The 57,671-nt window shown below is 34.5% G+C and carries 49 protein-coding genes and 1 pseudogene (1 of these 50 running past the window's edge); 43 read left to right on the top strand and 7 right to left on the bottom strand.

Annotated elements, in window-relative coordinates; translation table 11 throughout:
• The 8 genes from C1X07_RS17665 to C1X07_RS17630 all read left to right on the top strand — a co-directional run.
• Positions 1-246 carry the 3' end of an aspartate kinase gene (locus C1X07_RS17665; protein WP_103071364.1) on the top strand. The gene continues 1,089 nt to the left of window position 1, outside the view, so only the last 246 of its 1,335 coding nucleotides appear in the window; its start codon lies beyond the left edge, outside the window; the stop codon is at positions 244-246.
• 210 nt (positions 247-456) lie between these two features.
• Positions 457-1,995, top strand: coding sequence for a YifB family Mg chelatase-like AAA ATPase (locus C1X07_RS17660; RefSeq protein ID WP_103071363.1), 1,539 nt, complete (start codon positions 457-459; stop codon positions 1,993-1,995).
• 211 nt (positions 1,996-2,206) lie between these two features.
• Positions 2,207-3,334, top strand: coding sequence for a DUF2891 domain-containing protein (locus tag C1X07_RS17655; protein WP_103071362.1), 1,128 nt, complete (start codon positions 2,207-2,209; stop codon positions 3,332-3,334).
• Between the two features lie 4 nt (positions 3,335-3,338).
• Entirely contained in the window at positions 3,339-4,541 is a 1,203-nt protein-coding gene (locus C1X07_RS17650) for an Nramp family divalent metal transporter (protein ID WP_103071361.1), read from the top strand.
• A 25-nt stretch (positions 4,542-4,566) separates the two neighbouring features.
• Positions 4,567-5,292 carry a 5-oxoprolinase subunit PxpA gene (gene pxpA / locus C1X07_RS17645; RefSeq protein ID WP_103071360.1) on the top strand — a complete coding sequence of 242 codons (726 nt, stop codon included), beginning with the start codon at positions 4,567-4,569 and terminating at the stop codon, positions 5,290-5,292.
• A gap of 10 nt (positions 5,293-5,302) precedes the next feature.
• Positions 5,303-6,028: a 5-oxoprolinase subunit PxpB gene (gene pxpB, locus C1X07_RS17640; protein ID WP_103071359.1), complete on the top strand. Its 726-nt coding sequence runs from the start codon at positions 5,303-5,305 to the stop codon at positions 6,026-6,028.
• Positions 6,025-6,876 (top strand): 5-oxoprolinase subunit C family protein, encoded by an 852-nt coding sequence (locus C1X07_RS17635; RefSeq protein WP_103071358.1) that lies wholly within the window; start codon positions 6,025-6,027, stop codon positions 6,874-6,876. Before pxpB ends, C1X07_RS17635 begins: the two co-directional genes overlap by 4 nt.
• Positions 6,877-7,481: 605 nt before the next feature.
• Positions 7,482-10,973, top strand: a complete 3,492-nt coding sequence (locus tag C1X07_RS17630; RefSeq protein ID WP_164914191.1) for a CHAT domain-containing protein — start codon at positions 7,482-7,484, stop codon at positions 10,971-10,973.
• A gap of 577 nt (positions 10,974-11,550) precedes the next feature.
• Here the strand turns inward: C1X07_RS17630 and C1X07_RS17625 are convergent.
• Positions 11,551-11,850 carry a hypothetical protein gene (locus C1X07_RS17625; protein ID WP_103071356.1) on the bottom strand — a complete coding sequence of 100 codons (300 nt, stop codon included), beginning with the start codon at positions 11,848-11,850 and terminating at the stop codon, positions 11,551-11,553.
• A gap of 187 nt (positions 11,851-12,037) precedes the next feature.
• On the opposite strand from C1X07_RS17625, the gene C1X07_RS17620 reads away from it, so the two are divergent.
• The 26 genes from C1X07_RS17620 (at position 12,038) to C1X07_RS17495 (ending at position 40,551) form a co-directional block, all read left to right on the top strand.
• Positions 12,038-12,742: a hypothetical protein gene (locus C1X07_RS17620; protein ID WP_103071355.1), complete on the top strand. Its 705-nt coding sequence runs from the start codon at positions 12,038-12,040 to the stop codon at positions 12,740-12,742.
• A gap of 453 nt (positions 12,743-13,195) precedes the next feature.
• Positions 13,196-13,612: a hypothetical protein gene (locus C1X07_RS17615; protein ID WP_103071354.1), complete on the top strand. Its 417-nt coding sequence runs from the start codon at positions 13,196-13,198 to the stop codon at positions 13,610-13,612.
• A 43-nt stretch (positions 13,613-13,655) separates the two neighbouring features.
• Positions 13,656-14,351 carry a hypothetical protein gene (locus C1X07_RS17610; RefSeq protein ID WP_103071353.1) on the top strand — a complete coding sequence of 232 codons (696 nt, stop codon included), beginning with the start codon at positions 13,656-13,658 and terminating at the stop codon, positions 14,349-14,351.
• Positions 14,324-15,097 carry a sensor histidine kinase gene (locus tag C1X07_RS17605; RefSeq protein ID WP_103071352.1) on the top strand — a complete coding sequence of 258 codons (774 nt, stop codon included), beginning with the start codon at positions 14,324-14,326 and terminating at the stop codon, positions 15,095-15,097. Before C1X07_RS17610 ends, C1X07_RS17605 begins: the two co-directional genes overlap by 28 nt.
• 308 nt (positions 15,098-15,405) lie before the next feature.
• Positions 15,406-16,056 carry a response regulator gene (locus tag C1X07_RS17600; protein ID WP_103071351.1) on the top strand — a complete coding sequence of 217 codons (651 nt, stop codon included), beginning with the start codon at positions 15,406-15,408 and terminating at the stop codon, positions 16,054-16,056.
• A 389-nt stretch (positions 16,057-16,445) separates the two neighbouring features.
• Positions 16,446-16,799, top strand: coding sequence for a GIY-YIG nuclease family protein (locus C1X07_RS17595; protein WP_317046115.1), 354 nt, complete (start codon positions 16,446-16,448; stop codon positions 16,797-16,799).
• A gap of 1,021 nt (positions 16,800-17,820) precedes the next feature.
• Positions 17,821-19,497 carry a dihydroxy-acid dehydratase gene (gene ilvD, locus C1X07_RS17590; protein WP_103071349.1) on the top strand — a complete coding sequence of 559 codons (1,677 nt, stop codon included), beginning with the start codon at positions 17,821-17,823 and terminating at the stop codon, positions 19,495-19,497.
• An 81-nt stretch (positions 19,498-19,578) separates the two neighbouring features.
• On the top strand, positions 19,579-21,312 hold the full coding sequence (ilvB, locus tag C1X07_RS17585; protein ID WP_103071348.1) for a biosynthetic-type acetolactate synthase large subunit: 1,734 nt from the start codon (positions 19,579-19,581) through the stop codon (positions 21,310-21,312).
• 62 nt (positions 21,313-21,374) lie between these two features.
• The gene (gene ilvN, locus C1X07_RS17580) at positions 21,375-21,908 is read left to right on the top strand and encodes an acetolactate synthase small subunit (RefSeq protein ID WP_206604252.1); all 534 of its coding nucleotides are present in this window, start codon (positions 21,375-21,377) and stop codon (positions 21,906-21,908) included.
• A gap of 189 nt (positions 21,909-22,097) precedes the next feature.
• Positions 22,098-23,573: a ketol-acid reductoisomerase gene (ilvC, locus tag C1X07_RS17575; RefSeq protein ID WP_103071346.1), complete on the top strand. Its 1,476-nt coding sequence runs from the start codon at positions 22,098-22,100 to the stop codon at positions 23,571-23,573.
• A gap of 101 nt (positions 23,574-23,674) precedes the next feature.
• Positions 23,675-24,949 (top strand): threonine ammonia-lyase IlvA, encoded by a 1,275-nt coding sequence (gene ilvA / locus C1X07_RS17570; RefSeq protein WP_103071345.1) that lies wholly within the window; start codon positions 23,675-23,677, stop codon positions 24,947-24,949.
• 265 nt (positions 24,950-25,214) lie between these two features.
• Complete coding sequence (locus C1X07_RS17565) at positions 25,215-25,784, top strand: OmpA family protein (RefSeq protein ID WP_128755314.1); 570 nt, start codon at positions 25,215-25,217, stop codon at positions 25,782-25,784.
• A gap of 234 nt (positions 25,785-26,018) precedes the next feature.
• Positions 26,019-26,576 (top strand): outer membrane beta-barrel protein, encoded by a 558-nt coding sequence (locus tag C1X07_RS17560; RefSeq protein WP_103071343.1) that lies wholly within the window; start codon positions 26,019-26,021, stop codon positions 26,574-26,576.
• Between the two features lie 242 nt (positions 26,577-26,818).
• Complete coding sequence (locus C1X07_RS17555) at positions 26,819-27,388, top strand: OmpA family protein (RefSeq protein WP_103071342.1); 570 nt, start codon at positions 26,819-26,821, stop codon at positions 27,386-27,388.
• A 679-nt stretch (positions 27,389-28,067) separates the two neighbouring features.
• Positions 28,068-28,706 carry a GNAT family N-acetyltransferase gene (locus C1X07_RS17550; RefSeq protein ID WP_103071341.1) on the top strand — a complete coding sequence of 213 codons (639 nt, stop codon included), beginning with the start codon at positions 28,068-28,070 and terminating at the stop codon, positions 28,704-28,706.
• On the top strand, positions 28,694-29,884 hold the full coding sequence (locus C1X07_RS17545) for an argininosuccinate synthase (RefSeq protein WP_103071340.1): 1,191 nt from the start codon (positions 28,694-28,696) through the stop codon (positions 29,882-29,884). The genes C1X07_RS17550 and C1X07_RS17545 overlap by 13 nt, the downstream gene beginning before the upstream one ends.
• Positions 29,881-30,858 (top strand): N-acetyl-gamma-glutamyl-phosphate reductase, encoded by a 978-nt coding sequence (gene argC, locus C1X07_RS17540; RefSeq protein ID WP_103071339.1) that lies wholly within the window; start codon positions 29,881-29,883, stop codon positions 30,856-30,858. The genes C1X07_RS17545 and argC overlap by 4 nt, the downstream gene beginning before the upstream one ends.
• A 30-nt stretch (positions 30,859-30,888) precedes the next feature.
• On the top strand, positions 30,889-31,683 hold the full coding sequence (gene proC, locus C1X07_RS17535) for a pyrroline-5-carboxylate reductase (RefSeq protein WP_103071338.1): 795 nt from the start codon (positions 30,889-30,891) through the stop codon (positions 31,681-31,683).
• Positions 31,684-31,758: 75 nt separating this feature from the next.
• A complete protein-coding gene (locus C1X07_RS17530) occupies positions 31,759-32,904 on the top strand; it encodes an aspartate aminotransferase family protein (protein ID WP_103071337.1) in 1,146 nt (381 codons plus the stop codon).
• Entirely contained in the window at positions 32,901-34,097 is a 1,197-nt protein-coding gene (locus tag C1X07_RS17525; RefSeq protein WP_103071336.1) for a glutamate-5-semialdehyde dehydrogenase, read from the top strand. Before C1X07_RS17530 ends, C1X07_RS17525 begins: the two co-directional genes overlap by 4 nt.
• Positions 34,081-34,875 (top strand): glutamate 5-kinase, encoded by a 795-nt coding sequence (proB, locus tag C1X07_RS17520; RefSeq protein WP_103071335.1) that lies wholly within the window; start codon positions 34,081-34,083, stop codon positions 34,873-34,875. The genes C1X07_RS17525 and proB overlap by 17 nt, the downstream gene beginning before the upstream one ends.
• Positions 34,868-35,815 (top strand): N-acetylornithine carbamoyltransferase, encoded by a 948-nt coding sequence (locus C1X07_RS17515; protein ID WP_103071334.1) that lies wholly within the window; start codon positions 34,868-34,870, stop codon positions 35,813-35,815. The genes proB and C1X07_RS17515 overlap by 8 nt, the downstream gene beginning before the upstream one ends.
• A 1-nt stretch (position 35,816) precedes the next feature.
• Positions 35,817-36,599, top strand: a complete 783-nt coding sequence (gene argB, locus C1X07_RS17510) for an acetylglutamate kinase (RefSeq protein WP_103071333.1) — start codon at positions 35,817-35,819, stop codon at positions 36,597-36,599.
• A gap of 3 nt (positions 36,600-36,602) precedes the next feature.
• Positions 36,603-37,667 (top strand): M20 family metallo-hydrolase, encoded by a 1,065-nt coding sequence (locus tag C1X07_RS17505; protein WP_103071332.1) that lies wholly within the window; start codon positions 36,603-36,605, stop codon positions 37,665-37,667.
• A gap of 86 nt (positions 37,668-37,753) precedes the next feature.
• Positions 37,754-39,031, top strand: a complete 1,278-nt coding sequence (gene argH, locus C1X07_RS17500; protein WP_103071331.1) for an argininosuccinate lyase — start codon at positions 37,754-37,756, stop codon at positions 39,029-39,031.
• A gap of 638 nt (positions 39,032-39,669) precedes the next feature.
• Positions 39,670-40,551 carry a carbohydrate kinase family protein gene (locus C1X07_RS17495; protein ID WP_103071330.1) on the top strand — a complete coding sequence of 294 codons (882 nt, stop codon included), beginning with the start codon at positions 39,670-39,672 and terminating at the stop codon, positions 40,549-40,551.
• Here C1X07_RS17495 and C1X07_RS17490 read toward each other — a convergent pair.
• A complete protein-coding gene (locus tag C1X07_RS17490; RefSeq protein ID WP_103071329.1) occupies positions 40,535-40,906 on the bottom strand; it encodes a hypothetical protein in 372 nt (123 codons plus the stop codon). The two genes, C1X07_RS17495 and C1X07_RS17490, sit on opposite strands and share 17 nt — an antisense overlap.
• 1,180 nt (positions 40,907-42,086) lie before the next feature.
• Here C1X07_RS17490 and C1X07_RS17485 point away from each other — a divergent pair.
• Positions 42,087-43,508, top strand: coding sequence for a sensor histidine kinase (locus C1X07_RS17485; protein ID WP_103071328.1), 1,422 nt, complete (start codon positions 42,087-42,089; stop codon positions 43,506-43,508).
• A complete protein-coding gene (locus C1X07_RS17480; RefSeq protein ID WP_103071327.1) occupies positions 43,501-43,917 on the top strand; it encodes a response regulator in 417 nt (138 codons plus the stop codon). The genes C1X07_RS17485 and C1X07_RS17480 overlap by 8 nt, the downstream gene beginning before the upstream one ends.
• A 90-nt stretch (positions 43,918-44,007) precedes the next feature.
• Here C1X07_RS17480 and C1X07_RS17475 read toward each other — a convergent pair whose 3' ends face one another.
• The 3 genes from C1X07_RS17475 to C1X07_RS17465 are packed head-to-tail and all read right to left on the bottom strand — an operon-like array spanning position 44,008 to position 47,532.
• A complete protein-coding gene (locus C1X07_RS17475) occupies positions 44,008-45,549 on the bottom strand; it encodes an acyl-CoA carboxylase subunit beta (protein ID WP_103071326.1) in 1,542 nt (513 codons plus the stop codon).
• Positions 45,550-45,554: 5 nt separating this feature from the next.
• Positions 45,555-46,997: an acetyl-CoA carboxylase biotin carboxylase subunit gene (gene accC, locus C1X07_RS17470; RefSeq protein ID WP_103071325.1), complete on the bottom strand. Its 1,443-nt coding sequence runs from the start codon at positions 46,995-46,997 to the stop codon at positions 45,555-45,557.
• Between the two features lie 49 nt (positions 46,998-47,046).
• Entirely contained in the window at positions 47,047-47,532 is a 486-nt protein-coding gene (locus tag C1X07_RS17465) for an acetyl-CoA carboxylase biotin carboxyl carrier protein subunit (RefSeq protein ID WP_103071324.1), read from the bottom strand.
• A gap of 327 nt (positions 47,533-47,859) precedes the next feature.
• Here C1X07_RS17465 and C1X07_RS17460 point away from each other — a divergent pair, with 327 nt between their 5' ends.
• Together C1X07_RS17460 and C1X07_RS17455 are read left to right on the top strand one after the other, a co-directional pair.
• Positions 47,860-48,459, top strand: coding sequence for a LysE family translocator (locus tag C1X07_RS17460; RefSeq protein WP_103071323.1), 600 nt, complete (start codon positions 47,860-47,862; stop codon positions 48,457-48,459).
• Between the two features lie 58 nt (positions 48,460-48,517).
• Positions 48,518-49,018 (top strand): DUF1761 domain-containing protein, encoded by a 501-nt coding sequence (locus C1X07_RS17455; RefSeq protein ID WP_103071322.1) that lies wholly within the window; start codon positions 48,518-48,520, stop codon positions 49,016-49,018.
• Positions 49,019-49,077: 59 nt separating this feature from the next.
• Here C1X07_RS17455 and C1X07_RS17450 read toward each other — a convergent pair whose 3' ends face one another.
• A complete protein-coding gene (locus C1X07_RS17450) occupies positions 49,078-50,091 on the bottom strand; it encodes a metal-dependent hydrolase (protein WP_103071321.1) in 1,014 nt (337 codons plus the stop codon).
• A complete protein-coding gene (locus C1X07_RS17445) occupies positions 50,091-51,281 on the bottom strand; it encodes a hypothetical protein (protein ID WP_103071320.1) in 1,191 nt (396 codons plus the stop codon). Before C1X07_RS17445 ends, C1X07_RS17450 begins: the two co-directional genes overlap by 1 nt.
• Positions 51,282-51,569: 288 nt before the next feature.
• Between C1X07_RS17445 and C1X07_RS17440 the strand changes: the two genes are divergently transcribed.
• The 5 genes and pseudogenes from C1X07_RS17440 to C1X07_RS17420 all read left to right on the top strand — a co-directional run.
• The gene (locus C1X07_RS17440; RefSeq protein ID WP_103071319.1) at positions 51,570-51,974 is read left to right on the top strand and encodes a response regulator; all 405 of its coding nucleotides are present in this window, start codon (positions 51,570-51,572) and stop codon (positions 51,972-51,974) included.
• Positions 51,975-51,976: 2 nt separating this feature from the next.
• Positions 51,977-52,411 (top strand): response regulator, encoded by a 435-nt coding sequence (locus C1X07_RS17435; RefSeq protein WP_103071318.1) that lies wholly within the window; start codon positions 51,977-51,979, stop codon positions 52,409-52,411.
• A gap of 179 nt (positions 52,412-52,590) precedes the next feature.
• Positions 52,591-55,242 carry a TonB-dependent receptor gene (locus tag C1X07_RS17430; RefSeq protein ID WP_103071317.1) on the top strand — a complete coding sequence of 884 codons (2,652 nt, stop codon included), beginning with the start codon at positions 52,591-52,593 and terminating at the stop codon, positions 55,240-55,242.
• A 47-nt stretch (positions 55,243-55,289) separates the two neighbouring features.
• The gene (locus C1X07_RS17425; RefSeq protein WP_164914189.1) at positions 55,290-57,071 is read left to right on the top strand and encodes a YfiR/HmsC family protein; all 1,782 of its coding nucleotides are present in this window, start codon (positions 55,290-55,292) and stop codon (positions 57,069-57,071) included.
• A gap of 298 nt (positions 57,072-57,369) precedes the next feature.
• Positions 57,370-57,671 (top strand): annotated as a pseudogene (locus C1X07_RS17420) (hypothetical protein); the annotation flags it as partial.

Here is a 57,671-nt window from a genome sequence, read left to right as displayed (position 1 = left end):
GAAACCTATGCAGAGGTGACTGTAGATCAAGACCATAGTATTATTTGTATCGTAGGAGAATCTGTAATCAATGATAAAAACTCATATAAACTTTTTGAGATATTAAATTTTATTCCTGTACGTATGGTATCATATGGAGGTAGTAATAATAATATATCAATTTTGGTAGACACTAAAGACAAAATACCAACATTAAGGTTTCTAAACGAAAAACTGTTTCAGGCTCAGGTAGAGGCAGTTGTATAATTGTTTGTTATGTAATTCAATTTATACAAGAACGGAAAGTAGGGCACAGGCTTCGGTATCATACGTAATATATCTATAAGAGGCTAAAAACCCTACTTTTTTAATTAAGTATGTACATAGGAGATGCTTTTTATATAACCAATACAAAATTCTAGTTTCATTTTTTAAAACTCGCTATTATTATGTTTGCATTTATGTAAAAACACAAATATGCTTACAAAAGTTTTTGGGAGTTCTGTTTTTGGAGTTGAAGCTACTACAATTACAGTCGAAGTAAATATTGACAAAGGGATAGGGTATCACCTTGTTGGCTTGCCTGATAATGCAATACGTGAAAGTAGCTATCGAATTGCCGCAGCTTTACAAAACAATGGTTATAAATTACCAGGAAAGAAGATTACCATTAACATGGCTCCTGCAGATTTAAGAAAAGAAGGATCTGCATATGATCTCACCCTGGCATTAGGGATTCTTGCTGCTAGTTCACAAATCAAAGGAACCACTATTTCTGAATATCTAATAATGGGAGAATTATCTCTCGACGGAAGCCTGCAACCAATAAAAGGAGCATTACCAATAGCGATTAAAGCCAGAGAAGAAGGTTTTAAGGGATTTATACTGCCAAAACAAAACGCTAAAGAGGCTGCGATAGTAGATCACCTCGAAGTATATGGAGTTGATAACATCAAAGAAGTGATAGATTATTTTGATGATAAAGGAGCATTAGAGCAAACCATAGTAGATACTAGAGATGAGTTTTTTACAGCACTTGATAATCCTGAGTTTGATTTTGCAGATGTAAAAGGACAAGAAAGTATAAAACGATGTATGGAGATCGCAGCAGCAGGAGGGCATAATATCATACTGGTAGGTCCTCCAGGAAGTGGTAAAACAATGATCAGTAAAAGGTTACCTGGTATATTGCCACCTATGTCATTGCAAGAAGCTCTAGAAACTACAAAAATTCACAGTGTCGTTGGGCGTATTAAAGATAATGTTGGGTTAATGGCACAACGTCCATTTCGTAGCCCGCATCATACAATATCTAATGTTGCATTAGTGGGTGGAGGGAGTTATCCACAACCAGGAGAAATATCATTATCTCATAATGGAGTGTTGTTTCTTGATGAACTTCCAGAATTTAAAAGAGAGGTGTTAGAGGTTATGCGTCAACCTCTGGAAGATAGAGAGGTGACCATATCCAGAGCCAAGTTTACTGTTACCTACCCTTCTAGTTTTATGCTGGTAGCTAGTATGAACCCTAGTCCTGGAGGATATTTTAATGACCCGAGTGCTCCGGTAACCTCCTCTCCAGCAGAAATGCAACGCTATCTTAGTAAAATATCAGGACCATTATTAGATAGAATAGATATTCATATAGAGGTTACTCCTGTGCCCTTCGATAAGCTTAGTGAAGAGCGAAGAGGAGAATCTAGTGTCGAAATAAGAAAAAGAGTAATCAAAGCCAGAGACATACAGACCCAAAGATTCTCTGATTTTAAAAGTATACATTATAATGCGCAGATGGGGGTAAAGCAAATAAAACAACATTGCTCCTTAGAGAAAGCATCAAAAGAGTTATTAAAAACTGCCATGGAGCGATTAAATCTCTCTGCTAGAGCCTATGATCGAATTCTAAAAGTATCAAGAACCATTGCTGATCTCGAGGGTTCAGAATCCATACAAGGAGATCATATCTCAGAAGCAATACAATACAGAAGTTTGGATCGTGATGGTTGGTTGGGGTGAGTATAAATAGACAGTTTATATCTTATTGTACAATTTGATTATTGACTATAATAATACATTATATGTATAAAGTCAATAGATTTTTGAACTTATGTTAGCAAATTAAGAATTTATAAACTATTTCCTCTTCTTATTAACAATCTGAGTAATGCCCTAAGGGAAATCAATATTTTTAGAGAAATGAATATTTCATAAACTCTAAATATTGATTATGTATCGAATACTTTTTTTGATTTTGACTATTACATTCTTTAGTTGTAATGATGGTAAAAAAACTGAGAAACAACCATTAGAACATCTAGAAACAGAAGAGCCAAAAGAAAATCCAATTGAAGAACCTCTACGACTTTCATTAGACCAGGCTAATAATTTAGCAACCCTTCCGTTAGCCTGTTTGCAGGTAGAGTACCCTAATAAATTAGGACAGACCTTAGGAGGTAAAGAAAATATCGGAGAGCCGCATGAGCTACATCCTACATTTTATGGATGTTTTGATTGGCATTCATCGGTTCACGGGCATTGGTCGTTGGTAAAACTTTTAAAAAAATTCCCAAACCTAGAAAAAAGAGAAGAGGCAAAAACTAAGCTGCTTCAAAATATCTCCAAAGAAAACATAGCGATAGAGATTCAATATTTTGAAGGTAAGCATAACAAATCTTATGAACGAACATATGGCTGGGCATGGTTGCTTAAGCTAGCCGAAGAGCTACATACCTGGGATGATCCATTAGCCAGAGAACTCGAAGAAAATTTACAGCCGCTTACCGATATAATTGTTCAGCGATATATTGATTTTTTACCTAAACTTAAGTACCCTATTAGGGTAGGTGAACATACTAATACTGCTTTTGGGCTATCATTTGCATGGGATTATGCTAACACGGTAAAAGATCAAAAACTAAAAGGTCTTATAGAAACAAGAGCAAAAGAATTTTATGATAATGATAAAGACTGTCCAATCGGTTGGGAGCCTAGTGGTTATGATTTCTTATCTCCATGTTTTGAAGAAATAGACCTTATGAGACGAGTGTTGAATAAAGAACACTTTGATGTTTGGATTTCAGACTTTATGCCACAGCTAAAAACTAAGAATTTCTCGATTGATGTAGGAGAAGTCTCTGATCGAACCGACGGTAAGTTAGTACATTTAGACGGACTCAATTTTAGTAGAGCATGGGTGTTGTATGGCTTAGCAAACCAGTATGAAGACTATGCACATTTGTTTTCTATAGCGAATACACATGTAACCTATTCCTTGCCAAATCTTGTAGGGGATAGTTATGAAGGAGGGCACTGGCTGGGGTCATTTGCTATTTATGCACTAGATATTAATTTCTAAATACATGAAGAAGTTTTTTAATATAGGACCCGGTACCTGGGTAACAGCTGCTTTTATTGGCCCAGGAACCGTAACAGTATGCACGCTGGCAGGAGTGCAATTTGGATATTCGCTACTTTGGGCATTGGTATTGTCTATTATTGCTTGTGTAGTGTTGCAGGAAATGGCAGCCAGACTTGGTGTCGTTACTCAAAAAGGACTGAGCGAAGTGTTGAAATCTCAATTTGATAATAAAATTATAAGAGGAGCACTAATCGCCCTGGTATTATCGGCTATATTTATTGGCAATGCAGCCTATGAGGCAGGTAATATAAGTGGAGGAGTACTAGGACTGGCAACTATTTTAGAATCCTCAGGAATTCCTAGTAACTATTTTAGTATTGGTATTGGGGTAATAGCCTTTATACTCTTGTATATAGGTAATTATAAGATCTTGGAGCGAAGTCTAATCGTCTTGGTGTTGTTAATGAGTATCGCTTTTATTGTTACGGCTATTGTTACCAAACCTGATATTTCTATGCTTCTTCGAGGTTTTGTTCCTGATTTTTCGGCGGATAAAGTCTTAACCATTGTTGGGTTAATAGGCACAACGGTTGTTCCTTATAATCTCTTTCTTCATGCATCCATTGTGAGTGAAAAGTGGAAATCTACAGATGATCTGCCAGAAGCAAAAAAAGATACTATTGTCGCTATAGTATTAGGAGGTCTCGTATCTATGGCAATCATAGTTGCAGGAGCTGCAATACAACAAACAGAAGTGAATAATGCGGCTGACCTGGCAAAAGGGTTAGAACCAGTGTTTGGGTCAATGGCAAAATATGTACTATCTGCAGGCTTGTTTGCAGCCGGAATCACCTCGGCAATTACAGCACCTCTTGCTGCAGCCTATGTAGTAAAAGGTTGTTTGGGATGGCAAAAAGGACTCAAGAGTAAATCGTTTAGAGCCGTATGGATGTTCATTCTTTTTATGGGAGTTTTGTTCTCTTCTTTAGGTATAAAATCAATAGTGATTATTCGATTTGCTCAGATAGCAAATGGGCTTCTTTTACCAGTCATTGCAATCTTCCTTTTATGGGTTATGAATCAGAAAAAAATACTAAGTAAATACACTAATACTCGAATGCAAAACCTAATCGGAATTATCATAATAGTATTCACTTGTTTTTTGGGTTTTAGAGGAATCTGGAAAGTTATAGAATCAATGTAGGAATTTTGATAAATACTTGTAGGAAATGAGACAATTAATTTTTAATGCTGATGTAGGTGAGGAAGCAGGGTTTGATGCAGAGATTATGCCTTATGTTTCTTGGTGTAATATAGCATGTGGAAGTCATGCAGGAGGAGATGAAGAGATCAGAAAAACCATCAGGTTGGCACTAGATCATGGTGTAAAAATTGGAGCGCATCCTTCATATCCTGATCGACAAAATTTTGGTAGAGTAAAGATGGAAATGTCAAATGATGATTTGATAAAAACGATAACCGATCAAATTCGGTTGGTGAAGTTTTATGTAGAACAAATGGGGGGGGAGTTGCATCATGTTAAGCCTCACGGGGCACTTTATAACGAAGCAGTGAAAAATGAAGAGGTCGCATCTTCTATTCTTAATGCTGTGAAAAATATCGATAAAAGTTTGGTTGTTATTACGCAAAAGAAACATAAAGATTCGTATCTTTCCGGTCAAGGATTGAAGGTGAAATATGAGGCTTTTGCAGATCGTAATTATAATGAAGATTTGAGTTTGGTTTCGCGTTCTGAGAATAATGCAGTTCTAATAAATCCTCATGATGTTTTTAATCATGTTTTTAAAATGGTTTCTGAAGGGAGGGTAAAAGTGAAAAGTGGAGCAGAGCTTCCAATTTTTTTTGATACGATTTGCGTGCATGGTGATAATCCAAAATCTGTTGCTATTTTGAAACATCTACATGCAAAATTTAAGACCTTAAGTTTATTGTAAAATTGGATTTATGAAATACGAATTACAATATAAAAGGTATGCTGAAAAAGCAATTTTGGTGGAGTGGCCTTCAGAAATCGATGAGAATATCCTTCAAGATCTACTTTTTTACAAAAAATCTATAGAAATTTTTTATGATAAACTAATTGTTGAGGTAATCTCATCATATAACTCGTTACTAATTTGTTATGTGTCAACTATAGAGGATGTCTATGATAAGATTTTGGAGCTAAAATCTATGTATAATAAGGATTTCCAGCATGTGGGTCTAAAAAACAGGTTATGGAAAATACCAGTTTGTTATACTACTACTCTAGCGAAAGATCTCGAGGTGTTTGCAAAAAGTAAATCACTTACAATCGATGAAATAATTAGCCTGCATACAGCCTCTTTATATAAGGTGTATTTTATCGGGTTTCTCCCAGGTTTTTTTTATCTGGGTGGTCTTGATGAGAGATTACATTTGCCAAGAAAACTTACACCTTCTTTGAGTGTTAAAAAAGGATCGGTGGCGATTGGTGGAAATCAAACTGGAGTGTATCCGATGGATAGTCCTGGAGGATGGCATGTAATTGGAATGTGTCCTTTAGATTTGTTTGATCCTAAGAGTGAAAATTTTTGCTTTGTTCGTCCAGGAGATAAGATTCAATTTATGTCGATATCTGAAAAGGAATATAACGATATTGGTTCGTTGGTTTTTAATGGTGATTATATCCCCCAATCTGCTTTATTATGATAGGAAAGATAAAAATTCTAAAACCTGGTATTTTAAGTTCTATACAAGACAAAGGTCGTTTTGGTTTTTCAAAATTTGGTGTCCCTAGAAGTGGAGCGATGGATCAAAAATCATATGCCCTGGCAAATTTTTTGCTGGGTAATGATCAAGATGATGCATGCATCGAATGGGTGTTTCAATCTCCGGTTTTAGAATTCTCTGAGCCAACAATAATTTCTTTAACAGGTGCCGAGGCGAATTTTTATTTAAATGATAAAAAGATTAAAATGAATCGCCGAATTAGAGTTGATAAAAAGGATGTTTTGTCTTCAGGTTTTTGTAAGAAAAATATGTATGGTTATGTAGGAATAAAAAATGGATTGATTACTCAAGAAGCACTAAGTAGTAAATCGTATTATAAGTCAATAACCGATCAATATGTGTTGCATAAAAATGATGAAATTACTTATCATAAAATAGCCGTTTTTGAGAATCATTTTTCTAATATTTCAGTACCTAATTTTATCGAAAATAAAGGAAAACTAAAAGTGTATAAAGGAGCAGAATTTGATCAACTATCAGAGACCCAAAAACAGGTTTTACTTAACACCAATTTTACAATTTCTAATACCATAAATAGAATGGCAATTCAGTTAGAAGAAAAATTGGATAATGACTTACCTTCGATTTTGACCTCGGCAGTTTTACCTGGAACAATTCAATTAACTCCTTCTGGTAAATTAATTGTATTGATGAGAGATTGTCAAACCACGGGAGGCTATCCTCGGGTATTACAATTAACTGAAGACGCAATAAACAATATTGCCCAAAAAAGAATGAAAGATAAATGTAGTTTTGAGCTTTTGTAGTATTCATCTCCTTGCGAGGGCTGAGGCACTCGAAGCCCGGTCATAAGAGTCCAGTGATGCTATGAAAACAGAATACCAACTTCAATACTAATTTATATAATACAACTCTGCTTTCACTTCGGCTTCGCTCAGTGACCGCTATTATATCTTTTCGTTTATAATATTCTATTCTGAAGGTCGAGACTCTCGAAGCCTGTTTTGAAAAGTTCGATGTCGGGTATCTTAAGCTTGATGTTATGAAAATTTCATAATATGCCTAGATATCTTCAGAACCTTACCCTTTGAGAGTCTCAGGGCGCGAATTCCTTATAATATGTGCTCCTTGCGAGGGCTGAGGCGCTCGAAGCCCGGCAGTAGAAGTCCGAAATCAGGTTGGGGGTTAACGATTTTATAATGCCTATGTCCAGACAACTTGGTTTCTTCAATAAAAATTAAGGATATACTCGTATAAGAGTGTACATAAACCTCTCCAATGACATAGTGACAAATTTTAAAATCATATCATTATTAAAAACAACATTTTTACGATCTTTGTATTGATCTGTATAATTACCCTTATGAACCTCCCCGATTATTTACTTTCCTCCAGAACAATATGCCTGTTTTTGAGTTTGATAGTTTATCATACAGGGTATACGCAACCTGCACAAGATACCATTATTGCATCTCAATATTTTACTAAGGCAGATGAGCTGTTAGCCCAAAGAAAACAGGATAGCGCAATGGTATATTTTAATAAAGCGCTCGTTATCTATAAAAAAGCAGATGCTCAAAAGCGTATTGCTGATTGCCATGATAAAATTTCCAAGACTTATAAAGATAGTTTTGACTTTATAAAGGCTTTGCAACATGCAGAGCAGGCTGTATCGATACGATCAACAGTCTTTGGTAGTGATCACCCAGAGGTAGCTGTGTTATATAATAGTATAGGGCATATACTTAAGGAGCAGGATAAATACCTGCCTGCTATGGAGTATTATCAAAAAGCACTAGCTATCCAGCAGGGTCATTTTGATAAGGGAGATCATCATATGGCAGACTGTTATCATAATATTGGTACCATCCACCATGTACTGGCAGAGTATGATAAAGCATTAGACAATTATAAAAAAGCGCTTGCCACCCGAGTCAATACCTTTGGCAAAAAACACAGCAAAGTAGCCGATAGTTATATTGATATAGGAACCACCTATTATCATTTAGGGAAATATCATAAAGCACTAGACTATTATCAAAAAGCATTGCAAATAAGATTATCTATCTATGGAGAAAATAGCCCGGAGGCGGGGTTTTGTTACAATCATATTGGTAACATATTATCGCGATTAGATAAGTTTGATCAGGCGTTTGAATATCAGGAAAAAGCATTGTCTGTTCTGGTTCCTTTTTTTGGAGAAGATCATCCTAATGTTGCACTTTGTTATATAAGTATTGGCGTGATGAATAGACGTAAAGGAAATCATGATATAGCTTTGCATTATGATGATATGGCGTTAATTATACTTGTTGATAAATTGGGAAGTAGTAGTATAACTGTTTCTGTTGTATATAATGAATTAGGAGTAGCTTTTGGTAAAAAAGGATTCTATGATCAATCGATGATGTATTATGAAAAAACACTTGAGATAGAAAAGAAAGTGTATCCTGAAAAACATCCGTTTATTGGAACTAGTTTTAATAATATTGGGTTCATTCATTATTTTAAAGGAGAATACGACAAAGCAATATTATATTATAATAAATGTGTGGCAAATTATTTAGAGTCTTTAGGAGCTGGACATAGTGCAGTAGCTCGAACATATAATAATATAGCTAACACTTATAAGAAGAAGGAAAATTATAATCTTGCACTACTTTACTATGGAAAAGCTATGCAGATAAGAATCAATACGTTAGGGGAAGATCATTCATTTACATCATATTCTTATCTTGATATTGGGGATTTGTATAGAGTGAAAGAAGATTACGATATTGCGTTATTTTATTATCAAAAAGCCTTGAAAATACATAAACATGTATATGGAGAATTTAGTTATTTTATCTGTGATACATATAATTCTATCGCGAGCTTATATACGGAGCAAAAAGAATATTCAAAAGCATTAACACTTCTTCAAAAGAGCATAACGATTAGACTTCAAATAGATGGTAATCACCATCCCAGAACTGCAAAATCATACAATCAGATTGCTGATGTGTATTATAAAACCAAACAATATAAAGAAGCAATTCAGTATTATGAAAAAGCCAGGATGGCAAATCTCAAACCTAATCAAGAATCTGTTTCTGGGGATAGACTTAACTCAGATCAATATCTGGACCTAAACGTACTATTAACGACATTGTACAGCAACGCTAACGTTTTACAAGAGCGGTTTACTGCTTATAAAAATATAAAAGACCTGAAGGAGAGTATTGCTACGTATCAAAAAGCAGATGCATTAATACAAACTATAAGACAAACACTACAGACCTATCAGGATAAAATTACTTTTGCCAAACAGGCGCAAGAAGTATATGCAGGAGCCATAAAAGCACAAGTATTGCAATACCAAAGCGATCAAAACCGGCAGTCATTAGAACAAGCATTTTATTATGCCGAAAAAAGTAAGGCAAATACCTTAAAAGGGTTACTAGCAGAGTCTGATGCTAGAAACTATGCCGGGCTACCTAAAGCGATTTTGGATGTAGAGAAAAACCTAAAATCAGAACGATCTGTGTATACATCCTCGATTGTTAATGAGCGATCAGCCCAAGCACCAGACTCTGCTAAAATTGCAAGCTATGAAAACGAATTGTTTGACCTAAGTAGAAAGCAGGACTCTTTAACTCAAATCATAGAAAAAAAATATCCAAAATACTATCAGTTAAAACATCAGAATACTATTATTTCTGTTACCGATATTCAGAAAAAGCTAGATGAGAGGACTACGCTATTAGAATATTTTGTGACAGATGATCTTTTGTATGTATTTACCATTTCTAAACACGATATAAAAACAACAACTCTATCTGTGTCCAAACTCAATACAAGTGTTGAGCAATTAAGAGAAGGGATTGTTACCAAAAACACGGCTTTGTTTAAGACAGTCGCTCATCAGTTATATAAGCAGTTGATTCTGCCGGTTAAAAACCAGCTTAAGGGAGATCAATTAATTATTATCCCTGATGGTTCTTTATGGCACCTTAATTTTGAGTTATTGTGTGCTCAAAAGGATAGTACTAATGATCCAAAGAGGTTCTCATATCTATTAAGAGAGTATGCTATTGGCTATGCCAGTTCTATAAATTTACTATTAGCTCCTTCGATCGAGACTTCACAATCTCAAAAACAACCAGAATGTCTTGCTTTTTCTTTTTCAGATATGGCTACTATGACAGATACAAGTGCCATGAGTCTGGCAACACTTAGGGATAGTGATTATGATTTGCCAGGAACCCGCAAAGAGATCAAGGCGATCTCTTCTATTATTGATGGGCAATACTATTTTGGATCACAAGCGATAGAGTCTAATTTTAAGAAAAATGCAGATCGATATAGTATTTTGCATCTCGCTCTCCATGGAGAGGTGGATCATGAACACCCAGAAAATTCTAAGCTGTTATTTACCAAAGGCAAGGATTTTATAGAGGATAATTACTTATACAGCCATGAGTTGTTTGCGTTAGATATTCCGGCAGAGCTTACGGTATTAAGCGCCTGTAATACGGGATCAGGAAAAATAGCCAAAGGCGAGGGGATTATGAGTTTGGGCAATGCGTTTCAGTATGCTGGAACCAAGAGTTTGGTGCTAAGTGGTTGGGAGGTGTCGGATCAAACCACTCCGGTATTAATGAAATCCTTTTACACCAACCTCAAAAAGGGGATGAACAAAACCAGAGCCCTGCAACAGGCAAAACTAGAATATCTAAAAACCGCAGATATTAATCGGGGAGACCCTTTTTATTGGGGAAGTTTTTACTTGGTCGGTGATCCATCACCAATTCCTTTTAAGGACAACAGTTTGTTGTATTGGGTGTTTGGACTAGGGGGATTAACTATTATATTTCTAGGCGTATTATGGTATCAGGAAAAAAGAAAAAAGATGAGACTTTGATTTTGGGGAGCCGGGTGCCCGAGGCTTTGATACATAACACTGGACTTCCACGACTGGGCTTCGAGTGCCTCAGCCCTCGCTAGAAGTATAGATTGTAAGCATTTCGCGCCCTGAGGCTCTCGAAGGGTAAGGTTGTGAGGTGTGTAAGTGTATTATGTACTTTTCATAACATCAAGCTTTGGGCACCCGACCTCGGACTCCCATCACCGGGCTTCGAGTGTCTCAGCCCTCGCCAGGAGTATATTGTAAGCATTTCGAACCCTGAGGCTCTCGAAGGGTAAGGCTCCGAGGTGTATAAGTATATTACGAGGTTTTTATAACATCGAGCTTCGGGCATCAGACCTCGGACTTCCATGACCGGGCTTCGACTCCGCGCAGCCCTCTTTAGAAGTATACATTGTAAATATTTTCCACCTTGAGGCTCTCGAAGGGTAAGGCTCCCTAGTGTAAGTATCTTATATGCTTTTTATAATACCTAGACCAACTGGTTAGTAACTAATCGTATTAGACATTTGTTAAGAAAAAAAGCAAAGTCATATCAGAAATGGTATGATATAGAAATGTTTGTGAGTAATCTTCAATTGTTGGATAAGTTGTCTTCCATGTTGGATAAAACACCTTCCAGATTGGATAAGTTGTCTTCCGTGTTGGATAAAACACCTTCCGCATTGGATAAGATGTCTTCCGTGTTGGATAAAGCACCTTCCGTATTGGATAAGTTGTCTTCCGTGTTGGATAAAGCACCTTCCGCATTGGATAAGTTGTCTTCCGTGTGGGATAAATCACCTTCCATATTGGATAAGTTGTCTTCCCTATAGGATAAATGATCTTCCGTATTGGATAAGTTGTCCTCCGTATTGGATAAATCACCTTCCATGTTAGATAAAGTGTTTTCCGTGTGGGGTAGACCTTTTTTCGATAAAAAAAATATAATTTATTGGTTATCAGTGGTAACAATCTTGATAGACAAGACATTTACCTATATAAACCAATATTTCCTTCCATTGTAATAGTATGTAGGGAAATATGATAAACTAATTAATAAACAATAAAAACAAACACACATGGCAGAACGCAATTACAGATGTAAAGACATCGTATTATTAGAATGGGGAGATACGATTATCGAGTATTTAAAAGAAGACATAGAACAATTTGGAAATTTTGACGCCAAGCTAAATGCTACTTTTCTTTCAGAACTAGAAGGAAAGATTAATAATGCGTACAAAGATGGTGGCGATGTGATTAATCTTACCCAATTACAGCAAAAAACAGAATTGGTAGAAAAAGCTATGGAGGCATGTCATGTACATTTCAGGAAATTAAAATATTGGGTACTCGATGCCTTTCCTGATAAGAAAGCAATCCAAAAACAGTTTGGTGTAGGTAGATATAAAGAGATAAGATATAGTCAAACCCGTATGATCCATTATATGGAAGGGCTTACCGATACCATCGATCAACATCGACAAGCTTTGACCGACGCAGGTGCTCCTACAACATTACTTGAAGAGCCGGTACAATTGGCACAAGAGTTACGCAAAGCCAATAAGAATCAGGAGCAAAAAAAAGGAACTCGTACCGTAGATACCGAGCAACGTATAGAAATGCTTAATGAGATATATGCGATACTACAAAAAATAAATGCAGCCGCAGATAATGTTTTTGACAATAGCAACGCCAGGCGAGAGCTCTATCGAGCCCCAAAAGTAACAGGGATTGATTCCTCTACAGATGAAGAAAAGGAAGAAGATGGGCACGTGTTTTAGTATTTCTTTGAGTAGGTAACTTCTTGTCACATTGAGCCTGTCGAAGGGCTTTGATTTATGTTTTCTAATATCTTCACTGCCTATACTGAGATTGTCTAAGGACTCAGACTGATAACCAAATACTGTTTTGAAGAGGGAGTCTAGAAGATAGTATGACAGGTCGAAAAATAGGTATAACTGTCTATTTTGCAAAAGGGTACAGTACATGGTTTTGTTATATATATCCAAGTTGGGGGGAAACCACCTAAAGACATAGGGGGATTTTCCCCCTATGTTATTTTTTAAAGTAAATTTATAGGTATAGTAAGCGATTGAGCGCTAAATGTTTAATACTAAGGGGTAAGCATCTCCCTTTTGAATTTATAGTAAGATGTATTTGCTTTGCTCCAGCATTTTTAGATATATTAGCGTAACATATTACCTAATTTAATCTAAAAATAATAATATATAATTATGGGAAAAGACTTACCTAAAAAAGGAAAAAAGAAACCTGCGAAGTGTATCACTAAAGAAGAGGCAAAAGAACTTCAGCATGCATGGTGTTGTACCAGAACGCCAGAGATAGACAAAACTATAGGATTCGAAGATACTAGAGAGTTTTGGTGGAGTGTTGAAGAATTACAGGAATATCTTAAATATGTAAAGAAAAAGTCTAAAAAACAAGGAATTGAAAATCCTGGGATTAGAATTTATTTTGGAGCTTATCCTAAAGAGAAATGCAAGATGAATAAGGGTTACTCTACGGTGTTTTTAGCACCTACTGGAGCTCCAATAGGAGAACTAGGGAAAGGTGGAGATAGTGCTCCAAATAATTATGAAATAGAACCTTATAATTTTGGAGGTGTTGGTCATCCCCCTAACGTTTATTAATATTAATCAATGCTACTGAAGTGTTTCAATTTATAGTATAAGTATGTTATACTTTTTGATTATAAATTTATTTGAGTTGCTTGCTGCTGTAGCAGGAACTATATATTTAAAAAAAGCAAAATACCGGGAGGATAAACTGACTCGGTATTTTGTTTGGTTTTTGTGGTTGACTGTTTTTGTAGAAATTTTTGGTTGGAATGAGTGGCTTATTGATAAAGTTGAAGAATTAGCATACTTTGGAGGTACTATTTTAGGTAATAATCTTTGGGTTTACAATATATATATTGTTGTTAGTGCTTTATTTTATTCTTTTCTTATGAAAGAAAATACAGATTCTAAAAAAGGTAATGTTTTTTTAAAAATTACTATGATGGTGTATTTCCTATTATCTATTTGCGATTTTGTTTTTACAGATATATTTTTTACTGGTATTTCTTTTGTAGCTCAATTTTTAGGGTCTATTCTGGTGCTTTTAAGTGTTTTACAGTATTTTTACAAAATTTTGCAAAGCGATAAAATTCTTTCTTTTCATAAAGAACTTCCTTTTTATATAGCTATAGGTACTATGACTCTTTATTTGGTAGTAACTCCCCTTTTTATTCATTTAAAATATTATAGTTCTAAAAGTCCAGACTTTGTAAATGTTTATCAGTTTATACTTATGAGTGCAAACATTTTTACCTATTCTTGTTATACAATTGGTTTTATAGTATGCTCGCGAAAGAACAAATCTTATTAATAATCTATTTTACTGTTATCATACTATTTTTTATAGTATTTGGTATCATATTTTTTGTGGCGTTTCAGCGCCGTAAAAATAAGCTTATCTTTGAGAAACATAAGGCAGAGCAGCGTTATGAAGATGAGATTTTTAAATCTCGTATAGAGATTCAGGAACAGGCTCTTAAAAATGTAAGTTGGGAGCTACATGATAATATTGGGCAGTTACTATCTACCGCAGTGATGCAAATCAATATTATGGGGACCAATATCGATATCAAAACAGCAGAATCCCTACAAGATGTACGTAAGCTGGTAGGGGATAGCTTGCAGGAGATACGTAGCTTATCCAAAACCCTAAACCACGAGGTGATCCAAAATGTAGGGCTTGAAAAATCAATTAGTGTAGAGCTTAAGCGTTTTGAAAAACTTAATTTTTTAACGCCTAATCTGGTCGTAAAGGGAGAAGAAACCTATATCGATCCCAAAGACGAGATTATCCTATATCGTATTATCCAAGAGTTTTTTTCTAATACCATCAAACATGCAGAAGCATCCAATCTAGATGTGGAGTTAGCATATACCCCAGAAGCCCTAAACATTAAAATACAAGATGATGGCGTAGGCTTTGACCCAAAATCAGTACAGGCAAATTCTGGGCTGCTCAATATGAAAAGCCGTGCCGCTCTGGTAAAGGCAGAACTCGATTATAAATCTTCACCAGGAAAAGGTGTGTTACTTACCTTATCATATCCTATTACATAAGGATTGATTTTAATACATTTGTGTATAAAAGAAGTGTACTCTGTATTTGAAGTAGTAAAAAGAGTAAAGAAATAACCGTAGCAATGTGGCTAATGTATAATCTGGGTAATGGAGTTAAGTTAAGCTTGTTGTCAGTCTGAGCCCTTCGACAGGCTTAGGACAGGCATGTCGAAGACATTGGATAACGCAAACTTGAAATCACTTCGACAAGCTCAGTGTGACAGGGGGGTAGATTCCTTAATTAAACGACATTGATCATCCAGATTACTCATGCTACTATTAAAACCACTTCTATAATAAACACACAAATGAAAAAGAAAACTATAGTTATTGTTGATGACCATCTTTTGTTTGCTCAATCGCTGGAAAGCTTGATTTCTAAATTAGAGGAATATGAAGTGCTGGCAATTTTAAAAAATGGTAAAGAACTAACACAATATTATACCCATAAAAGAAAAATCCCTGATCTGATCCTGCTGGATGTAAAGATGCCAGTGATGGATGGTGTACAGACCATGCAGTGGTTAAAAGATAACAAACCCGATCAAAAGGTATTGGCACTAACGATGGAAGATGATGAAGAAACCATCATCAGAATGCTTAGAGCAGGAGCTAAGGGGTATCTGTTAAAAGATATCCACCCAGAGAATTTTGAGTTTGCCATGAAAATGGTGATCGAACAAGGGTTCTACTATTCTGGAAAAATAGAAAACGCACTACGAAACTCAGAAGAGATCGAAAGTAGCAGAAGTCTTCAGGAAAAACTAACAGATAAGGAAAGAGTATTCATGAAACACGCCTGTTCTGAACTTACCTATAAAAGTATTGCCGCAGAAATGGGGCTAAGCCCTAAAACAGTAGAAAACTACCGAGAGACAGTGTTTAGAAAACTAGAAGTAAAAACCAGAGTAGGACTAGTGATTTACTGTATGAAAAATAAATTATTCAAAATAGAGTAAGCAATTCGTACCCTGAGTTGTCACACTGAGCCTGTCGAAGTGCTCTCGAAGGGTAAGGTTCCGTGATGTGTAGGTTTATTATATGGTTTTTTATAGTGCCGGGCTTCGGCTCCGCTCAGCCCTCGAGGTGAGAAAAATTTAAACAGATAAAGGAATATAGCGGTCACTGAGCGTAGCCGAAGTGAAAGCGAAGTTGTATTGTATAGTTTTTACTGAGGTAGGCATTTAGTTTTCGTAGTACCAGGCTTCGGCTCCGCTCAGCCCTCGGGAGGGGATAGTTTAAACAAAGATGACAGATAGCGGTCACTGAGCGTAGCCGAAGTGAAAGCGGGTTCAATCAGATTATTCTATAATTTTATGATATAATAGCAATGTATATGATCGGTTATATGTACATATTAGAATGTAGTGATGGTAGTTATTATACAGGTAGTACCAAGGATATAGAAAGAAGATTGATAGAACATCAAAATGGAGAAGGAGCAAACCATACCAAAAAGAGACTACCAGTACAACTACTGTATTATGAAAAATATGATCGTATTGATACTGCTTTCTACAGAGAAAAACAAGTACAAGGATGGTCTCGGTCGAAGAAAGAAGCACTGATAAAAGGAGATTTGGAGGGGTTACATGATCTGGCAGAGTGTAGGAACGAGACACATTTTTCAATTTTCAGATCACCAGGCTTCGGCTCCGCTCAGCCCTCGGGAGGAGATAGTTTAAACAAAGATGATAGATAGCGGTCACTGAACCTTCGAGTGAGAAAAATTTAAACAGATAAAGGAATATAGCGATCACTGAGCGTAGTCGAAGTGAAAGCGAAGTTGTATTGTATAGTTTTTACTGAGGTTGGTATTTAGTTTTCATAGTACCGGGTTTCGAGAGTCTCAGCCCTCGCTTAGAGTATAAAATAGAGTAAGCAATTCGCACCCTGAGGCTCTCGAAGGGTAAGGCTCCGTGGTGTATAAGTAAATGAGAATGCGTAGCAGAAGTGAAAGCAAGAATTCAGCTTTTTTAATAATTCTTAACATTTTAATCAAATATTTTTATATATTTGATGCCATAAATGAATACAAGAAACATAAATATCAATATTGTCATTAGCATTGAGGTGATTATTTCGCCTTGATAAGGGATGATATTGATACTAAACATATACATGATCCCTTTACTTGAGTAAAGGGATTTTTTTTGGAAAAAATGTATACAGGGGCTGATAAAGATCAGAACCCGAAGTTTAAAAAAATAAGAATAAAGTAGAAATGAGAATATCTAATATTATAATTATCAGTGTCATTATTATTATTGTGATTAGTTCACCATGATGAGGGGATATTGGTATATCAAAAAAACTCCCTTCATTTTTTGAAGGGAGTTTTTTTTTGATGCCTTCCCCAGGGATTGAGCCCTTACCAGATCTAGGGAACACGAAGTCCAATCCCGGTGATCTGAATAGAATGCTAATAAACAATCCATTTTGAGTGTATAGCAGTAAAAATTGAAGGATAAATAGTATTAATAGAGATTAATAAATAAAAATTAAGATATAGTGATTGTAAATTTTTTAATCGTAAACAGTTGTAAATCAGTAATTAAACTTAGTAATGTTGATATTGGATATTGTAAGGATATTGAATAATGTCCAAAGGTTTAGTCGTAACAAAATAATTTTATACTGTGGTTTATTCAATCCTATGTATATATCATAAAATAAAGGTTAAAATTTTAAATAATTCGCAAAAAACTGATATTTAAAAAGTAATGAGCATCAATAAGTACAGTAAACAAGTCACGCAAGATGATACGCAACCTGCCGCGCAGGCAATGCTTCACGCTATTGGGTTAACAGATGAGGATTTTAATAAACCACTGGTCGGGATAGCTAGTACAGGCTATGAAGGAAACCCGTGTAATATGCACCTTAATGATCTGGCAAAGCTGGTAAAGAAAGGAACAATAGAAGAAGATGTCGTCGGTTTGATATTTAATACCATTGGAGTAAGTGATGGGATATCTATGGGAACACCAGGAATGCGTTTCTCATTACCATCACGAGATGTGATTGCAGATTCTATGGAGACCGTAGTGCAAGCCATGTCTTATGATGGGATGGTAACTGTAGTTGGTTGTGATAAAAATATGCCAGGAGCCCTGATGGCGATGCTTCGATTAAATCGCCCGTCGGTTCTTGTGTATGGAGGGACTATAGCATCTGGATGCCATGAAGGCAAAAAACTAGATGTCGTTTCTGCCTTTGAAGCCTGGGGAGAGAAAGTAGCAGGATCAATAACGCAATCAGAATATAAAAGTGTTATCGAAAAAGCATGTCCCGGAGCAGGAGCATGTGGAGGGATGTATACCGCCAATACTATGGCTTCTGCTATAGAAGCATTGGGGATGTCATTACCATATAACTCCTCTAATCCGGCAATAAGTAAAGATAAAGAAGAAGAAAGCATACAGGCAGGTCGTGCTATGCGTTTGCTACTCGAAAAAGATATAAAGCCTAAAGATATAGTAACTAAGAAATCGCTGGAAAATGCAATAAGGTTAGTAACTATTCTTGGAGGATCAACCAATGCAGTACTGCACTTTTTGGCAATTGCTAGAGCTGCCGATATAGAGTTTACTTTAACAGATTTTCAAAGAATAAGTGACGAGACTCCATTTTTGGCAGATCTTAAACCAAGTGGTAAATACCTGATGGAAGATGTGCACGAAGTAGGAGGAATCCCGGCTGTATTAAAATATCTGTTAAAGAAAGGGCTGCTTCATGGAGATTGCCTAACCGTTACCGGAAAAACAATAGCAGAAAATTTATTAGAAGTTCCTGATCTAACTGAAGGGCAGGATGTTATAAAGCCCCTTGAAAACCCTATTAAGCAAACGGGTCACCTTAGGATTATGTTTGGTAACCTGGCAGAAGATGGATGTGTAGCAAAAATTACTGGTAAAGAGGGACTACGCTTTCAAGGGAAAGCTAAAGTTTTTAATGGTGAATATGCTGCTAATGATGGAATTAGAGATGGTAAAGTAGAAAAAGGAGATGTAGTCGTCATACGATATGAAGGTCCTAAAGGAGGACCGGGAATGCCAGAAATGTTAAAACCTACTGCTGCTATTATGGGAGCGGGATTAGGTAAAGATGTGGCGCTAATCACAGATGGGAGATTTTCTGGAGGAACACACGGATTCGTAGTAGGACATATTACCCCCGAAGCGCAAGAAGGAGGACTAATTGCTATGGTAAACGATGGAGATATAATTACCATCGATGCCGAAACCAATTCGATAACTGTAGCTATTGATGAAGCCGAATTAGAAAAAAGAAAAGCTGCCTGGACACAACCCGCACTAAAGTTTAGTAAAGGAGTATTATATAAGTATGCAAATACAGTATCATCTGCTTCTCGAGGATGTGTAACAGATGAGTTTTAAAAGATATTCCGGGAGAACCGGTAACTAAAAAAGTCTAAAATTTCTAGTGTTAGTTGATCTAACCTATAAAAAAAGATGTGTATGGAGACACAAACGCAAACGATAAAAAAAGAAACTAAAGTGTTAACAGAACGTATGACGGGCGCAGAATCAGTAATTCGATGTCTTTTGGAAGAAGGAGTAGATTTGATTTATGGGTACCCAGGAGGAGCGATTATGCCTGTCTATGATGAGTTATATAAGTATCAGGATCAATTGCATCATGTTTTGACAAGGCATGAGCAGGGAGCAACCCATGCTGCTCAGGGCTATGCAAGAACCAGTGGTAAGGTGGGAGTGGCTATAGCTACTTCTGGTCCCGGAGCTACAAATTTTGTGACGGGGATCGCAGATGCACAGATTGACTCTACACCAATGGTATGTATAACAGGGCAGGTAGCGTCTCATTTGTTGGGATCTGATGCATTTCAGGAAACAGATATAATTGGGATTTCTACACCAATTACCAAATGGAATCATCAGGTAACAAAAGCAGAAGATATCCCTGCGGTATTGGCAAAAGCTTTTTATATCGCACGATCGGGTAGACCAGGACCTGTATTGATAGATATTACCAAAGACGCTCAGTTTGGAGAATTGGATTTTGCTTATGAAAAATGTAAAGGTGTACGTAGTTATAAGCCAGTACCCAAGACAGATCCTAAAAGCTTGAAGGAAGCAGCTAAGCTGATCAATAAAGCCAAAAAACCAATGATCGTATTTGGTCAGGGAGTAATTTTGGGAGAGGCAGAAGAAGAACTGAAAAACTTTATAGAAAAAGCAGGAATACCATCAGCATGGACCATCTTAGGTCTTTCAGCATTGCCAACAAAACACCCGCTTAATGTTGGGATGGTAGGTATGCACGGTAATTATGGTCCTAATAAACTAACGAATGAATGTGATTTGTTATTAGCAATCGGGATGCGTTTTGATGATAGGGTAACGGGTAATTTAGCTACCTATGCCAAACAAGCCAAAATTATACATTTTGAAATTGATCCGGCAGAGATTAATAAAAATGTAAAGGCTGATATTGCCGTAATGGGTGATGTTAAAGATACATTAAAACAAATACTTCCTTTGGTAGAACCAAACGCTCATGATGCATGGCTACAGCAATATAAAGATCATGATACCATAGAGTATAATAAGGTAGTCAAAGAAGAATTATACCCTAGCAATGAGGGCTTATCTATGGGAGAAGTACTTAGGGGTATTAATGAAGAAACCAAAGGCGATGCTGTAATCGTTTCTGATGTAGGACAGCATCAAATGATGGCATGTAGATATGCCGAGTTTACCAAATCAAAGAGTAATGTAACTTCTGGAGGTTTGGGGACTATGGGATTCGCCTTGCCCGCGGCTATCGGTGCAAAAATGGGAGCACCCGATAGAGAAGTAGTAGCTATCATTGGTGATGGCGGATACCAGATGACAATACAAGAACTAGGAACTATTTTTCAAACCAAAGTACCAGTAAAGATTGTAGTTCTAAATAATGGTTTTCTTGGGATGGTACGTCAATGGCAACAGTTGTTTTTTGATAAAAGATATGCCTCTACCGAAATGGTAAACCCTGATTTTATAAAAATAGCCGAAGGGTACCATATCAAATCAACCAGAGTGACCAAAAGGGAAAACTTGCAAGAAGCAATTGCAGAAATGATCGCTTCAAAAGAAGCTTATTTTTTAGAAGTATGTGTTGAGAAGGAAAATAATGTATTTCCGATGATTCCAACAGGAGCGTCGGTTTCAGATGTAAGATTAGAATAATAGAGTTTTTGTTATTTCAGGAAGAACCTGAAACTATACAATAATGATACAATATACTAGTAATGAAAAAAGAAAATTATACCATATCAGTATATACTGAAAACAACATAGGATTGTTGAATAGAATTTCGGCAATATTTTTAAGAAGGCATATAAATCTGGAAAGTTTTACAGCTTCTGTCTCAGAGATCAAAGATGTATATCGTTTTACAATTGTAGTTTGTATTACCGAAGAACAAGTAAAAAAGATCATTGGGCAGATAGAAAAACAAATTGAAGTGATCAAAGCGTTTTATCATAAAGACGATGAAACTATTTATCAGGAAACGGCTTTGTTTAAAGTAGCTTCAAAATTGTTGTTTGAAGAACGTAAGATTCAAAATGTGATCAAAGATAGTAATGCGAATATCGTAACGGTTACTCCAGAATTTTTTGTTATTGAAAAAACAGGAAGACGTAGAGATGTCGAAAAACTATATGATGAACTAGAGCCTTATGGGCTAATGCAGTTTGTAAGATCTGGTAGGATATCGATAACAAAAGAAAAAATGCATATTTCTAAAATATTAGAAAATTTTGCAATAGAAGCAGTATAAGGATAGTAGTGACATTCTTTTTGGTTATTGTTCTCAGGCATGTACTGCACTTGTAGAAGTGTTGCCCAAGAATTATAAACAGAAAGATAAAACCCGTCTCGAATTTACTTCGAACATCATAAGTTAAACAACTAAAAATTAAAATTAAACTAAATTTCCGCACGGAAATCACAACAAATTAAGAAAGAAATGGCAAATTATTTTAATACGCTATCATTAAGAGATCAGTTAACACAATTAGGAAAATGCAGATTCATGGATGCTGAAGAGTTTTCTGGTGGAGTTGAAGCATTAAAAGGAAAAAAAATGGTTATTGTTGGGTGTGGAGCTCAGGGACTTAACCAGGGATTAAATATGAGAGATTCTGGTTTAGATGTTTCATATGCGCTTCGCGAAGCGGCCATCAAAGAAAAAAGACAATCTTTTAAGAATGCATCAGAGAATGGATTTACAGTAGGAACCTACGAAGAATTAATTCCTAATGCCGATGTAGTTATTAATTTAACACCAGATAAACAACATACTCAGGTAGTAAATGCCGTAATGCCATTAATGAAAAAAGGAGCTACCTTATCATATTCTCATGGTTTTAATATTGTAGAAGAAGGTATGGAGGTAAGAGATGATCTTACCGTGATTATGGTAGCACCAAAATGTCCTGGATCAGAGGTAAGAGAAGAGTATAAAAGAGGCTTTGGAGTACCTACTTTAATAGCAGTACATCCTGAAAACGATCCTCAGGGACATGGTTTTGATCAGGCAAAAGCATATGCAGCAGGAACAGGAGGTCATAGAGCCGGAGTTTTAGAATCTTCCTTTGTAGCAGAAGTAAAATCTGACCTTATGGGAGAGCAAACCATCTTATGTGGATTGTTACAAACAGGATCTATCCTTTGCTTTGATAAAATGGTTGAAAAAGGAATCGAACCAGGGTATGCCTCTAAATTAATCCAGTATGGATGGGAAACCATTACAGAAGGAATGAAGTACGGTGGAATCACTAATATGATGGATCGATTATCAAATGTTTCTAAGATTAAAGCATTTGAACTTTCAGAAGAATTAAAAGAAATTATGCGTCCGTTGTTTCAGAAACATATGGATGATATTATGAAAGGTCATTTTTCTAAAACAATGATGGAAGATTGGGCGAATGATGATAAAAATTTATTATCATGGAGAGCAGAAACCGGTGAAACAGCATTCGAAAAAACGCCTGCAGGAGATGTTGAAATCTCTGAGCAAGAGTTTTATGACAATGGAGTATTAATGGTGGCCATGGTAAGAGCTGGTGTAGAATTAGCTTTTGAAGCAATGACAGATTCTGGAATTATAGAAGAATCAGCATATTATGAATCTCTACATGAGACTCCACTAATAGCAAATACTATAGCACGAAAAAAATTATTTGAAATGAATCGTGTGATTTCGGATACAGCAGAGTATGGATGTTATTTATTTGATCATGCTTGTAAACCGTTGTTAACTGATTTTATGAAAGGTATCGATACCGATGTAATAGGTAAACCATATGATGAAGGAAAAAGTAAAGGAGTAGACAATGCCAAATTAATAGAGGTAAACAATGCCTTAAGAAACCATCCTATCGAGATTATTGGAGCTAGACTTAGAGCATCTATGACTGCAATGAAACCAATAGTATAATCAGTTTATTTTGTCTGGTCGGATCTGTTGAAGTTTTGAGATGTGTATTGTGTAGACTTTAATAGATCCAGACCGATAAAGTAAGATAGTAAACTTAAATTATGAGTACCACCACGGTAACCACCACCACGTATTTTCCTAAGCTAGAGGATATAAAAAAAGCGGCTTCTACAATCCAGGAAGTCTCTATGATAACTCCTCTTATGAATAGTATTAGATATTCTCGAAGGTATAATGCTAATGTTTTACTAAAACGAGAAGATCTACAGCGGGTACGCTCATATAAGATCAGAGGTGCCTTTAATAAAATAAGTTCTCTTACCAAAGAACAATTAGAAAGAGGAGTGGTCTGTGCAAGTGCAGGAAACCATGCACAAGGAGTAGCATTTGCCTGTAATCATTTAAAAATAGAAGGTACTATATATATGCCTTCTGTAACACCAAAACAAAAAGTTGAACAAACTCAAATGTTTGGAGGTGATCATGTGAAAATTGTTCTTGAAGGAGATACATTTGATGACTCTTCTAAAGCGGCAATGCAAGTTTGCCAATCAGAAGGAAAAACCTTTGTACATCCATTTGAAGATCCAAAAACTATTGAAGGACAGGGAACCATAGGACTTGAGATTTTTGAACAATCAAAAGAACCTATAGACTATGTTTTTGTCGCTATAGGTGGCGGGGGATTAGCCTCTGGATTGTGTGGTGCACTAAAGGCATTATCACCACATACAAAAATTATTGGGGTAGAACCCGAAGGAGCACCTTCTATGCTAACCTCTATCCAAAATAATAAGAACACAGAGGTTTTTGATATCGATAAGTTTATAGATGGAGCTGCTGTTCAAAAAGTTGGAGATCTTAATTTTGAGATATGTAAAGAGTATTTGTCAGATATGTATACCGTTCCTGAAGGGTTGGTATGCCAAACTATACTGGATTTATACAATAGAGACGCTATTGTTGTAGAACCAGCAGGAGCACTTACTCTTGCTGCCCTCGAATTTTATAAAGATAAGATCGAAGGTAAAAATGTAGTTTGTATCGTAAGTGGTAGCAACAATGATATTACCCGTACTGCCGAAATTAAGGAAAGAGCTTTGCTATATGCAGATTTAAAACACTACTTTATTGTACGTTTTCCGCAAAGAGCAGGAGCATTAAAACAATTTGTTGGAGAGGTATTAGGACCCAATGATGACATCACTCATTTTGAATATTCTAAAAAATCAAGTAGAGAGAATGGACCCGCGGTAGTAGGGATCGAACTCAAAGATAAAAAAGACCTGAAACCTCTAATTTCTAGAATGAAATCACTTAACTTCTTTGGTGATTATTTAAACGACAAACCAGATCTGTTTCAGTTTTTAGTATGATGTAAGAATTAATAATCAGTTATACTTTGAGTTTACTGTAAAAGAGAATTCTAATGCGGTAAACTCAAAGTATAAATGATATAAATTGTGCTGCAAAATTGATATTGTGGATGTTTGATGCTTTGAATAGTCTAAAATAGATATCTATAATGGTTTGAAAAACAATATACTACTATTGTTTGTTGTGTTTTTTTTAACAAAAAACAGCAGATTCTTGCTTTTTATCGGTATATTCGCTCTTTTAAACGATAAAACTAAAACAATTATGAAAAAAATTTTACTTTTTGCCGCAGTTGCTTTACTTGGATTAACGGCTACAAATGCACAAGTTAAACTTGGTTTTGGTCTTGGATATGCTTTCCCTTCTGGAGATATTGCAGATATTACCGATGGAGGGATTTCAGGACATCTTGAACTTGGATATGGTGTAACAGAAGATATCGATGTATCTTTAATGTATCAAGGAGATTTTTTAGTTGGTGCTGATGTAAACACAGGTGTTGGTCAAGTATCTTATGGTGCTGTAGCTTTGGGTAGCTATTTAGTAAATGGTCGTTACTATTTTAAAAAAGAAGGATTTAGACCTTATGGAAGTCTTGGGATAGGTCTTACCAATATAGGTTCTATTGATATAGAGACAACAGGATCAGATTTAGAAGTATCTGCTAGCTCTTCGAATTTTGCTATTCGTCCGGCAGTTGGTTTTAAATATGGAGTACTTAATGTAAACGCCGCATATCTAAACGCAGGAAAAATAGGAGAAGGAAATGGCGAAGCTACTGTAAGTGATTTTACAGTAAACGTGGGTCTTTTATTTACTTTCGGAGGAAAGTAATTCACTCAATTCTATAAAGTTAAAAAGAGACGATTGTATATGATCGTCTCTTTGTCTTTCAAATAAATAATTTCAAAAAAATAAAAGTAAATGACAAGTGTTTGGTTTTTTTAGTGAATTGCACTAATAAAAATATTTTTTGTTATAAAATTAAACACAAATCTGTCTAATCAATTTCAATTTTGATCTGATAACTGGTTAAAACGATACTTAACATAAATTAATATTTCAATTATGAGAAAAATTTTATTTTTTGCCGCAGTTGCTTTACTAGGGTTAACGACCACACATGCACAGGTTAAACTAGGTTTTGGGCTTGGATATGCCATTCCTTCTGGAGATATTTCTGATTTTACCGATGGAGGTATTTCGGGACATTTTGAATTGGGATATGGAGTAACTGAAGATATAGATGTTTCTGTCTTATTACATGGTGATTTTTTAAGTAGTAAAGACGTAGGTGCAATATCCTATCAAGGTTTGGCTCTTGGAAGTTTAATGGTAAATGGTCGTTATTACTTCAAAAAAGAAGGCTTTAGACCTTATGGAAGCCTTGGGATTGGATTTGCCGAAATAGGAAGCCTAGAGGTAAACACACTGGGAACCACTGTTGTTGGAACTGAAAGAACCACCAACTTTTCATTTAGCCCTGCAGTTGGTTTTAAATACGGAGTGCTTAATGTTAATGCCGCATATCTTAATGCGGGAAAAATAGGAGAAGGAGACGGTAAAGCTACAGTAAGTGATATTTCACTAAACGTAGGTCTTCTGTTTACTTTTGGGGGAAAATAATTCACTCAATTTTATAAAAATAAAAAGAGACGATCACATATGATCGTCTCTTTTTGTTATAGAACGAATAATCTAAAAAAAAATACAAATAAATCATAAGTATTTAAGTTTTTGTTTGTTAGTGAATTACACTAATAAAAATATTTTTTGCTCTAAAATTAGGTACAAATATGTCTAACTAATTTCAATTTTGGTCTGGTAATTGGTAAGTACCATAATCAACATAAATTAATATTTCAATTATGAGAAAATTTTTATTACTAGCTGCAGTCGCATTATTAGGAATGACTGCTACAAATGCACAAGTTAAATTAGGTTTTGGTCTTGGATATGCCTTTCCTTCTGGAGATATTGCAGATATAACCGATGGTGGTCTTTCTGGTAACCTCGAACTAGGGTACGGTGTTACAGAAGATATAGATGTATCACTAATGTATCAGGGAGACTTTCTAATTGGAGGAGATGTAAATACAGCTGTTGGTCAAGTGTCTTACGGAGCAGTAGCTCTTGGAAGTTACTTGGTAAACGGGCGTTACTACTTTAAGAAAGAAGGGTTTAGACCTTATGGAAGCCTTGGGATAGGTCTTACCAATGTAGGTTCTGTAGATATTGAAACAACAGGAAATGATGTAGAGGTAGTAGCCAGTACATCTAATTTTGCTATTCGTCCAGCAGTTGGTTTTAAATATGGGGTACTTAATGTAAACGCCGCATATTTAAATGCGGGAAAAGTAGGAGACGGAGCTGCTGAAGTTTCTGTAAGTGATTTTACTTTAAATGTAGGTGTGCTATTTACCTTCGGGGGAAATTAAGAATATATAATATAGATACTATAATAAAGACGACCTTTTTGGTCGTCTTTATTTAATAACTAAAAATTATTCGTGTGATAAATTTAACTCTATAGTATCATATTAGTAATCAAAGCTATATAATTTTGATAAAACCTTAAAAATTGTATCTTTTTTACAATTAATTAATCTTGGATATTATTTTTTTACGTAATATTGCATCATCTAGTTAACGAAAGGGGCTACGGCCGACGATTTAGAGTTACTATTATGAAAACGATACATTACATATCTACAGCAGCTGAGGTTCAATCTTTGAACGTATTGAATAATTCTATTATTCCTGTATTTCGTTTTCGCCGCCCCTTGGGGGTCTAATTTTCTTTTGAAGTAGGTGCGTCCTGCTTCCCCTAGAGACATCGAATCCATTTAATGAAACTGTTTTTTGAAATGAATGCTAAGGCATAAAATTCAAAAGAATTGTTTTACCTATCTTTTTGAAGATAGACCGGTTCTAATTTATTAAAGAACCCACCTTTCATCTGGATTCTTACACAGCAAAAATAATTTTAATATCAAAGCTTCGGTAATAGGCTTAATTAGGTTTTAAATTAAAACTTCTAATCATAAATGATAACAATTAGAAGAATGTTTTTTACGAATTGAACCTAACTATTAAAAAGGAAACAAAAGAGAGTTGATGAAAAAAGTTGACATCATAATTGCCAATGAAAACCATCTTCACTACGCAATAGAAATATGCGAAGTGATATCTGAATCTGCCAAAGTTAGAGGTACAGGTATAGCAAAACGTACACCCGAATATATTCAAACCAAGATACAAAATAGAAATGCAATTATAGCCTTGTCTGGCGATCGGTTTGCGGGATTCTGTTATATCGAGGTTTGGGGGCATGAGAAGTACGTAGCACACTCTGGTCTAATTGTACATCCGGATTTTAGACATCAGGGGTTGGCAAAAAAAATCAAAGAATTTACATTTAATCACTCTTTAAAAAAATACCCAACAGCCAAGGTTTTTGGAATCACAACTGGATTGGCAGTGATGAAGATCAACTCTGATCTAGGGTATAAACCTGTTACGTTTTCAGAGCTAACAGATGATCCGAAATTTTGGGCAGGCTGTAAAACATGTACAAATTTTGATATTCTAACTTCTAAAGATCATAAAATGTGCTTATGTACAGGAATGTTGTATGATCCGCAACAAGAAGAAAAGAAAAAAGAAAAATGGTACAACAAAAAAGTATTAAAAAGATTAAAAAAAATTAAGCAGACCATGCTTGTAAAAAATAAACAATTGTTATGGAAAAAGTAGTATTGGCGTATAGTGGAGGTCTAGACACTTCGTATTGTGTAAAATATCTTATTCACCAACAAAACTTGGAGGTACACACTATTTTGGTAAATACCGGAGGCTTTTCTGAAAAAGAATTAATAGACACAGAAAAAAGAGCATACGAATTAGGGAGTTCTTCTCATGTAAATAAAACTATTCTGGATGAGTTTTATAACAAAGCAATCAAGTATCTGATCTTTGGTAATGTTTTAAAAAATAATACGTATCCACTCTCAGTGAGTGCAGAACGAATCTTCCAAGCTATAGAAGTTATTAATTATGCCAAAGAAGTTGGAGCAAAATACATAGCACACGGCAGCACAGGAGCAGGAAACGACCAGATTAGGTTTGATGTGATTTTTCAGACGTTAGCTCCAGAAATTGAGATTATTACACCCATTAGAGATCTAAAACTTTCTAGACAGGAAGAAGTAGAGTATTTAGAAAAACATGGAGTGCATTATAGCTGGGAGAAAGCACAATACTCTATCAATAAAGGAATCTGGGGAACCAGTGTAGGGGGTAAAGAAACACTTACCTCACACAGTGCATTACCCGATATGGCATATCCAAGCCAACTTGAAAAGCAAAAGGAAGAAATCATAACTCTTAATTTTGAGAAAGGAGAACTAGTTGGATTAGATGGTATTAAAGATTTGCCCGTTAAAAATATTCAAAAACTCGAAGAATTAGCAAGCGCATTTGCAATCGGTAGAGATACCCATGTTGGAGATACAATTATCGGAATAAAAGGAAGAGTAGGTTTTGAAGCGGCAGCACCAATGGTAATTATAAAAGCACATCATCTATTAGAAAAACATGTGCTAACCAAATGGCAACAATATTGGAAAGAACAACTAGCCAATTGGTATGGGATGTTATTACATGAAGGAAATTATCTAGACCCTGTAATGAGAAACATCGAAGTGTTTATGGAAGATGCTCAAAAATCTGTTACGGGAGATGTCATTGTAAAACTCAAACCTTATCATTTTACATTAGAAGGAATAGAATCTGATTTTGATATGATGAAATCTGATTTCGGTCAGTATGGTGAAATGAATAACTCCTGGACATCTGATGACGCCAAAGGCTTTATTAAAATCTATGGCAATGCAAATAAGATATATCACAACATAAATTCGAACGAATCATGATACAAGCAGGAATTATAGGAGGATCAGGATATACAGCAGGAGAGTTGCTTAGGTTATTAATACATCATCCTGGGGTAGCATTAAACTTTGTATATAGTACCACAAATTCGGGAGTGCCAATAAGTAAGCAGCATCCAGACTTAATAGGAGAGATAGATCTCGAATTTACAGATACGATTAACCCAAATATCGATGTGTTGTTTTTATGCCTAGGGCACGGAAGATCAAAATCATTTCTGTCAGATCACTCATTTTCTCCAACAACTAAAGTTATCGACTTAGGAAATGATTTTAGACTCGTTGAAGACAAAAGATATTTGAATAGAGATTTTGTATACGGTCTTCCTGAGTTGCAAAAAGATCAAATCACGGTAGCAAATAATATTGCGAATCCTGGATGTTTTGCGACAGCAATCCAATTGGGGTTATTACCATTGGTTTCTTCAGGAAAAATTAAAGACGCTATACACATCAATGCAACAACAGGAAGCACAGGTGCTGGAGTGATGCCAGGGGGAACAACTCATTTTAGTTGGAGAGATAATAATTTTTCTAGCTATAAAGTGTTTACACATCAACATTTGGGAGAGATAGAGCAGAGTCTTAAACAATTGCAACCTGATATAGATGTTCCTATCTTTTTTATTCCCAATAGAGGTAATTTTAGTAAAGGCATTTATGCTACTATGTATACCAAATATGAGGGTAGCGAAGAAGAAGCAAACGAATTGTATAAAACTTTTTATAAAGAGGCTCAGTTTACGATGATCTCCGATCAAGAAATTCACCTAAAACAAGTGGTTAATACAAATAAATGCATTCTGCATATTAGTAAAAAGAATGAAATGTTATTGATCACTTCGGTAATTGATAATTTGATTAAAGGAGCATCAGGGCAGGCGATCCATAATATGAACCTCATGTTTGGGCTAGATGAGAGAGTAGGTTTAGAACTAAAAGCAAGTGCGTTTTAATAAAAACTCGAATCAAAAAACAGAATTAAAATGAATAAAATAACAATCATAGGAGGAGGTAACCTGGGAAAATCAATAATCTCAGGACTAGCAAGCAGTAATTTGTTTGAAGCAGAGTCGATCACTGTGGTAGACAAGTCAAAATACAACCTTAAAGAAATAGAAGAAAATTTAGGAGTATCTACTTCGCAAAACATTATAGAATCTATTATCGATGTAGAATGGATAATTCTGTGTGTACAACCAAGGCAATTAGATAGTGTTTTGCAAGAAGTAAAAGATGTAGTAACAATTGATCAAGTATTGATTTCTACAGTTACGGGGACTTCAATTTCTGAAATTAATGAAGTGATTCCTGAAAATAAGGTGATTAGAGTGATGCCAAATACCGGGGCTTCCAAAAAATTATCAATGACTTGTATCGCTGCTAATGATGATGTAACAGAGGAGCTAACAATGGTTCAAAAAATGTTTGATACTATTGGTAAAACACTAGTTATAGAAGAACGACTAATGCAAGCAGCGACAGTTTTGGGAGCAAGTGGTATTGCCTTTTTTCTTAGATTTTTAAGAGCTATGATTCAAGGAGGTATCCAAATGGGATTTCATCCTCATGAAGCACAGATTATTGCCGTACAAACAGCTATGGGAGCAGCAACATTGGTAGCAGAAAATGGAACACATCCGGAATGTGAAATTGATAAAGTGACCACTCCACAAGGATGTACCATAGAAGGTTTAAATGAAATGGAACATAGAGGGCTAAGTTCTTCTGTGATTAAAGGAGTGATGGCTTCTTATGAAAAAATAAATACAATAAAATAATTGATCATTTATAAGTAGTCAGTTGATCGATAATTTACTGTTAACTATTAAGAAATTAACCAACAACCTAATATTATGAAACTTTTTGACGTATATCCGTTATATGATGTAGAACCAGTGAATGCCTATGATTGCATAGTGGTAGATAAAAATGGCACTGAATACTTAGATATGTACGGAGGACATGCCGTGATTTCTATCGGTCATTCTCATCCTCATTATGTAAAAAGATTAAAAGAGCAGGTAGAAAAGATTGGCTTTTATTCTAATGCCGTTCAAAATAGCATGCAAACCAAACTGGCAGAAAAACTTGGCAAATTATCAGGATATGAAGAGTATCAATTGTTTTTGTGTAATTCTGGAGCAGAAGCTAATGAAAATGCATTAAAACTAGCTTCTTTCTATACAGGCAAATCTAGAGTAGTAGCTTTTAGTAATGGTTTTCATGGTAGAACATCTGCCGCGGTTGCCGCTACAGATAATGCCAAAATCAATTCACCACTAAATGCTCAGCAAGAGGTTACTTTTTTGCCATTAAATCAAATAGATCTTGTTAAAACTGAATTAGCAAAAGGAGATGTATGTGCACTAATAATAGAACCAATACAAGGAGTGGGAGGATTAGATGAAGGCACTACTCAATTTTTTACTGAGTTAGAAACATTGTGCCATGAGTTTGGAGTAGTTTTAATTTTGGATGAAGTGCAATCTGGTTATGGGAGAACAGGAAAATTCTTTGCTCATCAGTATCATGGGATTACACCGGATATTATATCGATAGCAAAAGGGATGGGTAATGGTTTTCCGGTTGGAGGGATTATGATAGCACCACATATTAATCCAGAATTCGGAATGTTAGGAACCACTTTTGGTGGTAACCACCTTGCTTGTGCGGCGGCCATAGCCGTGTTAGAAGTTATAGAAACCGAAAACCTAATAGATAATGCCAAATTAACTGGAGAGTATTTTGAGTCTATTGCAAAACAATTGCCAGGTGTGCAAAAAGTAAAAGGAAAGGGGTTAATGCTGGGATTAGAATTTGATTTTGAAGTCGGTGAACTACGAAAAAAGATGATCTATGATCAACATATTTTCACAGGAGGAGCCATGAACAAGAAATTGCTAAGAATACTTCCACCACTAACAATAGGAAAAAGAGAAATAGATCAACTTATAAAAGCATTGCACAGTGTTCTGGAAGGAGAGAAAGTAGGATTATGAATACACCACTAAGTATAGTACAGAGAAATTCGGTTTTAGAAGATATGATGATTCTTGTAGATCAAAACAGGAATGCGATCATAGCAGCCAACCTAAAAGATCTCGAAAAATTTTCTGATGGTGATCTGGCTATGCAAGATCGCTTGAAAGTGGATCAAAAAAAGGTCAATGGAATGATTGAAGCACTAAGGCAATTATCAAATCAAGAAGATCCTGTTGGCGTAGAAAGATTTAGATGTACTCATGATAACGGGATGCAAATATGTAATAAAACAGCTTCTTTTGGAACTGTACTTATTATTTATGAATCCAGACCAGATGTGACCATAGAAGCAGCGGGGGTTGCTTTTAAATCTGGTAATAAGATTTTACTAAAAGGAGGGAAAGAGTCACTACATTCTAATCTCGAAATTATAAGACTATGGCATCAAGCGTTGTCTCAAAATAATATTACCACCGATTGGGTAGAGTACTTGAATTATGATAGAAAAAACACTCAGGAGTTTCTCCAAAAACCAACACAAAAGGTGGATTTAATAGTCCCGAGAGGAGGAAATAAACTTATTGATTTTGTAAAAACTCATGCTACCTGTCCTGTTATTGTAAGTGGTAGAGGTAACAATTTTGTATATGTACATAAAGAGGCAGATAGAGGATTGGCATTAGATAATATTGTTAATGGTAAGGTAGATAAGATCTCAGCATGTAATGCCGTAGACAAGGTGCTTATCGACAAAGACCTCCCTAATAAAGAAGATTTTGTAAGAAATCTCATTACCACCCTCAAAAACTACAATGTAGAAATATTAGGAGACAAGTCTTTATCAAAGTACGAAGATGTAGGGCAAATAGTTGAAGAAACCATATGGACGGAAGAGTTTTTGGACTATAAAATAGCGATTGGTGAGACTGAAGATATATCAGAGGCAATTTTGAAAATTAATACATATAGCGGTGGACATTCTGCAGCAATTATAACAAGAAATTTGTCTATAGCTGATGAATTTATGTCTCTTATTGATTGTGCAGCAGTTTATCACAACGCTTCTACGCGATTTACAGACGGATTTGAGTTAGGACTGGGTGGAGAACTAGCTATAAGTACTGATAAATTACATCAAAGAGGACCAATCGGATTGCAACATTTGGTAACTAATAAATGGTATATACACGGTGATGGGCAGATTAGGTAAAAAAAGAATAGTACTTAAGTTAGGGTCTAATGTACTAACTAAAGGAACCAACCAAATATCCAGAGGTAAGATTGAGGATATCGGAAGGCAAATTTTGGTCTTACAAGATACATATGAATTCGTAATAGTGAGCTCAGGAGCCATTGCTGTAGCCAAACAATTTGTGAATCTAGAAAGTAATGGTAATGGAGTAGCGATTAATGTAAAGCAAGCTTTGGCATCGATAGGGCAACCACACCTGATGCGAATATTTCAGGAAGGCTTTAGAGATCATGGATTATTAACATCTCAGTGCTTATTGTCTTATTCAGATTTTGAAAAAAAACAGTCTCAAGAGAATATTATCAACACCATTAATGTTTTGATTGCTAATGATTACATTCCAATTATTAATGAGAATGATACTGTGGCGACAGATGAAATCCAATTTGGAGATAATGATAAATTGGCAGCGTTAACAGCATCATTACTCGATGCAGATCTATTGGTGATCGCTACCAATACTAATGGTATTTGTACCAAAGAATCTGTAGAGAATAATACCTGCCAAACAATTACTGAAGTTTATGATATCGAATCTTTAGAAAATGAAATCATTTCTTCAGTTTCTACTCATGGCACAGGAGGGATGAAATCTAAAATCGAAGCAACCAGAATTGCTCAGAAAGCAGATATTGAAACATGGATTATAAACGGTCTAAATGATGATTTTATAATGAATGCTATTCATAATAAAATACAATTCACTAAAATAAATAATGTAGTACATAATGAATAATTACTTTTCTATAGAAGATATAGACTCATTATCCGATTGGATAAATGAAGCTATTGAAATAAAAAAAGCCCCGTTATCCAATAAACAGTTGGGGCAAAATAAAACCATTGGCTTATTATTTTTTAATCCAAGTCTTCGTACACGTTTAAGTACTCAAAAAGCTGCATTGAATCTGGGGATGAATGTATTGGTGATGAATTTTACTGGTGAGGGTTGGTCATTAGAACATGAAGATGGTACTGTGATGGATCAAGGAAACTCTGAACATGTAAAAGAAGCGGCACAAGTGGTTTCTCAATATTGTGATGTGCTGGCAATCAGAGCTTTTGCAAAACTAGAGAATAGAGAAGATGATTATAGCGAGAAAGTACTAAATAATTTTATGAAATATGCTTCTATTCCTATAGTAAATATGGAAAGTGCTACAAAACACCCCTTACAAGCATTAACAGACGCTATAACAATTACCGAAAATAAGAAAGTAAAAAAACCAAAGGTTGTACTATCATGGGCACCACATCCAAAAGCCTTACCACAGGCAGTTGCAAATTCTTTTGTAGAGATGATGCAGCGTATGGACGCACATTTTGTAATTACCCACCCCGTGGGATTTGAGTTAGCCAGTCAGATTACTAAGCAGGTGCCCATTGATTACAACCAAAATAATGCATTAAAAGATGCCGACTTTGTATATGTTAAAAACTGGAGCTCTTATGAAAATTATGGTCAAACATTAGTCAATGATCTCTCCTGGAAAATCACCCAAGAAAAGATGAAAGTAACCAATAATGCTAAGTTTATGCATTGTTTACCCGTGAGAAGAAATGTGGTTGTAGATGATGCCGTTATTGATAGTGATAATTCTATTGTGATCGAACAAGCAAACAATAGAACATATGCAGCGCAATTAGTTTTAAAGAAAATATTAGAAGAATCGTAATATGGAAAAACAAAAGCTATTGGTAGCCAAAATAGGAGGTAACATTATAGGAGATAAAAAGGCTCTAGCTTCCTTTCTGAAAGATTTTTCTAAAATAAAAGGATCCAAAATTTTGGTTCATGGTGGAGGAAAATCAGCAACACAACTTGCAGATAGACTAAAAATCAAGACAGAGATGATAGATGGTCGAAGAATTACATCTGCAGAGAATTTGGACATTGTAGTAATGACATATGCAGGGTTAATAAATAAAACAATTGTTTCGATGCTGCAGCAAGATCATTGTAACGCATTAGGATTAACAGGAGCAGATGGCAATGTGATTCTGGCTGAGAAAAGACCAGTAAAATTTGTGGACTATGGATATGTAGGAGATGTGATTCAGGTAAATAGCCATATGATAAAAACATTCTTGGATATAGAAACAGTACCCGTTTTTTGTGCCGTTACTCATGATGGAGAGGGACAACTATTTAATACTAATGCAGATACCATTGCGTCAGAAATAGCTTCGGCAATGAGTGCAGACTATGAAGTGTCATTATTTTATTGTTTTGAGTTAAAAGGAGTTTTAGAAAATATCGAAGACAAAGATTCTGTAATAGAACATATTGACTTAAAGAAGTATAATGAGTTGATTGATAACAAAGTGATTGTGGATGGAATGCTCCCAAAGCTTCAGAATTGTTTTGATGCATTACAAAAACAAGTAAATAAAGTACACATTGCCAATGCAGATTTTATAAAAGATGCTTCTACTAAACACACAACCTTAAGTCTATAAGTGATGATTACAAAACTAACAACTGAGGCAATAGAACTTTTGCATAGACTGATAGAAACCCAATCGTTTTCATCAGAAGAAGATAAAACAGCTCAATTGATTGAAGACTGGTTTACATATAATACTATTCCTTTTAAAAGAGAAAACAATAATATTTGGGCATATAATAAGTATTATGACGAATCTAAACAAACCATTTTGTTAAACTCTCATCACGATACGGTAAAACCCAATGGAAACTATACAAATGATCCGTTTAATGCTTTTGTTGAAAATGGAAAACTATATGGCTTAGGTAGCAATGATGCTGGTGGATGTTTGGTTTCATTGCTGGCAACCTTTACCTATTTTTATAGTAGAAAAGACCTAAAATACAATTTTGTAATTGTAGCCTCTGCCGAAGAAGAAAATAGTGGACCATTAGGATTAAAAAGTGTATTAAAGTATTTTGAAAATGTTGAATTTGCGATTGTAGGAGAACCAACATTGATGCAATTAGCAGTTGCAGAAAAAGGTTTGTTGGTCATGGATGTATCAATAAGAGGAACGGCAAGCCATGCTGCGCACCCCAACGATGATAATGCCATTTATAATTCTATACCGGTTATACAGTGGTTTGAATCTTATAGGTTTGAAAAAAAATCTGAAACGCTAGGAGAAGTAAAGATGACCGTAACGCAAATCAATGCCGGTAAACAACATAACGTTGTACCCGCAGGATGCGATCTGGTGGTGGATATAAGAGTAAACGATAAATATAAAAATGAAGAAGTTCTGGAGGTTGTAAAGCAACAAATGCCAAACAATGTAGAGATTAAACCCAGGTCTTTGGATTTAGGATCGTCATCGATATCCATAGATCATCCAATTGTAAAATCAGGAGTTTCATTAGGAAGAACCACATATGGCTCACCAACATTATCAGATCAATCTGTATTGCGATGTCCATCGTTAAAATTGGGACCAGGGGACTCTACTCGATCACATTCTGCAAATGAGTTTATTTATATAGATGAGATTAAAGAAGGGGTCGAATTATACATAAAGATTCTCGAAGGTATCATTTGATAGGATATACTTGATTTTGATACGATCAGAAATCACATATTTAATTTAGATAGGTTATAAATAAGGTTAAAAGTAAAATAGAGAAGATGAAACTTTGGGATAAAGGATTACCTACAGATCAGAAGATTGATATGTTTACTGTAGGCAATGACAGGCAGTTAGACATGGTGATAGCCAAATATGATGTGCAGGCAACATTAGCGCATACCAAAATGTTACACAAGATCGGATTACTTTCGGATAAAGAAATTTCTGAAATTGAAAAAGAATTGAATATATTAGGGAGGGAAATAGAAAAAGGAACCTTTATAATAGAAGAACAGTTTGAAGATGTTCATTCTAAAATCGAATTTGAATTGATCAAAAGGATAGGGGATACAGGAAAACGAATTCATACAGCTAGATCACGTAATGATCAGGTTCTTGTAGCAATGCATCTATATCTTAAGGATGAATTGACCCAGATTAAATCCTTGGTTAAAGAATTGTCAGCCAATTTGCTAAGTAGTGCAGAGAAGTATAAAGACATATTACTTCCGGGGTACACACATTTACAAATCGCCATGCCATCATCTTTTGGGCTTTGGTTCTCTGCCTATGCCGAAAGTTTTGTGGATGATCTGCATTTTGTAAATGCAGCATTAAAAACAGTAGATCAGAATCCTTTGGGAAGCGCAGCAGGCTATGGTAGTTCATTTCCGATAGATAGAGAGTTTACCACCAAAGAATTAGGTTTTGAAACATTAAAATATAATGTAGTAGCTGCCCAAATGAGCCGGGGGAAATCAGAAAAATCAACAGCTTTTGCTATGAGTAGCATAGCAGCAACTTTATCCAAACTAGCGATGGATGTATGTTTGTATATGAGTCAAAATTTTGATTTTATGAGTATTCCTTCAGAGTTTACAACAGGCTCTAGTATCATGCCACATAAGAAAAATCCAGACGTCTTTGAGTTAATAAGGGGAAAGTGTAATAAAATTCAGGCATTACCGTATGAATTAAGCTTATTAATTAATAATTTGCCAAGCGGATATCATAGAGATCTACAATTGCTAAAAGAAGGAGTTGTTCCGGCCATCCAGGATCTAAAAGCATCTTTAGAAATGGCGATTTATGCTTTAGAAAATGTAAGTGTAAACCAAAATATATTAGATGATGATAAATATGATTATTTGTTTAGTGTAGATACTTTAAATGAATTAGTGATGCAAGGAATGTCTTTTAGAGATGCATATGTGAAGATTGGTCAGGATATTGAAAATGGTCATTACAAACCTGAAAAAAATACAAAACACAGCCATATAGGAAGTATTAATAATTTATGCCTTACTAATATTCAAAAGAAGCTAATGGATGTATAATTTTGGTGTAAAATCTATAAAATAACTAACTAACTGAGACCTAAAATCTTTTGGTTGAAAAATTTAAATAATAATAAAAAAAAATATTTATATTAAATAAACTTAAAAAAAGAGAAAAAATATTGAAACAAAAACTATAGAATCAACCCCCTGAATTCAATTTAGGATATTCTGTCAATATAGTAACAAAGATTTCGTTTAGATTAAAAAAAAGCTGGAACAAGTTTAATTGAGTGTAAGTTGAGTTAGTTTGATTTTACGTTTCAGCCTAGACCCTCAGAGGAGTTGTTAACCACTGAGGGTTGTTTTTTTTCATAGATATTATATGCGCAAAAGCAATTTTTAAAGTATTTGAAATGAGAATGTAAGCTAGGTTTTGTCTTATAAAGTAAAAAAAGTTTTGAGATCCGATCGCAGAAAATGGTATACTAATAAACCTATAGAGATGATAGAATAAAAAAGGGCAAAAGCCTATCATCTGGCGTTTTTTACAAAAAATAAATTATGGTTTTCCTTAATTTTAAGGTCAGTTTTGAGTACTAAAAGACTTTTTTATTAAAATTATGTTGCAACAAATTGATGTTAAGATGTTTTGATTGTACCGCTCTTATTTGATCATAAACCATAAATGTACATAGATGAAAATAGCATGTTTTGGAGAAGTACTTTGGGATATATTTCCGGATCACAAAAAGATTGGTGGAGCCCCCCTTAATGTTGCTTTAAGGCTTAAGTCATTAGGAATAGATATTTGTCTAATTACTAGAATAGGAAAAGACCAGCCAGGAAAAGAGCTATTAGACTATATACAAAGGCAAGGATTGTCATCACATGCTTTTCAAATCGATCCTCATTATAAAACCGGAGAGGTGTTGGTTACTTTGGATAAGGATAATACCGCAACATATGAGATTAGTTACCCTGCTGCCTGGGATTTTATAGAATATTCAGAGTATTTGACAAAAGAGATTCAAGAATCAGATGCGATAGTTTTTGGTAGTCTAATATGTAGAAATAAGGTCTCAAGGAATACATTATTGCAGGTATTGGATATAGCTAGATTTAAGGTTTTGGATGTAAACTTAAGAACCCCTTACTATGATATTGAATCATTATTGCTATTAATGAATAAAGCAGATTTTATAAAATTTAATGCAGAAGAATTAGACGAAATCTGTATAGCTCTTAACATTCAAACCAAAACGACAGAAGACCAAGTAATTGCAATAGCGAGTAAGACAAATACAAGTCAGATCTGTATTACAAAAGGGAAGCATGGAGCAACATTGTTTTATCAAAATTTATTCTACAGCAGTAAGGGGTATAAGGTAAAAGTAGTTGATACGGTTGGAGCAGGAGATTCATTTCTGGGAGCTTTGATCAATGAATTGCTTATGGGTAGGCAACCACAAGAGTCTATTGATTATGCATGTGCCATTGGTGCTATGGTTGCTAGTAGTAAAGGAGCTAATCCCGTATTTACAAACGATCAAGTTATAAAACTCATGAAACAAATGTAGATGGGACAAGTGCTTTTAAATCATTAATTACACTAATATTGTGCCTGATACTGGCATAAAGAATAAACAAAATTATAATTGCAACAATAAAACCTAATAGGACTCCATTATTTCTACTAGAAAGCTTTTTAGAGGTTTTGAGATACGCTTTAGACATTTTTTTAGCATAATTGGTTACCAAAGCAAATGCCGGGGCGAAGATCAAAACGATGACCAACATATCTATAAGTACCAATAGGTATCCCTGTTGATCAATACGCCTTTTTACATATTTTAAGATGTATTCATTAATTAATGCAGCCGATAAAACGGCTACTGTATAAATAGCATATTTGGTAGATTGTTTGTTGCTCATAGCTGGGGAACTATTTTTAGTATAAAGCTTAATTCTGGCGACCAAGGTAAAATCTTATATGCTATATTCAAAGAAAAGGATGTTTTTTAAGAAGAAAATACGAAAACAAATTTGTATTACTAGATGAGGTAAAAAATAAAAGGATATAAGTACCTAATAACACTTACATCCTTTTTTTGAATTAGCCCCTTGTAAATTAAAGTAAATCTCTTGTCATACGTTGTTTTTTGTATTTAGGTTTTATCTGTGAATAGCATGGCTTGATGCACCAGGAAGAGTTGCCAAAAAATTCAAAATAAGCCCCAATCTTTTTCTAAATAATTTCATGATAGTTTTTTTTAATTAGTTGTAGTTTTGTTCAATACTATTTTCTTTTATTATGATTCAAATGTATGGACAAATTAGGATGTGACCTATTTCATTATATTTCATTCTTCTATGTAATGCCAAAAGAAAAATGAATTATGGGTTAATTTCAGCCATTTTTTAGGAAATAGAAAATACCAAAAAGATGGAGGAGCTTTACTTTTAAAATATAGTATACTTAGATATTCTTTTTGTATAAAGGATGAGAAGTTTCTGATATTAGTGTATCTTCAATTCAAGGAGCAAGATTAGAAATGGATAACAGTAAAAAAACTAAAAGAGTTTAGAGTAAGAACTAATGTGTTTTTCATTGCTTATATAATATGATGATTTCCTGTGCGTAATCCATACATTCAAAAGAGTATAAAAACGATCCCGGGAGGTGATTAGTACTTCCCGGGGGAGAATAACCCCTTCCCGGGAGGTGATCAAAGGTTCCCGGGAGGTATTTACTACGCCCCGGAACCCTATAAGTGACTCCCGGGCTCGGGGAGACATAGAAACCTGAATATACTTGGTTTGAGGTTATATAAGTAATCTCATGATCAGTATTGTAAAGCCAAATAAAAGTATTCTTCAACAAAATGAAAAAATAAGGAACTACTACATTCAAAAAAGAGAATACATCAAGAAATGTTCGTATTTTTAAGTGAAGAATTTATACGATACCATAACTGTAGGTACCCCTCCTTTGTTTTAACCATAGATCGTAGTCTATGTATCAGTTTGAAGTTGGTAGTATTCTGATAGAATAAGTGATAATAATCTAAACTCAATTAGTCAAAATGTGGTGATAATTCTAAAGTAGGTAACGATGAAACTATCAATTGTTTTTAAGATTTTTCAAATAACTATAATTATAACATTGCTTATCAATGTTATACTTACTTTGCTTTTGCAAAAAAACCATATAAAACAGCAAAAGGCAGAGAATGTAAGATATAAATCCTATGTGATTGCCGAAGAGTTAAAGCAAAGTTCAGATGACCTAACACGATATTGCAGGTCTTATGTTTTAACAGGAGACAACAAATGGGAAAATAAATATTGGGAAGTACTTGATATTAGAAACGGAAAACTACCTAGACCTGATGGTAAGACTATAGCTTTAGTGGATAGTATGAAGAAGTTAGGATTTACCAAATCCGAATTTGATAAATTAAAAGTGGCCGAAAACAATTCTAATGAGTTGGTATGGACCGAGAAGGTTGCTTTAAATGCTATAAAAGGGTTATTTGATGACGGTAATGGCAATTTTTCTGTTAAAGCCAACCCCAATCTTGAAATGGCTAGACGTATTATGTTTGATGAAAAATATCATGAAGATAAGAAGTTAATAATGGCACCAATTCATGATTTTTTTGAAATGCTAGATAAAAGAACACATGATACTGTTCTTAAGTACAAAGTTTTTAATAGTAATCTACTCAGGGTGATAATAGGTTTAATAGTTTTAATATTAACAATCGGAGTGGTTTCATTTTTTATTGTTCTTAAAAACATTATTCAAAAAATGAAGGTTTTAGAAGTGTCTAACAAGTTGATAATGACCAAAAATGATGAGCTATCTCGTTTTACCTATATAGCATCGCATGATTTGCAAGAACCATTAAACACAATCATTAGTTTTTCAAAACTGTTAAAAGAAGGGTACTATGAGAAATTAGAAGGCATAGGACAAAAGAGTATTGAAATTATCGATAATTCTACCATGAGAATGAGGAGTCTTACTACAGATTTGTTAGAATACTCGAGAATAGGCAAAAAGGCAAAACCCGAAAAAATTAATGTAAATGTACTCATAGCAAATATTGAGTTGGATTTGACAGAGTTAATAAAAAAGAACAAAGCTATCATATCTTATGATAATTTATCAGAAATTGTTGCGTATAGAAATGAGTTAAGAATGTTGTTTTTAAATCTAATTTGTAATGCCATTAAATACAGAAAAGATACTATAGTTCCTCAGATTAGAATTGAGTTTGAAGAAGGAACATATGAATATACTTATGCAGTGATTGATAATGGTATAGGGATAGATATGAAGTTTCGACATAAGATATTTGAAGTTTTTCAACGCCTACATACCAATGATCACTACAGCGGTACGGGGATTGGTCTGGCAAATTGTAAAAGAATTGTAGAACTACATAAAGGGGAGATCTGGGTACGTTCTGAGATAAACAAAGGGAGTACATTTTTATTCACGATAAAAAAGAATTTAATAAATGAGTAAGAAATTAAATATGATCATGTTGGTAGACGATGATAGTAATACCAATTTATACAATGAATATATTATTAACCGATTGGATATTTTTAAAAACATAAAGATTTTTCAGAATGGAAAACGGGCACTGGAATTTTTGATTACCCAAGATGATAATGGAAAATTTCCGCAACCAGAAATAATATTTTTGGATATAAACATGCCAGTAATGAATGGCTGGGAGTTTTTGGATGAATATAAAGAGTTGACAAAAGAGCAACAAGCGCAGATTTTAATTGCAATGCTTACCTCGTCGATGAATACTGAAGATAGCCAAAAAGCCCTAAGTAGTGGAGTGGTTAAAGAGTATATTCATAAACCTTTGATTGAAGAAAGAATAAAAGAGATAATAGATAAGTATTTTTTGGAGCATTAAAATTGATAAGACTGCCCAAAAAAGTAAGTTTACTTTTAGACAGCCTCATTTGTTTTAATACTTTTTTTAATCCTTTAAAAGAAGGTTCCCTTATAAAGGAATATTTCCATGTTTTCGGTTAGGTCGCTCGATTGTTTTGTTCTCAAGCATACTAAATCCTTTAATGAGTTTTCTTCTGGTGTTTTCTGGTAAGATTACCTCATCAATAAAACCACGTTGAGCTGCTCTATATGGGTTAGCAAATTTCTCTGCATATTCTGTCTCTTTTTCTGCTAGTTTAGCAGCAGGATCATCAGCAGTGCTTATTTCTTTTCTAAAAATGATTTCGCTAGCTCCTTTAGCTCCCATTACGGCAATCTCTGCAGACGGCCAGGCAAAGTTAAGATCTGCTCCAATATGTTTAGAATTCATTACGTCATATGCTCCACCGTACGCTTTACGGGTAATCACTGTTACTTTGGGTACTGTAGCTTCACTTAGAGCATACAATAATTTGGCACCATGCACTATGATACCGTTCCATTCTTGGTCAGTACCAGGTAAGAATCCAGGTACATCAACCAGAACCAATAATGGGATATTAAAGCAATCACAAAAACGTGTAAAGCGTGCAGCTTTTTTAGAACTGTTTACATCCAATACACCAGCCAAAAATTGAGGTTGATTGGCAACAATTCCAATACTTCTTCCGCCAAGACGGGCAAAACCTACAATAATATTCTCGGCATAGTCTTTATGAATCTCGTAGAATGAATCGGCATCTATAATCCCACTGATAACCTCGTGCATATCATAAGGCTTGTTAGGGTTATCAGGAACAATAGTAGAGAGATTATCCCTTACTTCATCAGTAAGTGTATATTCTAGTTTTTTTGGTTGCTCTTTGTTGCTCTGTGGGAGATAACTTAGTAGTTTTTTTACATCTTCGAGACATTCTATATCATTTGCCGAAGTGATATGTGCTACTCCGGATTTTGTAGAATGAGTACTGGCACCTCCTAATTCTTCAGAAGTTACTTCTTCATTAGTTACTGTTTTTACTACATTAGGTCCTGTAACAAACATATAGCTAGTATCTTCTACCATCATGGTGAAATCCGTCATAGCAGGAGAATACACAGCTCCACCTGCACAAGGTCCCATAATTGCTGATATCTGGGGGATTACTCCAGAAGCTTGTACATTTTTGTAGAAGATATCTGCATACCCACCTAGGGAGCGTACTCCTTCCTGAATTCTGGCTCCACCAGAGTCATTAAGACCAATAATAGGTGCCCCCGTTTTTACTGCCATATCCATTACTTTGCATATCTTCTCGGCATGCGTTTCTGACAGTGCACCACCAAAAACAGTAAAATCTTGTGCAAAAATATAGATTAATCGTCCGTTTACGGTTCCGTAGCCTGTAACCACACCATCTCCATAATAGATCTCTTTATCCATTCCAAAATCAGTAGTACGGTGGGTTACCAGAATACCAATCTCTTCAAAAGAACCTTCGTCAAGTAGATATTCAACGCGCTCCCGAGCAGTTAGCTTTTTCTTTTGATGTTGTTTTTCGATACGTTTTTCACCACCACCTAATTTTGCTTGAGCAATTTTATCTTGTAATGTTTTTATTTTTGAATCCATATAATTTAAAGTGTTGGTATGCGTACTGTTTTTTGATCTTCGATATATTGTTTCATAGCAAGTAAGGCTGCAATTTTGGCTTCTTCTTTTGTTGCAGATTGTATGATTTCTGTAGTAAAGTGTTTTTTTACAAAGTGAGTGTCAAAATTTCCAGATTTGAAGGCTTCATGTTCAAAAACAAATTTACCAAAGGGTAATGTGGTTTGTACGCCTTTGATATCATAGTTGTTAATTGCTTTTATCATTAATTGTATAGCTTCTTCACGAGTTGCTCCATAGGTAATAAGTTTGGCTAGCATAGGGTCATAGTAGATAGGAATATCCATACCTTCTTCAAAACCATTATCTACCCGAATCCCTTTTCCGACAGGTATTTTATAGGTTTCTAAATAACCAACACTAGGTAAAAAATCATTCATAGGATCTTCTGCATATATGCGTAGTTCTAACGCATGACCTTTGATTTTTAGATCTTCTTGTTGTACAGAGAGTTTTTCGCCTCGTGCTACTTTTATTTGTAATTCTACCAGATCAATTCCTGTAATCAGCTCTGTTACCGGGTGCTCTACTTGTAGTCTGGTATTCATTTCAAGAAAGTAGAAGTTATGGTTTTCATCCAAAAGAAACTCTACTGTTCCTGCACCAAGATAATCACATGCTTTTGCAACTTTAACTGCTGCTTCACCCATTTTGGCACGTAGCTCTGGCGAAAGTACTGCAGACGGAGCTTCTTCTACTACTTTTTGATGTCGTCGTTGCACACTACATTCTCTTTCAAAAAGGTGTATTACATTTCCATGACTATCAGCCATCACCTGTATTTCTATATGCCGTGGTGAGGCTACATATTTTTCAATAAATACAGAGCCGTCTCCAAAAGCAGAAGTAGCTTCACTGATTGCTCTATTCATTTGGGATTCGAGGTCTTTTTCTTCTTCTACAACGCGCATTCCTTTACCACCCCCACCGGCAGAAGCTTTGATCAAAATTGGAAATCCTATTTCTGTAGCAATTTTTTTTGCCTTATCCACATCAGTAATGGCTTCATCTATACCAGGAACCATAGGGATATCATAAGCTTTAACAGCTTCTTTGGCTGCTAGTTTACTGCCCATCACCTTTATAGCTTTGGATTTAGGACCAATAAAAATAATATCATTTTTTTCAACTTCTTCTGCAAAATCTGCATTTTCACTTAAGAAACCGTATCCGGGATGTATTGCATCTACATCCAATTGTTTAGCAACTTCAATAATTTTAGAGCCTAATAAATAGGATTGATTAGAAGGTGCTTCACCAATACAAACGGCTTCGTTTGCAAATTTTACATGAGGAGCATTTCTATCTACTGTAGAGTATATTGCAACTGTTTTAATTCCCATTTTATGGGCTGTAGTCATTACTCTTATGGCAATTTCACCTCTGTTAGCTATTAGTATTTTTTTCATATTAAATAGTATTAGAACAGGTGTTCTATATGATGTTCATATCTATGAACTAAGCGAATTCAATTAATAATTGTCCTTTATCTACTGCATCACCAGTAGTAGCCGAAATAGATTTGATAATACCATCTCTAGGTGATAAAATAAGGTTTTCCATCTTCATGGCTTCCAGAATAAGTATGGGATCATCTTCCTTTACTTCCTGACCTTCCTGTACCTGAATATCCAATAATAAGCCAGGCATAGGAGCTTTGATAGTATTTACTTGTTTTGAAGATCCTAAAGAAAATCCCATTTCTTTAATTCTAGCGTCCAATTCATTGGCAATATCAACTTGATAAGTGTTGTGATTAACTTTTACAGTGTATTGTTTAGCATTAAAATCGGATTCAACAATTTCTGTATGATACGATTTGTTATCTTGAAGTAGATGGTGGGTGGATGTCGAACTGTTTACAGCATCTATTTTTGAAACATCTTCTTTGGTAAAATCAAAATCAAAAATAGTATTTACTTTAACCTTATATGTACTGCTCATAAATGTGAATGTTTGATTTGCAATATAAAAATAGATAGTATAAAGAACCAAATAATCAGTAGAAGTTTATTTATTTGACTTTTAAGGGTATCATGACAATTACATGTCCCGTAAACTTATTTTTATGTGTTTTGTAAAGGAAGAAACAAATACACAGAGCGGGTCTTAAAAAATTGTTCTAAATTTATTAGACAGTCAATGTATATAGAAGGAATATAACGGGACAATGCTAATGAATGTAAAACGATTAAAGAGACAATAGAAATTCTTGAAAAAGAAAAAGTATAATATCTATATTTACGAGAGTTTAATTATCAAATAGTTCTCATGCCGTTTATAGAAGGTTTTACTATAGGAGTAGGGATGATCATTTTTATAGGTCCAGTGTTTTTTTTGTTACTTAATAGTAGTCTTCAATTTGGTTCAAAACAAGGAGTGGCAGTTGCATTAGGAATAATCTTTAGTGATATCTTATGCGTATTTCTTTGCCATTATGGACTTTCGACATTTGTAAGTGCAGAACAAAATCAATTTTGGATAGGGGGTATAGGTAGTCTTATACTCTTTGGTCTTGGGATTAGTTATCTCATAAAAAATAATAATGATGATACCAATGTTACAATTCACTCTAGAGGGGTACATACTTTTTTTTTGAAAGGGTTTAGTGTTAATTTTTTTAATCCCTTTGTTTTTGTAGTATGGATAGGAGTATATAACTATGGAGAGCATAAATATCCTACAATTGAGTCTTTACTAATTTTTATAGGATCTGTACTTGCTGGAATATTGACTACAGATTTGTTAAAAGTGTTTTTATCCAAAAGAATCAGGAAGTTTATTTTGCTTAAACGACTTATTGTTTTTTTTAAAATTACTGGTATTCTTTTGATCCTTTTTTCTTTTCGGCTGTTGTACTTAGTTTGGTAGAAATTCATAAGATCGATTTTGGTTATATTTGAGATACAACTATCAAACACTAACTAATATGGAATTTAATTTTTTAATTACTGCATTGGCAGCTTTAATCCCTATGGTATTAGGGTTTATATGGTATAACCCAAAAGTTTTTGGAACTGCCTGGATGAATGCTTGTGGTTTTACCGAAGAAGATCTCAAAGGAGGAAATATGGCTGTGATTTTTATTCTGGCTTATGTTTTTAGTTTTTTCCTGGCTTTTATACTTAATACTTTTGTAATTCATCAATTTGGATTTTTCTCTAGTATTATGAATGAACCAGGATTAACAGAAGCAGGTACAGAAATTAACCAATATGCACAGGAGTATATGTCAAAATATGGTAATAATTTTAGGAGTTTTGGGCATGGAGCTTTGCATGGTACTATGATAGGTCTTATGGTAGTGCTTCCGGTACTAGGTACAAATGCCTTATTCGAAAGAAAAGGGTTTAAGTATATTGCTGTTAATGTGGGGTATTGGATTGTTTGCCTAGCATTAATGGGTGGAGTAATTTGCCAATTTGCATAAAACTAGACTGTGCAAAAAAATAAACCTCATAAATCACTATGTATTTATGAGGTTTGTTATTATGATTTATCTCCCAGAACTCTTCTAAATAGTTTTTTGAGCAAAGGAGATGCTTCTCCCATTTTTCTCTCTCTTTCTTTTGCTTGAAGTGTGCCACTGTTATCATAAAACAATTCATAACTAAACACAAACCTGTCTGCTTCTTGTCCTACTCCTAATTGTCCAAATCTTAAGTCATTAAAAAATGTTTTATCATCTTTTTTTTCAATTGTATACCAACCCTCTGTTAGTGTGGCTAACCTTGGGATCAGAGGATCATCTTTCATCTTTCCTAATAAATGATGATTCTTTGGGAACTCTGAGAATGCTATACCATCATCATTTTCTAATATAGAGTAATATGCTATCAAAAAAGAGTTTTCGGTTTCTACATTGGCAGTCCATAATATACTATTTAGGGGTGTAGGTTTTGTTTGAATTTCCTTATAATGAATATCTTGTTTTTCAAGACTTTGCTGGAATATAGTATAAGTATGCCATTTTAATCCTAATGTGATAATCATATATATGCTACTGATGTATAATCCCAGTGCATTAAACTTTTTTCTTTTTGGGTGGGTTCGTTTATAGAACATTGCCAGAATAACAAAAATCAAAAAAGGAACAGTATAAAGAGGGTCGACTACAAAAATGTTTTTAAAAGATACTTTATATGTAAAAGGCCAGAATAACTGCGTGCCCCATGTTGTAAAAGCGTCTAGAATAGGGTGGGTAAAGAGTCCTAAAAACATTAATTTGGTCCAGTCTCTCCAGTCGGCTTCTTTATTCGAATAGATTTTTGCAATTAACCACCCAAAAATAGGAGCTGCCAATAAACAAAAAAGTAAAGAGTGTGAAAACCCTCGATGTAATTCATTGGCAGTAACATTATCTACAAAGTGTTTTGATAATACATCAAGATCAGGAATTGTTCCTGCAATTGCGCCCCATAACATGGCTTTGTTACCTACTTTTCTGCCTAGGGTAGCCTCGCCTACAGCTGCGCCTAAAACGATTTGAGTTAATGAATCCATTAATCTAATTGAAGTTTAAAAGGGTTTCTAATCTCATACTCACTTGGTGAGATTAGCTCTATTAAAGGTTTTAAAAGTGTATTTGAAATCGAATTTCCATGCCGTACATATAGCTTCATTTCTACTGGTTGAGCACCTACACAGCTTTTTATGATTTCTGCGGTTCTTCCTAATCTAAGTTCGCGAGCTTTTTTAGTAATTGCCAAATCTACATAGTCATACAACATTTTTTGATAAATAGCATGGCTTGTATTATATCTATAATCAATGCCAATATGGTTGGCATCAACTACATTATTAAGAATAAAAGCAGAGGTAAATCCAACCAGTTTTTTGTTGAGAAAGTATCCTTTAAACATAAAAGAGTCTTTCAAAGATGTTTTGAGACTTTTAAAGGTTGATGCATTAAGGCTTCCTATTTGAAAATCTGCCTTTTCGAGAACAGAAAGATATAGATCATTGATTTGGTCTTTAAAAAAATCAATATCTTCAGAAGAGAAATCTTTTACCACAATCATTTCAGATTTTTTAAAAACCTTTTTCGCTCTGCTTCTAAATTTTGTTCGCATACTGGATAAATAGTCTTCAAAAGTGTGCCAGCTAGTAGAAATTGGTAAGACCATGTTTACATCAATTTTAAATTCTCTAAAATCATGTTCTTTGATATAATCACTATGGTTAAAGGATTCTGGCCAAAACTCCTTCAATAATATAAAAGAAGGCTTGTCAGAATTCTCAGATTTACGCAGTTCTCTTAGTGCATCAGATAGACTTTCAAATGCAACTTTTGAGGATATATGATTCGTATTGTAGATAAAACCATGTTCTCCGCAAGAGAACAAATTACCACAAACCAAAACTCTAACATCTAGATTTTTAAATAGCGTATTTTTTATAGCATCACTAATTTTACAAGGAAACTCCTGTAGTGTTAACTGTGCCGAATTAAATTTAATAAGTTGAGTAACAGCAATACCAACAGGAATTTCATTGTCATAAAACATGATAAATCTAAAACGAATAGTGTGTGTGAGAGTCTGCTCAAGACTTCTTAAATATGCTAAAGAAAGAAATACATTGTTATCTGAATTAATTGTATTCCAATCAGTATTTGGGATATCATCTGTATGGTCATAATAAATATACTGTAGTGATGCAGTTCTACATTTATGTTTTAATTTTTCAAGCATATATCCCTTACTGTAATTTTCGAATGTATAGGTATTCGATATAGACCAAATTTACATTTATTTTTTAGAGTCTTTATTAAAAGTATGTCAAAACTAAAAAGACAGAAAATTTGACTTTTTTTAAAGTTGTTTTGTTGCTTATATAATGTTGATTTTCAGTTAGTAAATTAAGGGGTAGTCATTTGTCGTTGAATATGTGTTTTTAAACGAAAACTATTACATAAAATTTAGTTTTGTTATGGAAATATCAAATAAGTTTATTTTCTTTGAGCGTAATTGGGAAAATAAATGAATGCATTGGTAAACTGTGTCTTGTTGATCGATGATGACAAGGCAACAAACTTTTTTAATGAAAGAGTTGTTACCAGACACAAAGACTTTTGTCAGGTAAATACTGTACAAAGTGGTTTGGCAGCTCTGGATTATCTTAACGCGGTAGAAAAAAACACGGCTATTAAACCTGACCTTATTTTTTTGGATATAAACATGCCCGCAATGAATGGATGGGAGTTTTTGGTTGAGTTTTCTAAACTTAATCCAGGTATAACAAAAGATATTAAAATTATTTTGTTATCGACCTCCTCTAATCCAGATGATGTCAGGGAATCTGCCAAAAATCATTCTGTTGATGATTTTATAAATAAACCTTTATCACTGGATTTATTAGATAATGTTCTCAGAAATCATTTTTGATTATGAATAAGTTAAAACGTTTTCTACTAGTTGATGATAGCAAGTCAACTAATTTTTTTAATAAGATAATTATAGAAAAAGTTGCATGCGTTGAAGAGATATTTATAGCAGAAAACGGAAAACAAGCATTAACTTATATTCAGTCTGAAATGGTTCCAGAAATTATATTTTTGGACATCAATATGCCGGTAATGGATGGTTGGGAGTTTATTGCAGAGTATCAGAAACTAGAAAAACAATATAAAGAGTCTATTATAGTTTTAATGCTTGGCGCCGAGTTAAGTAAAGAAGAGAAAGAGAAGGCAGAGGGGATTATTGAAATAAAAGAATATCAAAAAAAAATGCTTACCAAAGAAGTTGTTTGTAATATTGTCACTAAACATTTCGAACTTCCAAATTTAGGTCATTGTTCAGAAATAAATAAACAGGCTTCTTAACTTCTTGTATTCATCCAATATATTTGTATATTGAATGAACTTGTAATAGTTTTGAAAATAATCTAATTTAGAACTTAAACTAAGAATATATTAAAACGAGGATTAATAAAAGGCTTCCTATTTTGTTAGTTCAGTATAGGTTATACTTTACTGGTCTAATATGCTTTTGCACGGTATTAATGGGGTTTTCTCAATCTAGAGCAGTAATATCTGGTAACGTTTCTGATCAATTTGGTAATTTACCCGGAGCCAGAGTAGCAATTGAGGGTACAGACAAAAATACAACAACCGATGTTAACGGAAACTACACTTTTGATGTTGACGAGGGTGATTATGTAGTTACTGCTGGGTTTGTTATGTATACTTCTGTTTCTAAATCGGTAGCTGTAAAAGTAGGAGATACAACCAAAGTTGATTTTGTTTTAGAAACAGGGTTTTCTATTGATCAACCAGTTTCTTTAGGATCTAGGGCTAAGCCAAAATCTCTTTTAAAAAATACCGCTGCCGTAGATATTATTGCACCGCAACAATTAACAAATTCATCTCAGATAGAGCTAAGTCATATATTACATTATTTGATTCCTTCTTTTCACTCTACAAATCAAACAATAGCTGATGGTACGGATCATATAGATCCAGCGACATTGAGAGGGTTGGGACCAGACCAGGTTTTGGTTTTGGTTAATGGTAAGCGAAGGCATAATAGCGCCCTTTTGAATGTTAATGGTACCGTAGGTAGAGGATCGGTAGGTACAGATTTTAATGCTATACCGATTGCCTCTATAGAACGGATTGAAGTACTTAGAGATGGAGCAACATCTCAATATGGCTCTGATGCTATTGCTGGTGTAATTAATATCATATTAAAAAAACAAATAGAGATCATTCAATTGGATAATAGAATTGGCATAAATACAAAAGGAGATGGTCTTACCGTATATTCTTCTGCAAATTTTGGACTAAAAATAGGAAAAGAAGGTTATATAAATGTTACTGCAGAATATAGAGATAGAGAAGCAGTTAATAGGTCTGGAGATTATACAGGAACTGTATATTCTGATGATGCCGATATGGATCAGCTTTTAATAGAGCAAAATAATTTTTATGGGCAAACAGGATATTCGGATAAACAGGTAATGGAAATAGGCAGTGCAGAAACACAAAACCTGGCATTATCATTTAATGGAGAAATAACAATGTCTGATTTGGCTACGTTTTATATGCACGGAGGTAGAAATTATAGAGAAGGTAAATCAAAAGGGTTTTATCGATTTCCAAAAGATCAGGATAGGGTTGTGTTAGAATTGTTTCCTAATGGATTTTCTCCAGAGATTCTTACCGATATCCAGGATGATGCCATAACAGGAGGGATAAAGGGAGTAAAAAATGGTTGGGATGTCGACTTTAGTCATTCAATAGGTATTAATAGGCTGGACTATACGGTAAATAATTCTAACAATGCTTCATTGGGAGTGACCTCTCCCAGAACTTTTTATACTGGAGGGTTTATATATAAACAGAATACTACAAACCTGGATGTTTCAAGAACGTTTGATTGGCTTAGTGGAGTAAATGTCGCATTTGGAGCAGAGCTAAGGGTTGAGAATTATGAGATTATAGCGGGAGAAGAAGCTTCGTATATTGACGGTGGGAGTACTTATACAAATACTCTAGGAGTAGAGTTGCCTAGGATTGTAGGGGCGCAGGTGTTTCCCGGTTTTCAACCAGAAAATGAACTAAATCGTTTTAGAACGAATAGTTCTGGATATCTTGATCTTGAAGCAAATGTAACAGATAAATTACTTATAAGAGGTGCTGGTCGATATGAAGTCTACAATGATTTTGGAGGTCAGACAATCTGGAAATTATCAAGTAGGTATAGAATTAGAGATGAGATTAGTATAAGAGCAGGGTTTTCTACGGGGTTTAGAGCACCATCACTTCATCAAGTATTTTTTCAGAATATTAGCACACAGTTTGTTAATGGAGAAAGTGTACAGGTGGGAACTTTTAATAATGAAAGTGCAGTAACTTCTGAGGCTTTTGATGTAGGAAAACTAAAACCCGAATTGTCTAGCCATTTTAGTGCCGGTCTGAGTGGAAAACTCAATGAAAATGTAACGTTTAGTTTTGATTATTACCTGATTAATATTGAAGATAGAATTGTTCTTTCTGGAAGATTTGCAGATGGTTATGAAGATATTTTGGAGCCTTTTAATGTTGGTGCAGCTCAATTTTTTACTAATGCAATAGATTCTAAAACTTCTGGTATTGATGCTATGCTGTTTTATAAGACAGCTTTTGGTATGGGTGAGTTTAATGCCTCTTTGGGAGCAAATGTTACAAGAACAAAAGTAGATGGACCTATTAAAGTATCTAATGCACTTATTGGACAAGAAGATGTGTTGTTTAATAGAGAAGAAATTGCCAGAGTAGAATATGCGCAACCTAATTATAAGGTAAACTCATCGCTTTCCTATGATTTTGGGCAGTTTAGATTTCAGGTAATGAATACAGTTTTTGGTAAAGTCAAATTTATTCACCCTAATGATGGTGATCCAAGTAACTGGGTACTCAATGACTATACTGGTAATATCGAGTCCAGAGATCAGACTTTTTCTCCAAAATTAATAACAGATACAGCAATCTCATATCAGATAAATGATTTTGTAAAATGCACATTAGGAGGGAATAATATTTTTAATGTTTACCCAGACAGGCATAAACATGCTGCCAATACAGAAGATGGTAGTTTTATGTATAGCAGAAGAGTACAACAGTTTGGAGTTAATGGAGCAAACTACTATTTCAGATTATTACTTAGATTATGATTGTTGGGTGTAAATATACATGTAATATACAAACTCATTGGCTTATATTGCTCATATCTGTTGTTACTATATTTTCTTCTGTAGAAATAAATGCTCAGGATACAAGTAATGAAGAAGTAAAAAGGTTACAACGGGCTATATTTGTTTTTAATTTTGCGCAACAAGTATCTTGGTCAAACATCGAAGAACACCAAAGTTTTAAAATAGGCGTACTAGGACCTGATCGCACCATATTGGATCTTCAGGCGATGGCAAATAAACGGAAAATACATAATAAAGATGTAGAGGTTGTTCGTTTTCAAACCGTTAAAGGTTTAAAAGATATTCAGTTATTGTACGTGAATCATAAGTACAATTATGGGATTCATTACATTCTTAGTAAGATTACCGGAAAAAATATATTATTGGTAAGTGAGGATTATAATTTTAATGCTTCTATGATCAATATGGTTAATGTAGGTGACTCTTTTGAGTACGAGATCAATGCAAACCGAATGAAAAATGAAGGTTTTACTATGGCAAATTCATTAAAAACTCATGCAATAACCTCCTCAGAAAAGTGGAAACACTTGTATAAAAAAACGGAAAAAACGCTTACCAAGGTACAAAAAGATAAAACCGAAAAAGAAGCTATTATAAAGGATAGAGAAGAACAGATTCAATATCAGAAAGAGAAAATAACTGATCACTTAGAAGAAATTGGTACTAAAGACAGTCAAATTAATAGACGAAATAAAAAAATAGAAAGTCTTTATACTAAAAGTGAAATACAACAAAAAAAATACGAAGAAAAGGTCGAAATAGAAGGAGAACTTGAAAAAAGCATTCAGGAACAAATAGCTTTTATAAAAGCCCAAGAAGAGAAGATAAGGCAAAGTAGGGAAGAAATAGAAAGGCAGAATCAGTTCTTGGCTGAACAAAAAAGAAAGATTAAAGACCAAGAGAATATTTTAGATGTACAAGCTTCAGAGATTAATGTTCAAAAAAAACTTAACATATTACTTATTATCCTTGTTATTCTTACTATTGGAGTTAGCTTTTTTATCTATAGAAATTATAAAGCTAAGAAAAGGTTTACAGAAGAATTAAGGGAGAAAAATCTAGCTATCTATAACCAATCTCTAGAGTTAGAAGCAAAAAACAAAGAGCTGGAGCAATTTGCATATATAGCAAGCCATGATCTACAAGAACCCCTGAATACTATATCTAGTTTTATAGGGTTAATGGATGAGGATTATGGAGATAGTTTTGATGATGTAGGAAAAGAGAGTATGGCTTTTATAAAAGACGCTAGTATTCGTATGAAAAAATTAATAGATGCGCTATTAGAATATTCTCGACTTGGGAGAAGTAAAGAGTATTCTATGGTCGATTGTAACATAGTTATACAAGAATTAAAAAGCGATTTAAAGAATATCATAGAAAAAACCGATGCAGAAATTAAGGTAGAAAATTTGCCTGAGGTTAAAGGCTCAGAAATGGAACTTCGCTTGTTGTTTCAAAACCTTATTAGCAATGGTATCAAGTTTAGAGAAACAAATGTTTCTCCTAAAATAGAAATCTCCTTTACCCAAAAAGAAGATCCTAAAAATGTACATAAAGGATTTTGGCAATTTTCTGTAAAAGATAATGGTATCGGGATACCTAAGGAGCATCAAGAACGAATATTTGCTATTTTTCAGAGATTACATTCTAGAGATAAGTATGAGGGAACTGGTATTGGTTTGGCTCATTGCAAGAAAATTGTAGAAGCTCACGGAGGAGAGATATGGCTAACCTCTGAAGAGAAAAAAGGAAGTACTTTTTATTTTACAATCCCTTTTCACTAAAAAAATGATGAATACTCCATATTCGATAATTATAACCTTATTTTTTTATAGATAATTTATAAAACCCCTGAAAACCGTGAGTTTTTGTTAAATATTTCAAACTATTTTTGGACGTTATGAAAAATATTGCGCATTGTTGTATAGTGTGATTTGATTTTAAATGTCTGTTTTTTAGGTACTTGTTTTTTTGTTGTAGGTGTGTTGAATATCACAGATAATTTGTTTTATGTCGACTGTATGGTAGTGTGTTTGATAATGTGAATAGTTTAGGAAGTTTTAATAAAAGTATTTTAAGTTTTTGGGAACCTCATCAAAAAAGAATAATATTGCTGCTTTTTTACTAGGAAAATATTATTATTTGATTCCAAAAATACTCTTTCAGGCCTTTTTGTTTTGCTTCTCCGTTATCACATTTGGTCAGGATTTAAGTCAGATAGGAAAAGCTAAACTATTTAATTTAACAGGAGGAGTGGCAGCAAATGCAATCTATTATGATGGGCAATCAACCAGAGAGCCGTTTACCTATTTTCTTTCAGGAAACCTGAATCTAAATGTGAGTGGGGTGTATAGTATTCCCATATCATTTTCATACTCCAATCA

Origin of the sequence: Aquimarina sediminis, from assembly GCF_002895435.1 — a bacterium.
In the GTDB taxonomy this organism is placed as follows: domain Bacteria; phylum Bacteroidota; class Bacteroidia; order Flavobacteriales; family Flavobacteriaceae; genus Aquimarina; species Aquimarina sediminis.
Note: the sequence above shows the minus strand (reverse complement) of the source record. Positions and strands in the feature narration are given on the sequence as shown.

Excerpts from the sequence above, each read along its gene's own strand:
- C1X07_RS17660 (WP_103071363.1), top strand. The coding sequence starts at position 457 with ATGCTTACAAAAGTTTTTGGGAGTTCTGTTTTTGGAGTTGAAGCTACT.
- C1X07_RS17655 (WP_103071362.1), top strand. The coding sequence starts at position 2,207 with ATGTATCGAATACTTTTTTTGATTTTGACTATTACATTCTTTAGTTGT.
- C1X07_RS17650 (WP_103071361.1), top strand. The coding sequence starts at position 3,339 with ATGAAGAAGTTTTTTAATATAGGACCCGGTACCTGGGTAACAGCTGCT.
- pxpA (WP_103071360.1), top strand. The coding sequence starts at position 4,567 with ATGAGACAATTAATTTTTAATGCTGATGTAGGTGAGGAAGCAGGGTTT.
- pxpB (WP_103071359.1), top strand. The coding sequence starts at position 5,303 with ATGAAATACGAATTACAATATAAAAGGTATGCTGAAAAAGCAATTTTG.
- C1X07_RS17635 (WP_103071358.1), top strand. The coding sequence starts at position 6,025 with ATGATAGGAAAGATAAAAATTCTAAAACCTGGTATTTTAAGTTCTATA.
- C1X07_RS17625 (WP_103071356.1), bottom strand. The coding sequence starts at position 11,850 with ATGGAAGGTGATTTATCCAATACGGAGGACAACTTATCCAATACGGAA.
- C1X07_RS17620 (WP_103071355.1), top strand. The coding sequence starts at position 12,038 with ATGGCAGAACGCAATTACAGATGTAAAGACATCGTATTATTAGAATGG.
- C1X07_RS17615 (WP_103071354.1), top strand. The coding sequence starts at position 13,196 with ATGGGAAAAGACTTACCTAAAAAAGGAAAAAAGAAACCTGCGAAGTGT.
- C1X07_RS17610 (WP_103071353.1), top strand. The coding sequence starts at position 13,656 with ATGTTATACTTTTTGATTATAAATTTATTTGAGTTGCTTGCTGCTGTA.
- C1X07_RS17605 (WP_103071352.1), top strand. The coding sequence starts at position 14,324 with ATGCTCGCGAAAGAACAAATCTTATTAATAATCTATTTTACTGTTATC.
- C1X07_RS17600 (WP_103071351.1), top strand. The coding sequence starts at position 15,406 with ATGAAAAAGAAAACTATAGTTATTGTTGATGACCATCTTTTGTTTGCT.
- C1X07_RS17595 (WP_317046115.1), top strand. The coding sequence starts at position 16,446 with ATGTACATATTAGAATGTAGTGATGGTAGTTATTATACAGGTAGTACC.
- ilvD (WP_103071349.1), top strand. The coding sequence starts at position 17,821 with ATGAGCATCAATAAGTACAGTAAACAAGTCACGCAAGATGATACGCAA.
- ilvB (WP_103071348.1), top strand. The coding sequence starts at position 19,579 with ATGGAGACACAAACGCAAACGATAAAAAAAGAAACTAAAGTGTTAACA.
- ilvN (WP_206604252.1), top strand. The coding sequence starts at position 21,375 with ATGAAAAAAGAAAATTATACCATATCAGTATATACTGAAAACAACATA.
- ilvC (WP_103071346.1), top strand. The coding sequence starts at position 22,098 with ATGGCAAATTATTTTAATACGCTATCATTAAGAGATCAGTTAACACAA.
- ilvA (WP_103071345.1), top strand. The coding sequence starts at position 23,675 with ATGAGTACCACCACGGTAACCACCACCACGTATTTTCCTAAGCTAGAG.
- C1X07_RS17565 (WP_128755314.1), top strand. The coding sequence starts at position 25,215 with ATGAAAAAAATTTTACTTTTTGCCGCAGTTGCTTTACTTGGATTAACG.
- C1X07_RS17560 (WP_103071343.1), top strand. The coding sequence starts at position 26,019 with ATGAGAAAAATTTTATTTTTTGCCGCAGTTGCTTTACTAGGGTTAACG.
- C1X07_RS17555 (WP_103071342.1), top strand. The coding sequence starts at position 26,819 with ATGAGAAAATTTTTATTACTAGCTGCAGTCGCATTATTAGGAATGACT.
- C1X07_RS17550 (WP_103071341.1), top strand. The coding sequence starts at position 28,068 with ATGAAAAAAGTTGACATCATAATTGCCAATGAAAACCATCTTCACTAC.
- C1X07_RS17545 (WP_103071340.1), top strand. The coding sequence starts at position 28,694 with ATGGAAAAAGTAGTATTGGCGTATAGTGGAGGTCTAGACACTTCGTAT.
- argC (WP_103071339.1), top strand. The coding sequence starts at position 29,881 with ATGATACAAGCAGGAATTATAGGAGGATCAGGATATACAGCAGGAGAG.
- proC (WP_103071338.1), top strand. The coding sequence starts at position 30,889 with ATGAATAAAATAACAATCATAGGAGGAGGTAACCTGGGAAAATCAATA.
- C1X07_RS17530 (WP_103071337.1), top strand. The coding sequence starts at position 31,759 with ATGAAACTTTTTGACGTATATCCGTTATATGATGTAGAACCAGTGAAT.
- C1X07_RS17525 (WP_103071336.1), top strand. The coding sequence starts at position 32,901 with ATGAATACACCACTAAGTATAGTACAGAGAAATTCGGTTTTAGAAGAT.
- proB (WP_103071335.1), top strand. The coding sequence starts at position 34,081 with ATGGGCAGATTAGGTAAAAAAAGAATAGTACTTAAGTTAGGGTCTAAT.
- C1X07_RS17515 (WP_103071334.1), top strand. The coding sequence starts at position 34,868 with ATGAATAATTACTTTTCTATAGAAGATATAGACTCATTATCCGATTGG.
- argB (WP_103071333.1), top strand. The coding sequence starts at position 35,817 with ATGGAAAAACAAAAGCTATTGGTAGCCAAAATAGGAGGTAACATTATA.
- C1X07_RS17505 (WP_103071332.1), top strand. The coding sequence starts at position 36,603 with ATGATTACAAAACTAACAACTGAGGCAATAGAACTTTTGCATAGACTG.
- argH (WP_103071331.1), top strand. The coding sequence starts at position 37,754 with ATGAAACTTTGGGATAAAGGATTACCTACAGATCAGAAGATTGATATG.
- C1X07_RS17495 (WP_103071330.1), top strand. The coding sequence starts at position 39,670 with ATGAAAATAGCATGTTTTGGAGAAGTACTTTGGGATATATTTCCGGAT.
- C1X07_RS17490 (WP_103071329.1), bottom strand. The coding sequence starts at position 40,906 with ATGAGCAACAAACAATCTACCAAATATGCTATTTATACAGTAGCCGTT.
- C1X07_RS17485 (WP_103071328.1), top strand. The coding sequence starts at position 42,087 with ATGAAACTATCAATTGTTTTTAAGATTTTTCAAATAACTATAATTATA.
- C1X07_RS17480 (WP_103071327.1), top strand. The coding sequence starts at position 43,501 with ATGAGTAAGAAATTAAATATGATCATGTTGGTAGACGATGATAGTAAT.
- C1X07_RS17475 (WP_103071326.1), bottom strand. The coding sequence starts at position 45,549 with ATGGATTCAAAAATAAAAACATTACAAGATAAAATTGCTCAAGCAAAA.
- accC (WP_103071325.1), bottom strand. The coding sequence starts at position 46,997 with ATGAAAAAAATACTAATAGCTAACAGAGGTGAAATTGCCATAAGAGTA.
- C1X07_RS17465 (WP_103071324.1), bottom strand. The coding sequence starts at position 47,532 with ATGAGCAGTACATATAAGGTTAAAGTAAATACTATTTTTGATTTTGAT.
- C1X07_RS17460 (WP_103071323.1), top strand. The coding sequence starts at position 47,860 with ATGCCGTTTATAGAAGGTTTTACTATAGGAGTAGGGATGATCATTTTT.
- C1X07_RS17455 (WP_103071322.1), top strand. The coding sequence starts at position 48,518 with ATGGAATTTAATTTTTTAATTACTGCATTGGCAGCTTTAATCCCTATG.
- C1X07_RS17450 (WP_103071321.1), bottom strand. The coding sequence starts at position 50,091 with ATGGATTCATTAACTCAAATCGTTTTAGGCGCAGCTGTAGGCGAGGCT.
- C1X07_RS17445 (WP_103071320.1), bottom strand. The coding sequence starts at position 51,281 with ATGCTTGAAAAATTAAAACATAAATGTAGAACTGCATCACTACAGTAT.
- C1X07_RS17440 (WP_103071319.1), top strand. The coding sequence starts at position 51,570 with ATGAATGCATTGGTAAACTGTGTCTTGTTGATCGATGATGACAAGGCA.
- C1X07_RS17435 (WP_103071318.1), top strand. The coding sequence starts at position 51,977 with ATGAATAAGTTAAAACGTTTTCTACTAGTTGATGATAGCAAGTCAACT.
- C1X07_RS17430 (WP_103071317.1), top strand. The coding sequence starts at position 52,591 with ATGGGGTTTTCTCAATCTAGAGCAGTAATATCTGGTAACGTTTCTGAT.